Source organism: Okeanomitos corallinicola TIOX110, from assembly GCF_038050375.1.
Taxonomy (GTDB): domain Bacteria; phylum Cyanobacteriota; class Cyanobacteriia; order Cyanobacteriales; family Nostocaceae; genus Okeanomitos; species Okeanomitos corallinicola.
This window is the reverse complement of the sequence record NZ_CP150887.1, coordinates 115,343-173,013: the sequence shown is the minus strand read 5'-3', so window position 1 is coordinate 173,013 and position 57,671 is coordinate 115,343. Positions and strand designations below refer to the sequence as shown.

Here is a 57,671-nt window from a genome sequence, read left to right as displayed (position 1 = left end):
AATCTGCTCCAGCTGCAAACGCTGCTAAAACCATCTGCTCATCAGCAAAAGAAGTCAACATAATGATTTTTGTTTCTTTTGCTGATGGCACTGATTGTCGAAACTGCTGTACCAGTGCTATCCCATCCATGTCTGGTAAACCAATATCAACAATGGCAATATCTGGCTTTGTATCTTGAAGTAGTTGTAAACCAGCAGTAGCATTCTCAGCATCTCCCACAACTTGAATATTTTTTTGCTCGTTTAAACAACTACTGATACCGACCCTGGTCAAATTATGGTCTTCGATAATTGCTGCTCTAATGTTTTCCATGACCTACCTCGATAACTTGCTAAATGTACTCTTTCTAATGTCGGAAATAATTGACTAAAAACGGATCAGCCTATCGGTCAAAAATTGTTCGCCTCTTAGCCAAAATTTATCTATAGAGGTATAAAAATCAAATAGTTTTCTCAAAAAATCTATCTATAGAGGTATGAAAATAATAATTATTCATCCTTCAGCTATCAGCTATCCGCTTTATATGCTCAAATATAAACAATAAGAATAAATGTATAAATTTTAAATTTATCTAACTAGGTTTTGCTGTTTTGTTGTGTGTGTAACGTGCCGTCAGGCATAAAAGTTTTGTCGTGGAGGCAAGGAAAAATTTTGTAATATAACTCATCCTGCTTGGGAACAGCAAGTCAAAAGTAAAGGGTTCTTCCGTACCTGTTATGCCAAATATGAGTTTATTTACCCCATAACTCATATAAATAAAGGGTTTCATTGTTTTTGATGCCAAATTTATGTCAAATTTACCGATGAATTAACATAAAATCCTTACCATATCAGGATTTTAGGGTTTGACGAAAAGATTTAGCATAGTAAGTACCGAAGAGCCAAGTAAAGAAGGTTTCAGGCAACTTTTTTCAATACTATTTGAATACAATCTAGCAGCATAACAGCTTATAAATTGATTATTGATTATTAATAGCTAAATGCTTACTAAAAAACAAATAACTGTTTCAAAAATCTATCTATAGAGGTATGCCAAATTTAAAGTTTTGGTAAAATACTTGATTTAAGTATTAAGATTTGTTAAAGCTAAAGACATAGCAAACCAAATTTAGATAAATCTACTGATACCTGTATGACATCTTTATTTTGGAATCCAAGCTCAACAGAAAGTATCCTTTGGATAGATGACTCAGCCAAAAATGTTTGCTTGCTCAAATCTATACTCAAGCAACAAGGATACAGGCTAACACTAGCAAACAATGATACAGAAGCCTTGACTAAGATTGCAGAATCTCCACCTGACTTAGTAATTTTAAATACCTCTATTTCTAATATTAATAACGGTAAAATCACTCAACAAATTAAGCAGAATTGTGATTTACCTTTCATACCTGTGTTGCTGATTGTAAATTGTGATCAGCCTAGTTTGATTCGCGGTTTACAAGTTGGTGCTGATGAATTTTTGATGAAACCTGTAGAACAAAAAGAATTGTTAGCAAAAGTCCGTTTACTCCTTCGGCTTAAACATAGTATCAATCAAAGATATCAACTTGCTCGACAGCGATGTGAAGATTTTGTGATCAAGCTGACTCATGATTTACGCACTCCTTTGACCTCAACAATTCAACTTTTGCAAATGATTCAAAAAGGAAATTTTGGTCATAATTTCTCAGAGATAAGGAAACATCTGCAATTACTAACTGAAAGTAATCAAACGCTACTGTCAATGGTGGAAAATGTGCTGGAGGTTTATCAGTATGAAGCTGGATGTAAGGACTTAGAATTTTTTCTCGTTGACTTATGGGAATTAGCTCAAAAAGTAGTTCAGGAACTCAAACCTTTAGCTGTTGTCAAAAACGTAGCTCTGAATGCTAAATTAAACAACACACAACCATCTGCGGTGAGAGTGCGGGGTGATAGAATAGAACTTTATCGACTGCTAACTAACTTAGTGGGTAATGCTATTCGTTTTACAGATAATGGTTCAGTAGAAATACGACTTAATTCCCACTACCAACAGGTAATAATTGCTGTCGAAGATACTGGAATTGGTATTAGTAAATCAGAGCAAGTACACTTATTTGAACGTTTTCGACAGGGTAAACATCAACGTCAAGGTAATGGTCTAGGATTATGTTTGTGCCGTCAGATTGTAGAAGCCCATCAAGGAAATATCTATGTTTCATCAACTTTAGGTAAAGGTAGCATTTTTACTGTTTCTTTACCTGCGTTATAGCAGAGGGCAAGAGGTTGTCTTGCGATAGACAAGAGTAAAACCCTTGTTATTCTTAGATTTTAAGGACTAATCATTGTCCTAATTTGAATGCTTACCACAACATCTGTAAGTCAGTGTAAATTTTTGTTCAAGTTTTAGGTTTTTGCTAGGTTAGCGTAAGTCCATATTCTTGTTCGACAAGATTTAACAATTTTGACTGCAAAGGTGAAAGGTACGGTTTTGGTTGTTTCCCTAATCTTGAACAAAGCCAATCAACGGCACTATCTCGGTTTTTAATTTGATGCAGTCGTCGCAATCTCAGGCATAGTTGTTGCATGAACTGGCAGTCTTCATCCAACAGTTCTAAGGATTTGAGATGTTCTATTTTCACTGTGTACTCAGTATCCCAAGTCTCAATAGTGCAACTATAGTCTCCAACATGGGTAATAACACCCCAACAACCACTTTTGCCTTTTAGTTCTGGGTTATCTTTGGGTAGTAGAATACATACTTCCCCAACATGGTAGGGATTTGGTACTTTGGTTCTTTCTCGGATTTTGTCCACAATATCTTGAACTTGACGACCAGAAGGAATTTTACCACCTGCTTGTTCCACTGCCTGTTGCCAAGCTAAACGTTGTTTTTCTGGTTCTAAGGAAACCAAAGGTCTAACCTGGCGTTCCCTGGTTGGTAAGATTTGGGAACCATTGGTTCCCGTTTCGTCTGGGATTCTAATTTGGGAACCATTGGTTCCCATCAGATTGTCAACTACTAATGAACCAGCTATCAAGTAGTTCACATGACGGTGAGTAAAGCCAAATCGGGAACGACAATAATTTTCAAAAGTTGAATGAGTTGAACGGTACAAACGTCTGTCTCGTAGTTCTTTCAATGCTTTAGCAGCTGCGTAAAATGCTTTTTCCACTTGTCTCTCTAAAAATATGCGGTCGCGCCACTCGTCTGTACTGAGTTCAGTTAGTTCGGAGCTAACAGATGTTTCTGCATGGTTGGTTGCAGAATCGTTCTGGTTGGGTAGCAATTTTTCATCAGTAGAGATGTTTGATATCTCACTCATAATTTATACCCCCCTAGCTCCCAAAAAAATTTGCTATTAATTGATACACCATCAACTGTAAATTTATGATTTATATTCAATGATAAACTGATAGTTTATATTTGAGGGTAGTGGAATGGCTGAAAAATGGATGAAAGTTAGAAGAACGATAGATATAGAAATACCCGGTTTGGGCAAGAGAATTAGACAAGCTAGGGAAGCGGATAAACGCTCTTTAGCGGAAATATGTCGTCAAATCCCCATGACAACTATGAATTGGTACAAAATAGAATCTGAAGAAACCAAAGCTTTGCCAATTGAAACTTTACAGCGCATTGAAGAGGTGCTGAATGTTAATTTTGGTATTAAATTTTATGAATAACTCAGAATAAATGCTTATGCTTGACAATTAACAAATTTTTCAAAACTAATATTTCTACGATTAAATTTAAAATTTAAGCTTGATTTTTAACTGATCAGAGTATATATTACGGCAGTTTTCATGTATTTAAGCTACATCCCAAATAAATCTTGTTTCTTCCTTTTTACCAAAAAGTTGGGTCTAAAGCCCCGTCCTTGTAGGACGGCTTTTTATTGTACTTTTGTTAATCTTATACCAGATGTGTTAGTATAAGATAGGAGGTAAAGAAATGCTTGTTTTTGAGTTTAAAGTTTATGGGAAATCAGTTCAGTTAACAGCAATAGATGATGCAATTCGGACTGCACAATTCGTTCGTAATAGCTGTATTCGACTGTGGATGGACGTTAAAGGTACAGGTAAAAACGACTTGCAGAAATATTGTGCTGTTTTAGCTGCTAATTTTCCATTTGCTAATGAACTCAATTCAATGGCTAGACAAGCCAGTGCAGAAAGAGCATGGTCTTCTATCACCCGGTTTTATGATAATTGCAAAAAGGGTATTTCTGGTAAAAAGGGGTTTCCTCAGTTCCAAAAAGATTGTCGTTCTGTTGAATATAAAACATCAGGATGGAAGCTTGCAGATAATCGTAAATTCATTACTTTTACCGATAAAAAAGGTATTGGTAGATTAAAAATTAAAGGGACTCGTGACCTTCATTTCTACCAAATCAACCAAATAAAACGGGTGAGATTGGTAAAACGGGCTGACGGTTATTATTGTCAATTTTGTATTGATGTTATCCGTCAAGAAAACATAGAACCATCTGGTAACACTATTGGGTTAGATGTAGGTTTGAAAGAATACTGCACTGATTCTAATGGCGTAATGGTTGAGAATCCTAAGTTTCTTCGTGAAGGAGAAAAGGTTCTTAAACGTTCACAGCGTCGTGTTTCCAGAAAAGTCAAAGGGTCAAAAAATAGGGGTAAGGCTAGACAGATTTTAGGGAAACGCCATCTCAAAATAAGTAGGCAGCGTAAAGACCATGCTGTGAAGTTAGCACGGTGCGTAGTTCAGTCTAACGACTTGATAGCCTATGAAGATTTGAGAATTAAAAATCTGGTGAAAAATCATTGTTTAGCTAAGTCTATTAACGACGCATCCTGGTATCAGTTTCGTGTCTGGCTTGAATACTTTGGACTCGTATTTAAGAAAGTTACGGTAACGGTAAATCCACAATATACTAGCCAGGAATGCTCTAGCTGTGGTGAAGTTGTCAAGAAAACTCTATCTACTAGAACTCACGTTTGTCAGTGTGGGTGTGTAATGGATAGAGACAAAAATGCAGCTAGAAACATCCTTAGTCGGGGATTGAGTACCGTAGGGCATACGGGAACTTTTGCGCTAGACGCAAGTAACGCTTGGGGAGATGAAACCTCTACTCTATCTGGCGCCAGCCTGGTTGAGCAAGTTATGTCTTAGATTCAAGAATCCCCGTGCGTTCACGCCGGGGAGTGTCAAATATTGTTTGTCTCTACTCTATACTTATAGCACGCTACGCAAACGCCTAACGGCGATTGTGCGAAACTTTTATAATCGCTGTAACCCAGCAGAAGCAGTGATACTATGAAAGGAAATTAATACACAAAAAAAACGAAATTTTATAGTTGATTATCTGCTGAATTGAAATTGCAATAATGCTTGAGTTCGATGTCAGAAAATCCGCTAAAAATCAGTTTTCAAAGAGTTGTTACCAAGTTTTACCAGTAAATCAGCCACAAACTAGAACTTGATTAACGTTTACTTCGATAGGATAGGGCTGCAAAAAAGGACAGACATTTGATGATAATTTGTAAGAAACCTTTGAAAATCTGCGTTTATTCTTCTCTAAGAGTATTCCAACTAAAAAAATGCCCAATTGTCATTGTGTAGGGGTAGCCTTCCCGCAGGGTAATGGCAGGTTATGGATCATTTATTGTTTGGAACACTCTAAAGAACTCCACTTTTCCACTTAATAAGATTGTCAGGGGGCAAAAATTTGACACGTATAATTACACTTTTTAATCAGTCTGGTGGTGTAGGTAAATCGAGTTTAGCCATGAATCTTGCCTACCATTTGCAGGAACGTAAACATCGCGTACTGTTGATAGATATGGACCCTCAAGGGTCGCTTACAACTTTTATGGGGCTAGACCCGACAGCATTAGAGCAAACTGTTTATGACTCCATTTTGCATTCTGTCCCATTACCAATTCAAACTCAAGTTCATGGTATAGATTTAGCTCCTGCCAATATTAATTTGAGTGCTGCCGAATTAGAATTAGTGGTAGCAGATATGCGAGATATTCGACTCAAAGAAGCTTTAGAACCAATAGTTGATCAATATGATTTTATATTGATAGATTGTCCACCTAGTTTGGGATTGCTGAGTTACATCAGTTTAGTAGCAGCCACTCACGTTTTAGTTCCAATTCAAACTCAATACAAAGCATTTTGTGGAACTGAGTTATTGTTAAATACGGTTGCCAGAGTGCGATCGCGTCCCAATCGTAAACTAGCGATCGCTGGGTTTATTCCCACTATGTACGATGGTCGCAATATTCAGGATGCCCGAACTTTAGAAGCTATCCAACAACAATTAGCAGCAGTGGGTGTGGTCTACCCAGCTATTCCTCGTTCTACAGCTTTTGCTGACGCATCCGAAGATCATGTACCTTTGGCAGTCTATAATCGCAGACACCCTGCTGTGCCTATTCTCAAGAAAATTGCACAAGGTTTAGAAAAATTATGAGTAGTAGGCGCGATCGCCCATATCAACAAATGAAACCTTTGGATATCCTGTTTGGGGAATCTCAATCTGTAGCTGAAATAGTTGCTATTGAATCAATTTGTCTCCCACAGCAGCAACCAAGGCGTTACTTCGACCCACAAGCAATGCAGGAATTAGTAGAGTCCGTGCGGCAACATGGGATTCTACAACCACTGCTGGTGCGTTCTCGTCCAGATAATAAACATGAACTGGTAGCTGGAGAAAGACGCTATCGAGCAGCAAAAGAAGTTGGTCTAGCGGAAGTGCCAGTTGTAATTCGAGAACTCAACGATGAAGAAGCTATGCAGCTTTCTTTGATTGAGAACCTCTGCCGTGAGGATTTGAACCCAGTTGAGGAAACTGAGGGGATATTGCAACTTTTAGCCATTCGTTTAGGGAGTGAAGTTGCCGATATTACTCCTTTGTTGTATAGAATGAAAAATGCAGCAGACAAGGAAGAAGAGTCTAGGCATAACGTTATGCCTAACCCAGAAGCTCAAGTAGTGGAAGAAGTGTTTACGAGTTTGGGGTTAATGACTTGGGAATCCTTTGTAAAAAATCGTCTGCCATTATTAAACTTGTCGGAAGATGTGTTAACAGCACTGCGTGAAGGGAAAATTGCTTACACAAAAGCGAAAGTGATAGCTCGAATTAAAGACGAGACTGCACGCCAAGAATTACTAGCAGTGGCAATTGCGGAAAACTTGTCTCTATCTCAAATCCAGTCACGAATTAAAGCTATACAACCTCCTTCTGATCCTGATCAACGTAAAGAGCGGATAGAAGGAACAATGAAGCGAGTGAAACAGGCTAAGGTTTGGGAAGACCAACAGAAATGGAGTCGTTTAGAAACACTCCTAGCACAAATAGAAGAATTGCTTGTTCAGGAATAATGTTGTAACTGAAAAGCCGATAGCAATAAAAACATAACAGGCATCACCATAACTCTCTTTCATCAAACTGGGTTGAAACTTTGATTTTCTGTTGATCGAAATAATTTAAAATCCTAAATTGCACATTTTATTATCAAAGAGCGATAACTATCACTTTGTCAGTGTGAACTTAACTTCCATCCCACATTCCGCACCCTCAACTGTCACAAGGTAAAACAGCCATTAAAGTAGTACATAATAACTAAATTGAATTCAAGGATTAAGAGGGTTAATGAGAATAAGTAGCATTAAAAGGGAAATGGTGTGAGAAAGTGAAGCTTGGTAACAAAAACAAAAGAAAAAAGTGAATTGATAACCAAATAAGAAATAATTGATGACAACAGAATAGTAGAGGAAACTGTTGTGAAATTAAAACCTCAAGAAATAGAAATTCAGAACATAGACCATCTAGGGATAGTAGCAGGAATAATAGACGCGATAGGATTAGTAGAAATAATCAACGAAATAATAGGAGTCGAAAAAGACGAGAAAGTCAGTGCAGGTCAAGTAGTAAAAGTCATGATAATAAACGGGTTAGGATTTGTATCGAAACCGTTATATATGTTTCCCAAATATTTTGAAACAATCGCCTGTGAACATCTAATAGGAACAGGAGTAAAGCCAGAATATCTCAACGACGATAAACTGGGGAGAGTCATGGATAAACTATTTATCAAAGGATTGGATACAATCTTTTTTATCATCGCAGTAAAAGCAGCCCAAAAATTTGGAGTATCACTATCAACATCACACCTAGATTCATCATCAATGCACGTACATGGGGATTATAACACTAGCTTGCCAGAAGTAATATTTGAGAGTCAAAAAGTAGGAGATAATCAAGAATTAGAAGAATTAGCAGTAAAATCACCAAAAGAAATAACCATCACCTACGGTTATTCCCGTGACCACAGACCAGACTTAAAACAATTCATCATAGAAATGATATGTTCAGGAGATGGAGACATACCAATATTTTTGAAATTAGCATCAGGAAACCAAGCAGACTCATCATGTTTTGGTAAAATAGCAGTAGAATATCAAAAACAATTAGAAGTTAATAGTCTCATCGTTGCTGACTCGGCTTTATATACAGAATCAAACCTGAAAATGATGTCAGATTTACGTTGGTTATGTCGAGTACCATTAAGTATAAAAGCAGCGAAATCATTAATTTCAACAATCCCCGAATCAGAATTTATTGATAGTAAAATACCAGGATATAAATTAGCATCAAAAACCGAAAATTATGCCGGAATAGAACAGAGATGGTTAGTAGTGCAAAGTCAAGAAAGAAGAGAATCAGACCTGCGTAAGCTCACACAAAAAGTTACCAAAGCCGAATTAAAAGCTGTGCAAGATTTGAAAAAGTTATCACAAGAGGAATTTGCTTGTGAGGCTGATGCTATCAAGGCATTATTAAAATTATCAAAACAGTTCAAATATCACCAAATTAACGAAAGTAAGGTTACTCAAGTCAAATCCAAGACAAAAGATTCCTCAGAAGGTATATCTTATCAAATATCAGCTACAGTCTCCGAGGACGAAAGTAAAATTAATACGGAAGTGCTGAGTGCAGGGCGTTTTATTATTGCCACCAATGTTTTAGATTCACAGGAACTAAGTAATGATTCTATTTTGAGTGAATATAAAGCTCAACAATCATGTGAGAGGGGGTTTGGTTTTCTCAAAGACCCATTATTTTTTGCAGACAGTATTTTCCTCAAAAGTCCTGAAAGAATAGAGTCTTTGGGGATGATTATGGGTTTATGTCTACTGGTTTATACTTTGGCTCAACGTCAAATTAGAAATGCTCTGAAAGAGTCTAAATCAACAATTAAAAATCAATTAGGTAAAGCAACTAACCGCCCTACTTTACGCTGGATTTTTCAATGCTTTCAATGTATTCATTTGGTTATACTCAATCAGGAAGAACATATTTCTAATTGGAATAAAGACAGAGATTTTATCTTGCGCCTTTTACCAGATGATTGTTTACGTTACTATCAATTAGTCACTTAATTATTATCTCTATCAAGTTCATTTATATAAGTAAAAATGAGCTAATATCTTTGATGTATAGCTCCATTTTGTTATGTCTATAATTTCGTTTTTATCCTGGAAATATTAATCTATTTTATGATTTTTCTCTTGAATATCTTCTTTTCTTTATCTGTTAATTTCTCCAGGTGGTGTTCATTCTTATTGCTTCTTATTGAGAATAGGTTTTGATGCCATTTTTGGTGATTTACTGTTTCTCAAATGCCTTTTTTCACTGTATATGTCTGTTTTTATGCTAACTTTGATTTTTTATCTCCGTAATTTCCCACTGTGACAGTTTGGGGTGCGGAATGTGGGTTCCATAATTTATGTGATTGGGTGGTAGAGTCCATTTTTGCTGTGACTTGAAAAAGATTTTGGACAGGTTGTCCAACTTTTCCTTCTAAAAAAGTCCAAAAATAGGCTTCTGCTGTTTTAGCTAAAATTCAGTTAGGGTATATAAAGGGGTTTTATAGGGGCTATGTATACCCCAATGAAAAATTTGAGAATTATGGCTATTCCCTTTAGCCCTTAAATATCACCTACATAGGGCTTGCTGAATAAAGCCAAAAGCCAGATAAATAAAGAGTTTAAGGGTAAGAAAAAAGGAATAAGGTGCAAGGAAAAGGTGTAAAATAGGTAAAAATCCTTGCATCAAGGTGCATCAAAATGTATCGCAAACAAAAACAACAAGACACGCAAGCGGAAGAATTTGAGTTACCCTTTGGGGGAAAACTAGCAGCAGATAACCGTTGGGTAATCTTGGCGAAAATAATACCTTGGACAGAATTTTTGTTGCAGAATACGCAGCCATATTTACTGAAGTTTTAGGCGCACCAGCCAAAACATTTAGAATGGCATTGGGAGCATTAATAATTAAAGAGAAACTAGGAACAAGTGATAGGGAAACAGTAGAACAGATTAGAGAAAACCCTTATCTGCAATACTTTATAGGAATGTCAGCCTATAGTAATCATTCCCCATTTGACCCATCAATGCTAGTTCATTTTCGAGAAAGAATAGATATGAACCTAGTAAACAGATTGAATCAAAAGATAGTCAAACAAGTATTAGAAAGTCAAGAGGAGGAAGAAGTAAAAGCAAAAAAGTCAGAAGTCGAGGATTCAAAAAGTGAGGTGAAGAATCGAGGTAAATTAATATTAGATGCTAGTTGTGCGCCAGCAGACATCAGTTATCCCACAGATTTAGGATTATTAAATCAAGCCAGAAAGCACACAGAAACAATAATAGATATATTATATAACTCTGTAAAAGTAAAAAATAGCAACAAACCAAGAACCTACAGAAAAATAGCCAGAAAAGAATATTTATTAGTAGCCAGAAAAAAGAAAGTAAAATCCGCTGAAAGAAGAAAAGCTATCAAGAAGCAACTGCAATATATCAAAAGAAACCTAGCCTATATTCAACAACTAATGAATGCGGGTGCGTCACTCTTAGAATTGAGCAACAGACAATATAAAATGTTGCTAGTAGTGGCAGAAGTGTATCGTCAACAACTATGGTTATATGAACATGAGAAACGGAGTATAGAAGACAGGATAGTCAGTTTAAGTCAACCACATATTCGTCCGATAGTACGTGGTAAAGCCGCTAAAAACACGGAATTTGGGGCAAAGTTCTCAGCTAGTTATTTCAATGGTTATGTATTTTTAGACCATATTAGTTGGGATAATTTTAATGAATCAGGAGACTTAAAATCTCAAGTAGAAGCCTACAAAAATTACACCGGATATTATCCTGAATCTGTTCATGTAGATAAAATTTACCGTAATAGGGAGAATCGAGATTGGTGTAAAGAAAGAGGAATTAGAATTAGTGGACCACCACTGGGTAGACCACCTAAAAATGTCAGTAAAGAAACAAAGAAACAAGCACAAGAAGATGAACGGATTCGTAATTCTATTGAGGGGAAATTCGGACAAGGGAAAAGAAGATTTAGCCTGGGTAGAGTCATGGCTAAATTGCCTCATACTTCTTTAACTTCGATTGCTATTTCCTTCTTAGTTATGAATCTTTCTACCCTGTTATCAAGGCTTTTGTGGGGATTTTTTTGTCAATTTTTCAGAATTACGTCTTTTTTCCCTTGGTTCATTAGTGAAATTGATTATTTAGTGAAGTTTAGACAACAAAAACTTATCTTTATTTCTGCTTGACTACCCACTCAATTCTCCTCAAAGTTTTTTTCGACTTTTTCAGCAAACCCTACATAGGGTATATATAGGTGATACTTAGGGTATCTTTTGCTAAAATAAAATAATTTGGGGTATATGTAGGGGTTACTTATGGGATAAATATACCCTAACGCGAAAATTGGAAATAATTAAACTTTTAGCCCCTATCTAGGGTATATATAGGAGATACTTAGGGTATTTTTGTGCCACCCTTTTTTTGTATCCCACTTGACCCCCATGCCCAACATTCACGCCTTGCAAAAAATTTTTCCAGCAGGATTCGATAACGGTTACGGCAGTTTGAAACTTTTCGTAGATGGATTTGAAGTAGTTCGTATCCCCAGTTATATTTCTACAGCCGAGATGGAAGATGTACCAGGAAGAATCGTTTTAGATGGTGCAGCTTACACCGTGGGAGAATCTGCCTTTCGTACAGGTTATCATTTTGACCGCAACACAGACCACAACGAAAACAAAATTAAAAATGCACTGTTGATGTTATTTGGTGGATTAGCACATCTGCCGCATCGTAAAGCTTGGCATTTAAAATTAGTCGTCAGCTTACATGACATAGGACTAGCAGAAGATTTAAAACAAGAACTCAACGGAGAATATCAACCAATACTTGCGGGCAAAAAATCAGATGTAACCCTAGAAATAATCAAAGTTGTTCCAGAAGGAATGGGTGCATTGTTTGGGCATCAACTTCCACCCAAGCTCACCGTCCTAGATTTTGGTAATGGAACTACGCTTTATTCTCGTTACAACCAGGGAAAGCGAGAAGTTCACACTCCCTACCCCGCAGGTGTAGAAGTTCTCATCGAAGACATTGCCGAAAAAATGAAACGTCTCAACGGAGGGAAAATCGGCAACGCCTCCCAGATTCGATTTTGTTTGGAAAGGGGACATACCAGATACAGTCGTGACATTGATATTAAAGATATCTACACCAGTTGTTTGAAAGATTGGTATGAAAAATTCCTAAAGAAACCCGTAAGCCTGACACTAGATGCCAAGCACCAGGGGGATGAAATTTGGGCAATTGGTGGAGGTTGCTTGTTACCTGGATTTAAGAAGCTATTGGAGAAGAACGGGTTTAAAATTCTGGATAACCCCGTAGAAGCGAATGCCTGTGGATTGTTAGGGATTGCAAAAGCCATGATGAACAAGAATCCGTAGTCCTCCTGATTTACCGCCCCTGATTTGAGCTTGAGGGGTAATGGCGAATTTTGAATCAACTAATTTAAATAGGAAAGAAGCCAATGACACCGGAAAAAGTTCGGATTAAAGATAGCTACCGAGAACGTATATTTGCCGAATCACAGCAACTAGATAAAAGTTACTTAGAAACGCTTTACTTTATCATTGATTGCTATTTTGCTTTCAAAAAGGGTGCATTCCCCATGCAACAAATAGTTACACATACCCCAGCTTTCACCCCGATTGCTACAAACCCAAGCCAACAAGACCAGCCTCCTTCAACTCCATCATCACCAGAAAATCCCAAAGATGCTGATGGCGAAACATTTACCCTTGATTTTGATTTGTGACTGTTATAACAAGGGAACAGGGAACAGGGAACAGGTTTTGGGCAACTTTACTTTTTGTTACATACTTCGGTTTTTCTCTGTCCACCTACTTACTTTGGTGTGGCTTCATTCATTCCCAAACTGATAAGCTGTTACGCATTTGCTTTTTTGCCCAAAAGCCTTATTAGAAGGACTCTAGGCTGCAAAATATTAAATTTAGCGGCGTAATAGCTTACAAATACTAGCGATTTATCCTAATTCCTCAAAAACAATATCCTCATAAACCGACTCAATGGGAAAACTTAAATCAATACTTCGTAGCTCGATATTATCCCCCAACTGATAATTAAAAATTTCCCAATTACCGAGATCATTTTTGCAGTATAAATCAATCGCTATTTTCTCAGCATCAACCATGACATAATCTTGCAAACTAGGATTGCGACGATACAATCTAAATTTATCCCCTCGGTCATAACTGGCTGTACTGGGAGATAAAACCTCAACAATTAGACAGGGATATTGAATTGCTTGGATTGCAGTCCGGTCGCGCTCGTCGCAAGTAACGCTCACATCAGGATAAACATAATCTGTTGTTTCCAAAATATTTACACGACAATCGGAATTACCAACCTGACAACCACTACCCCGTAAATGACCCTTAACAATGAAAATAATATTACTAGCAATTCGGCCATGATTTTGAGTTCCCCCACTCATAGCGTAAACTTCACCATTAATATACTCATGGCGAAGCAGTTGTTTTTCTTCCCAGACAAAATATTCTTCGGGTGTTAACTTAGGAAACTTATCTTTTACAGCAATCATTTTTTGTTACCTCATCTGCGCTCAATACAAATTAAAATCGCTTTCATCAACAATACCTTAGTTAGCTTTTTTGTATCGGCTTCCTTTTCCACTCATTTTCGCTAGATTTACCCTTAGTCACCGCGCCAAGAGTAAAATATCCACTTGGATGATTTCACTGGGTGTAATTCCATGCCAGGATAAATATTAGAAGTGCGATTCGTTGTTAGATCAGCTATCTAATAGATTACTGGTAATGGATTTAACTACTAAAATCATAGAAGGTTCTGGACTGAGTATACCTATTTTTGATGGGTCGTACAACAATGGCAAAGGAAGATATTTATCAGAACCAGAAATCATCAAAAACTCCCTATTAGCACAAATATTTGAGCCAGAAGAATTACAATCATTACTCCTGGTAAAAATTGACAGTAAAAATCCAGATGCAAATCATCTTAAAACCAGAACATTTAAAGATGCTATAAAACGCAAATTAGCCTTTAGTTCAGGCGATAACTATTACTTCGCTGATGATACATTGCGTAAAAAAATCAGACAATTATTTGCTACAGAACCCGATACCGCTTGTCGTTATGGTTCATTATTAGTTAGTAATTGCTATAAAGGTTCAGAAACATTTACCAACTTACGAGTTAAAATCGTAGACTTTACAGACCCACAATATGCTGATTATAAAACCGGAGACTGTCACGGTAAGATTTCACCAAGACTAGCTAAACAACTGGGAGGAGAACGCAACTGTCCATTACAATTTCGATTTGCATGGATGAAATCTTGGGGTGAAACAACTGATAAATCGGAATCTCAGGACGTACACACAAGTAATGAAATATCTAACCACAGAGGACACAGAGGTAACAGAGGAATAAGAGTAGAAGAAAGTGATAGTGTAAGTCCGAAATCTTCAAATTTAACTAAAAGAAGTTTTTTAACAGATGAAGAAAAAGATTGTGTAAATCTGACATCTACAAATTTATATAAAACAACTTTTTCAAAAGATAAAGAAAGTGATTGTATAAATTCAAAATATCCCAAAACCAGCTTTTTAGCCAAAGGAACTTTCTTACCAGATGCCAAATTAACCGATGCCCAAGGTTATGATATTGTATTAGATATTTCCTCAATCAAAGGCATCAAGAAATCCCATCTGAAAAAATTGATTCCTTGCGGTGAATACAACTTTACCCAAGCAGTAATAGGTAATCGAGGTAATGCCAAAGCCACCAGCTATGATAACAGTTGGCAGTTTACCATTTGGTACTCAGAAGCAGCAATCAGACAAGATTTAACTCAACCAACCCAAGAAAAAGCCCAACAACTAGCCGAATTACAACGCCATCCATTAGCACTAGCAAAATACATCATTCAACAATACGACAAACAACAACAATCCCAACAAGAACAAACAGAAGAAACAATTAATGAAATAGACAATAATACCAACAATCAAATACAAGAATCGCGCTGGATTTCCCTACTCCGCAGCGATAAATACGGTCAACTAATTGAAACACCCAAATTTCGCAAATTTGCCACTGATTATATCGCCAATCAATGGCGTGACTTAGCTATTAAAAGTGGATACAGCCATAGTTCAGGAATGGCCATGCCATCTGATACTTTACCACGAGGTAAAATTTGTGTACCTCACCTACCAGAAGGAGAAGTCATTCTCACCCGTTACCCCATTGTCAACTCAGACAACATCCGCCTTTACCACAACATCCACGACCCAGAACTCAAGAAAACACGCAACGTAGTTTGGATTCACCCCAAAGACGCTGAAGAATACCACCAAGCAGACTTTGACGGCGACCAATTAATGGTGAGTCCAGCAAGTAAACTACCCAATATTGCCAAAGAAACACTCCGCGCAGGAGAACCAGGCAGATTTGAACCAGTTAAACAGCGTCCTAAACTAGCATATACAGAAATCACAGATGAACAAGGCAACTTAAAATACCGTGACTTAGCACAAATAGCCGCCGTTGCCAACCAAAACAAAGTAGGATTAGTAGCAACAAACATTGGAAGAGTGCAGTCATCAACGCCCCGTGAAGGTGAAAATATCGAACGATTTACCAGACGACAAAGAAAACTGCTAAATCGTCTTTTTCAGGCACTACAAGTAGAAGTAGATTCACCCAAAAGTGCCGAAAGATTAGAAGACATCAAAGAAATTGAAGGTGCGAACTTATTAGCAGATGCTAAAAAATGGTCAGAATCCCATCCGAGTTACTTTTTTGACTTTAAAAAAGACGAACGGCTGTATCGTTCCTTTGCCATGCCAGCAGATGCCCCAGGAGCGATAAATGTCATAGCCAGAGAAGTAGTAAATCCCTTATGGCAACCTACTCGAATTCGCAGCAGAGATAGACATGAATTTCGTTATTTATTTCCCAAAGAAACATTATCAGTAGATGCTTTGGAATGGGCAGAAGAATTAAAAACTAGATTTCAACAATCGAGAGAGGAAATTAAAGAAAGAGTAGGAGATAATAGAGAAGCATTTAATGAAGAACTAGGCAAACTTTACGATAGTTATCGAGCAGAAATAGATGAATTATTCACCACACCAGAGGAAAGGTTAGAAGGTGCAGCAGCACTGTGGCATACACAACACACCCGCCCAGAATTAGATAGACATCGTAAGCAATGTTTAGAATTAGCAGAACAGATAGAAACTACATTTTCCTTTGAGCATAATTATGAAATGCCCAGTGCAGCATTACCAAAAGATACTTATGTTTTGAGCGTTCCTTTTGGGGAGAATGCAATTAAATGGAAAGAAACTTTAGAACGAAAAGGAATTGAATTTGATGCTACAATTCATCCCCAGTTACCTGTAATTGAATTTGCATTCAAAGATTTATCACCGAAAGTAGCAGAAAAATTAACAGCTAAATTTGGGGATAACTTTAATGATTTAGATGAATTGCATATACCCAGAGATTTAAGAATTATTCCTCCTGCTGACCATTGTTGGGCAGAATCACGTCAAAATACAGGTGTAGGTGCTTTGGCATATAATTTATTTACAGAAGAAGTATGTCAGCAACTTCAGGAATTTCAGCTTGAAGAAATCAAAGTTTTGGGGATTAAATACAATGATTTTGCTGATGAGGATTTTGCCAGTCAGCAATGGAAAAAGCGGAGTGTAACTTTAGAAGTAGGCGTTTTTGAATTACCTGAATCACACCCAGAGTTTTATCGTTATAACGGTACACCGATATTACAAATTGATGGTCAGAATTTAGGCACTTTTGCCCCTGATAGTCCTAAGTTACCTGTTGGAACTAAGTTTGTAGCTACGTTGAAACCAGAAGGTTCTAGTATTATTCTCAAGGTTAATGCTAATTCGATAGAGTTGCCAGATGTGAACTTAATAGAATCGGAAGATATGTTAGATACTGTTGAAGTTGATGATGATTTGATGGAATTTTCAGATTTTACATTAATAGAGTCACAAGATATGTTAGATGCTGTAAAAGAAGATGATTTAAGGGAATTTTCAGATTTTACATTAATAGAATCAGAAGATAAGTTAGATACTGTTGAAGATGATGATTTGAGGGAATTTTCAGATGTAACTTTATTAGAATTTGATTCAAATTCAATCTTGTATGAATCTACAGCAGAAAATAAAAATTTGTCAGATGTGAACTTGATAGAATCAGAAGATACGTTAGATACTGTTGAAATTAATGATGATTCGATAGAATTGTCAGATGTGACATTATCAGAATCAAAACCGAAGTTAAATAATGTTGTGGAGTTGCGAGGTATTGATAGGGAATTTTGGCGGAAGGAAATGTTTGATAATTTGGTGGAAGCTATTTCTATTACTTACCAACAGCGAATAGCTAATCAATCTGAAAGTAAGGAAATTGAACAATTTAAGATTGGTGGACAGTGGACAGCTTATGTTCAGCGTAGTGGTGATTTTATTGTGCGGAATGAGAATAACCGGACGATTTGTAGAGGGAATATGTATACTGGTGAGGAGATATTTCCGCTTTCAGAAGCAGCAGCTAGTGAGTTAGAGGAGATGGTTTTACAAAGGGAGCGATTATCTGCAAATATATCCTCTGGGCAATCTCTATACTCAACCCAGACCTCGTTAAATAGTAAACAGGAAATATCAAATAATACCAACCACAATCAAAGTCATAATATAGAATTGAATTGATCAAGTAGGCGATGGTTTTATATAAACGGTGGTAAATATTACTTGCTGCACTCAAGAAATTTAGCTATCAATGATACTATTTTAGGTTATTACCACAGTCATTTTTATCAACAAGGAGTAACGAGTGCAACTGCAAGTTCAGCTAATTCGTGGTGAAGATAGCACCCTTGTAAATGCTTATTTGGTGGAACTGGCACAAAAGCACGTTGACTATTATCTATTGCTGTGGAAAAGCCAACTAAATTTATATACACAAGCTGATAAATTTTGGGATTGGGAGTTTAAACTGAGATTTATCGCCAGCAGTTCAAACCGTGAAGGTTATGCCATAGAATGTGAAGGTGAAACCCAAGGATTGATGCTGATGGAAACTCAGATGCACGGCTCACGCATCACAGAGGGTAGACGCTTAGTATATATTGATGGAATTGCTACAGCACCTTGGAATCGCAAGGATGTCCAGCGCCCACCACGATATAAAGGTGTTGGTAGTGCATTTCTGCTATTTGCCCGAACCCGTAGTTTAGAACTAGGTTATGAAGGTAGGGTAGGCTTGCATTCTTTACCAGGGACAGAAAAATTCTACGATAATCAAAGAATGCTAGATTTAGGGCAAGATGAAGATTACGATAATCTGGTTTATTTTGAGTACGGTGTATGGCGTTCTTATAACAAAAGCAGTGAGGATAAGTAATGAGTCAGCAAGAATCTAATTATATTCCGTTCACCTCTAACCAAGAATTAGCTAACCCGATGGATTTATTGCTGAATGAAGAATGGTTGAGAAAAAGTATTCAAGCTGAGGAAGAAGTAGGTGGTAATATTGGTGCTGGTTTAGATTGGGGTTCTAGTTTTGAACAACTGTTGTTGAATCCTGAATTGTTTTATCGTTTAAAAACTTTGCGGATTTCTTTGAATCGGGAAGTGCGCTTATTGCTCAAAGATTGGAATTTGGGGACTGCAACTTCCATAGCATCTGCTACTGCAAGGGAGAAGTTATTGGCAAGATTAAGATTACCTACATCTGATGTTAGAGAACATATCCAAGCAGTGTTGCAGAGAGATGAACTTTTTGGAGAGGAGTTTATTTCTAATCATCAGGTGTTACGCGAACTACTTGGGGTAATGTTGACAGAAAACGATTGGGAAATTATTGCTTCAGTTGCGGCGGATTCGTTAAAGCAACAAATTATAAATCAAGTTCTAACTTACAAAATTTCAGCATAGTGATAAATAAAAGTGAGGTTTTTTTGATTCAAGTTAATTTTTAACTAAGAATCTGAAGTTTAGCTTCATCAAATACTAAACCACGACGGGCAAAATATTTATGAATATTGATTTGCACAAATAAATCTTTGAGTTCTTCTGCAATTTCAGTTGGCGGATTTCCTGATAAAGCAACTGCAATTAAACGCTCTGCGCTGTGAATTTCTCCACAGTCAATTGCTAGAGTTGCAGCACTACGATACAATATTGAACGGGTTGGTTCTGCTGTTAAATCATTGGTTATTAATTCTGCTGCTAATCGTTCTTTTTCAAATGCTTGTCGGGATAATTGGGGTAAAGACAAGATACGCGCAAAATTTAGCACGACGTAAAGTTTTGTAAAGTAGTCATGTATTTATGTCTTTCAAACATTGCCTAGTTTGAGTCAATTTAGGCAATGTATAATGAAGAGAGCAACAGAGCATCAAGCTTTCAGCCATTCTTACCTAACCACCCCAACTTCCCTTTTCGGCAAAGATGGTTTCTCACCCTCCTCCCCCTGTAAAAGTAGCGTCAAAGCGAGAGCGGGAATATTTGCGTCCAAAAGAAGTAGAAGCGATAATCAAAGCAGCGCATTCATTCGGTAGACACGGAGTTCGAGATGCAGCCATTATTTTACTAATGTTTCGGCATGGACTTCGCACCGCAGAGTTAGTTTCTCTAAAATGGTCACAAATTGATTTGAACGACGGCTATATAGAGATAAGAAGAGTAAAACACGGGCATGATAGCACTCATCCCTTACGCGCTCCTGAATTGAGATCATTACGTCAGATTAAACGAGATTATCCCCAAACCCAGTATGTATTCGTCTCCGAGCGCAAAGCTCCCCTTTCCACCCGAACTATCCGTCACATTATAGCCAGAGCCGGAGAATTAGCCGGACTTGAGGAATCTGTTCATCCTCATCAACTACGTCATGCTTGTGGTTATTATCTTGCTTCACAAGGACATGATACCAGAGCGATTCAAGACTACTTAGGACATAAGAACATTCACCATACAGTCCGCTACACACAGATGTCCCCCCAAAGATTTGAATCTTTTTGGACAGATTGAGTTAAGGGGGTGATAACAATACTCCTGTAAACTGAAAATAACCATTTTTTCTCTCACTCGTGGCATCAATTGAACGGACAGCTTATCCTAGATTCAAACGATACTATACCGCCAATGAACTTGATAAAATTTACACTCCCACGAGGATAGAAATAGCATTCGCCTTAAAAGTTACGGCTGGGGAAGAAAACCATTTTAATTTGCTAGTTTTACTCAAAGTATTTCAGAGATTAGGCTATTTTCCCAAAATAACAGACATCCCTCTCGCTATTATCAACCACATTCGGACAGTATTGGATCTTCAAGAAGATAGAAGTTTTAGCTATCAATATCCATCAACTTTATCCCGTCACAAAAAAGCGATTCGCTCCTATCTCCAGGTGAGTGCTTTTAATCAAAAAGGCAAGGCTCTAATCACAGCAGTTATCACTGAATCAGCATTAAGGATGGATAATCCAGCCGATTTAATCAATGTAGCCATTGAAGAGGTTGTCAAAGAACGCTATGAACTCCCTGGTTTTAATACCTTAGACCGTTTAGTTAATCATCTCAGAAAAGAAGTAAACCAACAGATATTCTCCCAGGTAATTAGTCAACTTAATCCTGAATATATCCAGCGATTAAAGGATTTATTAGATAATTACGCAGCAGTTGAACGCAGTCCTTATAATGACCTGAAAAAACTTCCTCAAAAATCAAGTCGAAATCATCTTAATGATTTAATTGTCCATTTAACTTGGTTAGAAACATTGGGAGAAATCGCTCCCTATCTTCAAGGACTAACTAGGGCGAAAATCAAACATTTTACCTCGGAAGCTAAAGCTCTTACTGCTTCTGAGATGAAGGATATTACTCTGAATAAGCAATTAACCTTACTTCTTTGCCTCATTTATTCTGCTCAAGTGCAGACTCGTGATTACCTAGTAGAAATGTTCCTCAAGCAGATGAAAAAAATCCATAATCTGGCTATTGAGGAATTAGACTCTATCAGAAAAAGACAGCAGATAACCACAGAAAAATTAATATCTGTCCTCACCGATGTCCTAGTAGTTTTCAATGAAGATGTCCCCGATTCAAAACCGTTAGAGAAATTGGAAAGTATCTTCAAACAAACGGGAGGAGTTGAACAACTATTAACTGAGTGTGAAGAAATTAATGCGTATCAAGGAAATAATTATTTTCCTTTATTATGGCGGTTTTATAAAAGTCATCGGAGTGCATTCTTTCGATTATTTAAGTTCCTGAAAATAGAATCTACCAGTAGTGATGATAAATTAGTTAAAGCCGTGGAAGTTTTACTGTCTAATTCCCATCGCCGAGGGGAGTGGATAGGAACAGAAGTTGATTTATCTTTTGTTTCACAGCCATGGCAAAAGTTAGTGCTAGTTCAGTCTAAAGATGTCACTAAAGTGATGCGTCGCCATTTTGAGATTTGTATTTTCTCTTATGTCGCTGCTGAACTAAAGTCAGGGGATATTTGTGTCTTTAACAGCGAGGCTTATGCTGATTATCGAGAACAATTACTTTCTTGGAATGACTGTCAGCCATTGGTTGAAGCATACTGTCAACAATTAGGCTTTCCTACTCAGGCTGAAAATTTTGTCGAGAATCTAAAAAATTCATTAACCCAAACAGCATCCAAAATAGATCTAGGTTATCCCAACAATACATCTGTTGTTATTAGCGAGCAAGGAGAACCTGTTTTAAAACGTCCATTAGCTAATCGTGAGAGTGCTTCTCTCAAAAACTTAGAGGCTGTAATTTCTGAAAGAATGCCAGAGCGTAATTTAATTGATATTCTTAGAGATGTGGACTATTGGACAAATTTTACTCGACATTTTGGTCCAATGAGTGGTTCTGATTCAAAATTAGAACGGTCTACAGAACGCTATTTATTAACCACTTTTACTTATGGATGCAATTTAGGAGCGGCGCAAGCGGCACGTCACATGAGAGGCGTTGTTACGTCAAGAATGATTACTTTTGTTAATCAGAGACATATTAGTTTAAAAGGACTCAATGCTGCTCTAGTTGATATTATTAATCGCTACAATGTGATGCCTTTAACTAAGTTGTGGGGAGACGGGACGACGGCTGCTGCTGATGGAACTAAATATGATCTCTACGAGCAAAATTTACTTTCGGAATATCATATTCGCTATGGTGGTTATGGGGGGATTGCTTATCATCATGTTGCTGATAGTTATATAGCTCTGTTTAGTCATTTTATTCCTTGTGGAACTTGGGAAGCTGTATATATTATTGAAGGGCTTCTCAAGAACAAATCAGACATTCAACCGTCGATTATTCATGCTGATACTCAAGGACAGTCTACTCCTGTTTTTGCTTTATCATATTTGTTAGGTATTCAACTTATGCCTCGCATTAGAAATTGGCAAGATTTGGTTTTCTATCGTCCTGATAAGGAGACGGTTTATCAGCATATTGATTCTCTATTTAAAGGGGTAATTAATTGGGAACTTATCAAAACTCATTGGTCAGATTTATTGCGAGTGGTTCTTTCTATTAAATCAGGCAAAATTTCTTCAGATATGTTGTTACGAAAGTTGGGAAACTATAGTCGAAAAAATAAACTTTATCAAGCGTTTCGTGAGTTAGGGAGAGTTATTAGAACTGTTTTTTTATTACGGTTCATCTCTGACCAAAAGTTACGTCAACAAATTACAGCCATGACTAATAAAGTTGAAGCTTATAATGGCTTTTCTAAATGGTTTTGCTTTGGAGGGGAAGGAGTGATTGCTAGTAATGACCCTGAACAGCAAGAGAAGACGATTAAGTACGGTGATTTAGTAGCTAATGCTGTTATTTTCCATAATGTGGTTGATTTAACTGAGGTTTTGCTTCAGCTAAGAAAAGAAGGTTTTTTCTGGGAGCGAGAAGATTTAGCGGCTTTGAGTCCTTATTTAACCAGTCATATTAAGCGTTTTGGTGATTATCTGATTGATCTTGATGCGATTCCACCAGCACTTGAGGAGACGTTAAATTTAGGCTTTTGAGTAATTTTGTTACAAAACTTTACGTCGTGCTATATTTTGCGCGTATCTTGTCTTTACCCCTAATTGGACAGCTAAATCTGAGTTATTTCTAAGTTTAGCAACTTGTGCCATTTCGGCTAAATCCATAGCCTGTTTATGTAACTCTTGAATCTGACTCATTTTTTTACAATTTGCACTACTACAAGTTTATTTAAAATCATACTGCTATAGTAACACATAAGTTACTATAGCAGTATGTCTATTATAAAAGTTCAAGAATATATTAAAGAAGATGGTTCAAGTCCTTACCAAGAATGGTTTGATAGCTTGGATGCTCAAGCAGCTGCGAAGGTAACAGTTGCTAAGTCTCGTTTGGAATTAGGCAATACATCAAATGTTAAATGGTTTGATGGAATTGGTGAATATAAGATTGATTGGGGTCCTGGATATCGGATTTATCTAGCTCAAGATGGTAAACAGCTTATAGTTTTATTTGGTGGGGGAACAAAGAAAAATCAGCAATCTGATATTAGTCGTGCTAAAGAATTATACCAAGAGTACAAAAGACGAAAAAAAGAAGTTAGCAAAGAGCAAGCAACTGACAACGATAATAAAGAGAAGAGGTAATTATTATGGCACTAACTAGAGACTTTAAAGAAACCGTTAATGCACGAGTGCAAAGAGATTCTGAGTTTGCGATCGCTTTACTTGATGAGGCTATTTCTCTTTTCCTGAATGGTGAACCAGAAACAGCAAGACTGATTTTGAGAGATATTGTCAATGCAACGGTAGGTTTTGAACAATTAGCAATTGAAACTTCTAAACCGAGTAAGAGTTTACATCGTATGTTATCAGCAAAAGGTAATCCAACGATGGATAATTTGACTGCTATTTTTAATGTTTTGCGGAAGAAACTGAATGTTGATATTCAGGTGAAAACGACGGTTATTTACCATTAAAATGTTACTAGATGGTAAATCAGATTCTGCTCCTAGCTCATCTCTAAGATAAGCTAAAAAGGCAGAAGCATCTAACACAGATTTATTCACTTAAATACTCCTGTCGGCGGTCTTGGATGAGTTCATCAACCAAATTTCTATCAGGTGATTTATCTTTTAATAAACCTTTTAATTTTTTAACTTGTTGTTTAAGACTGACTAATTGGAGTTTGCCACTATCTTCCAGAGTTAAAATTAATCTATCTCCAGATTCTAAATTAAGAATTTGTTGGATTTCTTGGGGTAGAGTTAAACGTCCTTCCGGTTCAATATCAACTGTATAGTGTTGAGTAATTGATGAATTAGCAAGTGTCATAGCTTGATATTCCCTTTTTTTATAACCATTTACATTTTAGCATTAGCAAAACTCTAAAATTTAAAAAATAAATCTCAGCTTTTTCTCTATCTTCAAACCCTACTCATCAATCTCCAGTTCCAAATCTTCAAAATTAGTAATTGTCACTTCCACATCAGGGAATATTGCTGTTATTTTCAATTCTCCTCCCATAGCTTCAATAACTTCTCGCAGATGACTAACATACATATCAGTACGATTTTCTAATCTAGAAATAGCAGGTTGTTTAATTTGCAATTTCTCAGCTAATTGAGCTTGAGATATTTTTAAAGCTTGGCGTAATTCAGCTAATGTCATTTCCTCTTTTAATTTAGCTGTTTGAGTAGCAATTTTGGTTTTTCTTTCTGCGGAGAAATCTTTAGTAAGATTGCTAAACTTTTTATGTCCTGTCATATTAAACCCTCCCGACTAATTTCTTCAAGATATTCCTCATAAAGACGATCTGCTATAGGAACATATTTTTCATAAAACCGCTTATCTCCTGTTTTATCTCCACCAATAAGTAAGATTGCAACTCGTCGCGGGTCAAAAGCATAAAAGATTCTGATTGGTTTACCACCGCTTTGAATACGTAACTCTCTAAGGTGGGAATTTTTTGCACCTTTAACATCGGATGAATAAGGAAAGGGTAATTGAGTTCCTTTTTCTTCCAGTATTTGAACAACGCTGACAATATCATCTTGTTGTTCCTCTCTAAGAGTTTGCCACCAAAGTTCAAACTCATTCGTATATTCTATTTCCCAACTCACTTTCTATTATATTACGTTGATGTAATAAATCATAGCTCTAGTTTATCAATTTTCACAACTAATAAAAATTTTTACCGTTAGAAAGATTTATTTGACAGATGTAGCGATACTCTTTTCTGTCCGCACTTCCGCATTTACTCTTTGTGATGGTAGCGATTTCATACCAGAAACAATCAAAAATAGCCAAGTGGACAAAAAAGAAATAGCCAAAAGGTTAATGCCATCAAAGACAAAGCCCTGTTACCTTACCAACTAAGGCAACCAGCGTCATCGTCACTATGGCTACCAAAACACCAACCAAACCAAAGCGAAAACAAACACAAACTCGCTCATGGGAAAACCTGACAGACCGCCGCAAACTCCGCCATATAGAAAACACACTCGATAAAGCCATTACTCAATCACTAGAAAACGGTTCTATCCAATCTCACGAAGACTTTAAAGCCTGTGTAGAAAATTACAGCAAAGCATCAGGCAAAGCACCCATCACCGTAGAACTCTGCGTAGGAGGAGATGATGATGAAGAAATTAGAGGCTATCGCTTCTACCTTACCAGCGACCCCAGTCACAGAACCAGTGGTAAATATCTGCTCAAAAACCTAGAAGGAATCACCGACAAAGATGAAAACTACTTCACCCCTTCCAACATCGCTGAAATTTGCGGTTTTGCAGAAACAGAACTGGATGATTTAGATGATGAATTAGATGATGATTTACTAGATTTAGATGAGGAAAACGAAGAAATAGATGAAATAGACGACGAACTAGACGACCTATTAAACGACGATTTCAACAATGAACTAGATGACCTAGATAACTTAGATGAAGAAGACGAATTACCTCAGAGTCGTGTTAGTGAATCTCCAACTAAATCTCAAACAAAAACTGTAACTAAAACCCAAAGTAAGTCTCAACCCAAAACACAAACAAAAACCCAAATTAAAACACCAAATAATAAAACTACCACCAAAAAATCCCAATCTAGAGAACCACTAGATGAAGCTTCCCGTTTAAGTGCCACAGCAGCCACAAACGGAAGAGAAATAAATGGTGTAAACTTAGCAGGATTAACAGGTCAACTAGCAACTTTAGGAATAGCTGTAGGACAAGGAGTTTTAGAACAACTTGCAGCCGAAGCTGATGAAAAACGACTGGAACGAATTCTTAAACAACTACAAAAGCAGAATGACCGAGTAGATAACCTCACCAGTCGCTTACAGGAAATAAACCCCGAATCATCAGAAATTATAAATCCTTCAAATCCTGCAAAATATTCAACTACTCCCGACTTTTCAAATACTTCAAACTCTGTAAATATTTCAAATCCTGAAAATTTCCCAGATTCAACATTTGAAGCATCCACAGAAAATAATCCATTGGCAGTAGCCACCATGAAAATTGGTTCTAAAGTAGATAAATTAGGTTCTACTATAGACCCTAATTATCAAACTCAACCCTTTGAATTAGATAAAAATGCCAGCATCATTGAACAATTCCAACAAATTGAAGATTACTTGCAAAGTATCTCTAAACGACTTGACCGTTTAGAAAAGATAGTTGACCGACTAGAAAAACAAATAGCAGCACAACAAAATGGTTCTATAACAGAATCAAAAAATGCTGAAGAAAATATTCCAATTAACTCCCAAAACCAACCAGAAAACGACGTTTTAGACTATCTAACAAAACGCCAAACCAAACAACAACAAATAGCCTGTGCTGATGCTTTAGTAGGATTTGCTGATGTTGCCAGTGAATTATTTAACAAAACTCCTGAAGATGGTATTCCTATTTCTAGTAACAAAACTTTAACAGTGAAACAACAGGGGGTGAAACAACAAGGTAAACAAACAGCACAAACAGGGATATCTGCGGACGTAGCTATTACTTTAGAAAATACCCAAGGTGAAACACTATTTGCGGGTACTTGCACTCAGGGACAATGGGAAATTACACAAGATAATCTCACCTCTGATGAAAAAATTGGTATTTGTAAACTACCACAATCAAAATCAGAATACGCCCTCAAAGCTACCGCCCAAGCATTAGTGCAAAAGTTTCAAAAACAACTACCTCACAAATTTAATGGTGATGAAGAACCGACATTTACCTGGGCTGAAAAAGGTAAACCCAAGTACGATTTTGAAATAGTGAAACTATCTAATGGTACACAACTACTTCAAGGATTTAACCCCAACCGTGATAACGAACAAGTGCTTGATGCAGCTTTAGTACCAGGAGAACCACCAGAAATTAAACAATGTAATATCCCACTTAGAGAAATGGAAGCATTACTAGATAATCAACAATCAACTCGTTCTAGTCAACCTGATAAAAGTAGACAGCAGAAAAAACCAACTCAAAAACAAGAAAAACAAGCCAAAAAATCAGAAATGCAAGTTTAATTGTAAGGAGTCAGAAGTCAGGAGTCAGAATATTTGAGTGTAGCAGTAATCTACATCAGCAAGTTGTTTTCTCAACAACTAATAACAGAATTTTAGATTTTCAATTTTGGATTAAAGATGAAAAGGATTAAAGATGAAAAGAACAAAATTTTAAAAATGTGACAATTCACAAAATAGAATCAATCGGGTAATGAATCTAAAATCCAACACTAAAATTCATTGACAGTTCCCCTGAGTTTCGGCATAGGTTCAATCTAAAATCTAACTAAAATCCAAAATAGTTTGATTTTAAAACTCTCATTTATTCTGATTTGTGAATCCTGAATCGTTACGTTTAATTTTAAAGATGTGTTTTTTTGGTTCAATTCAATAACTGCTGACACTGTGCATTGTACCAAAAGCACAAATTTTTAAAACCAGTTTGATTTACAGCAGTTTCCGTATGAGGTACAAATTCAAATCACAAATCTTTACACCAAAATAATTTTCCATCTGATAGCTGAAAGCATCTGTAAAACATTTGATAAACATTGAAATTTAACAGAGGAAAGAAAAATGAATAACACACAATCTCGCAATTCTCAGTTTAACTTACTTTCATCTGCTAACTCATTCAGAAACATGAAAAACCAGAAAATAAACCGTACTGATTTATCATTCATCTTCATATCTCTAGCAACAGCAATTTATTTATTGGCAACAAAACCCATATTCGTAACCATTTTGGGATGTGCCAGCATTGTTTTCTTGAGCATTGGTTATGTAATTCGCACAGTACCAATTTTAGAAAAGTATTTAGGCAGAAAAATCCGTTTTTGGCATCTTGTGACTGCAATTATCACAATTACTGCTTTACTTGATACCCTAACAACTCCAGCCCATGCCATTTTTTTAAGCAGTTTAGAAAACTTCTTTGTGACACTTGCCCAACAGAGTTCACAAGCTGGAGGAGGAGGTGCAGCTACACTTGATGCTAACGTTGTTGGCTTAACATTTAACCTAATTCGGGGTCAATACTGCTCGGTTAAGGAAAAAGAGGGGGTAAGATCAAGGGAAATATGTTCGCGTTTTATTTACGAGAACTAAGAGCCGAGAGAAAACAGAAAAGCCACACCGTGAACACAGAACAGTGTCCCTATGAATAAAATAATATTCAATTGCTCAAATATAAAGGTAAGAAAGCGAAAATATAATCAGACTAACTAGCAATTTTTTTAATCATAAAAGAAGGTTGATTGATAGTGGTACTACCACGATGACATCGTTTTTTACTGAGGAATTTGGAGCGCGTCTTTTTCAAAACTCTAGGATTACTTCTAAATTGAGGAGGAGGGATTTCTAAATCTAAAATTTCTGCAACTAACCAACTATAAAATAGATGTAAATCTTCAGCAGCAGCTTGTTGGAATTGAGGAACAGCACGTCGAATTAATCGTAAACTACCAGTAAAACTCAAACGTAATGGAGAAATACCAGCTTCGGCAGCACTTTGGAACATCAAACAACGAATACAAAAATGTCCCAACAACCAACCATAAATTTCTTGAATGACTTCACGAGGATTCTTAGAACGAACCAGAGTTTTGCGCCCCAATAGATGCACCTTTAATTCATCCAAAGTATTTTCAGCTTCCCATCTAGTATGATATTCTTGAGCCAAAACCAGTGCTGGGTAAGCCGAAATATCCATTAAATCAGTAATCAAACGGTATACTTTCTCAGAACCATTATCTTCAATCACATATTCAATGACACGAATAGGAATTCTGGTTGCACCTTTCTTTTTAGATTTACCATCAGGTGCAATCCAAGACAAATAAGAACCATCAGCCAAAGTCTTAACTACCTCAAATTTCACATTCGCTGGTACACGACCAAGGATATGACACTTTTGTTTGATTGCGGCATGAACCATTTTAAAAGAATGCAATCCCCTATCCCACATTAACAACATTCCTTCCCCAACACTGCGAAGAATTTGAATCGCTCTTTTTCTTTCGCCAATTCGATAGGGACTCAATAGAGCATCAACAATTACATGAGTTCCTGCTTCTACTAAGAAAACCAATCTAGCTTTGGGAAAAGCTGGATATGTACCCGGTCTTGAACCAGGATAACCAAATACTTTAGCATTGGCTGGAGTATCAGGAACATCAAAAACTGTTCCGTCTATAGCCATCAATCTTAAGTTTCCCAAAAAAGCACCTGGTGTTTGTATTGTAGCTAGGGGTTTTGCTACCATTTCAAACAAACGAGTCATCACAGCAGGACCGATTCTTTGACGTGCTTCGCTGATAGATGAAGAAGTTGGTGCAGTAAAACGTAGACGATGGGGTATTTGTAAACTACTCAAACCTTGAATCAAATTTTTGAAGACATCAACTATGGAGTCAGTTGACCAAAAACTCATGGCAATGACTAAAGCTACAACTACGTGAGTGGGTAGTATTCGTTCTCTTCGCTCTTGAGACGAAGTATTAATGATTGCTCTGTGTATAGTTTGAGCGGGAATGACTTGTTCTAACGCCACCAGCAATTGTGCTTTGGCCACTGATGCTGTAATGACTTCAAAGTTGATTAGTGACATTTGCACCCCTGTTCAGTTTCATTTTAGTTGTAAAATAGTATAGAATAAATGGGTTAATGTTCTCGTACTTAATCCGCGAACAAGTAATTTTTTCTCATTCCCCCCGTAAGTCAATGCCTGCAAAAGACTCAGATATTATTTCTAGAGCCGAATTAATACAACAAGCTATTGCGACTTTACAACTATCTATTCAACAAATTCAGGCTTCTGGGGAGGTAGCACCTCCTGGATGTTGTGTTTTGCGTTACCAAGCACGGGGTAAACAGGGTACTTATTGGTATTACAAGTTGCAGGCTAATAAACCTATCTTCCCTACTCAACAACCTGATAAACTCAGCAAATATAAGCATTTAGGCAAGGCTGGCAGCCCCAATCATATTCATGCTGTCCTCTCAGTTGCCAGACGAACCCAAATTGACCACTTGCAGTCTTGTATTGATTCTCTTAGGCAAAATTGGGTGGAATTATACGATAGCCTCAAAGAGAAAAAGTAAATTTGTTAGTTCTCGTAAATAAAACGCGAACTCTTTTCTCCTGATCTTACCCCCTCGTTTTCCTTAACCGAGCAGTATTGAGAGTGTTTTGGGGTGGCGGTTTGCAGAAGAAGCCTTAGTGAACAATATTCCTGTAGTGGGAATGGATATTTCCGCCGGAGGTAACAGCACTTTTAAGACAGCGATTGAACTACTGGGAGAACAAGGTGCATATTATGACATTGCCAGTGGCAGTAGTAATTTACTAGAACCACCAGATTTGCGTCGGTTTGATAAAGCAGAACGGGAACGACGGATGGAGTCTTGGAAAGATTTTATACGTAAAGCTTTAGTGGCGATCGCCCGTCCGAGTACATTTTCTCCTGAACCTGCAATTAAATTCTTTGCTTTGAGTGGATTAACTAATGAACAGGATGCGTATTTGATGGCGATTAATGCCCATACTGCCTGTATCCGCAATGCTTTATCCCATCCCAAAAGTTTGTTTATTGGTGATGAGCTTTCAGTGTTATTGCGTAAAGATGGGTTTGCTCAAGTGATTGGTGAAACTTGTGCTACAGGACGTAAGGAAGGAATTGCTGTATTGTTGCTATCCCAAGATCCAGATACGATCTGCGAATGTGCAACTGGCGCTCAAATCATGCAAAACATGACTTACCGAATTACTGGACGTATTACCAGCACTGGGGTTGCTTCTTTTGAGCGTTATCTGGGTTATCCTGCGAATATCATCAGCCAAAATGCCACAGAAGCATTTTTACCCCGCATTAGCGACCTTTATTCCTGTTGGTTAGTAGAAACAGGTGGTAGATTTTGGCGTACTCGTTTTTACCCAGGGGAAATGATGTTGGCTAGTGTTGCTAATAACCAAGATGAACGAGAGGCCAGGTCACGGGTGATGGCACAGTATCCAAATACTCCTAAAGGTAGGCTGTTAGGACTCAGAGCTTTTACGGATGCTTACATCTGTGCTTTGAAGGAGAACAAAGGTTTTCAACATATTGGACAGGAGGTATCTATGGTGAATACATTGCATTCTCGATTTAATTCTGGTGAACAGGTTGAAAATCGTTCTTTAATTGTTAGTTAAAAAGGTATTGAGCCGAGATACGAGTAAAAACCTGCAAGATGGTCTGGAAACGCTTGCTGTGCATGAATTTCAAGAATTCCTACCCCCATCCTTATAAGGTCTCCCACACAGAGGACAAAACTTATACCTCAACGACACCACCAACTCACCACAATTGGCACAACTAGCCCGCAAAGGTGTACCGCATAGATAACAAAACCTAGCCCTAAGTTCACTCCACATCGAATCCACAGAACCACCAGGATTCCAACATTGAGGACAAAACTTAACCCCTTGAACCGCAGAAACTTCCTCCCCCTTAATCACAGCATCCAAATACTCTTGGGGTACACCCAGAGCCACCGCTAACCCACCAAGAGTGCGGCGATTAATCGAAAGCGTCAAACCCCGCTCAATCTTACCCACAGAACGAGAATGGATACCAGCAGCATTCGCCAAATCAAACTGAGTCAACCCAAGAGCCTTCCGCAGACGTAAAACATAAGCAGCAAGAGATTCACCAGGTCGAGGAGTCTTAAAAGTATCCATAAAAAACTGTCAACTAACTCATCAAAAGATATATAATTTATAGATAAAAAACCTGATATTAAAGACATAAATTCCAGTGAAAACGGCCATAACATTAGCCACCGTAGCCAAAGAATTTTTAGAAAGGACTGGACTAGCACCCAGCACCAAAGAAACCTACGAATTAACCCTATTAAAATTCCTGGCAGAGTATGGAAATTGGCCAATAGAAATTATCAGTAAACAAACATTAGTAGAGTATCTAAACAGCCTCAACCATTTAAAATACACAACCCACCACAAGCATCAAGCAATACTGCAAAGCCTATTTAACTTCGCAGTAGAACAAGAGTATATAAAAATCAACCCCATCCGGGGACTAAAACAACGTCAACCAGAGCGAGAAAAAGGAGAACACAAAACCGACAACACCATCAGATACCTAACACCAGAACAACTCTCAATACTCTATCAAGCAGTAAAAGACGACCTGCGAATGAACGCCATAATTCACCTATTGCATCGCACAGGATGTAGAATAGGAGAGCTTTTAGCCCTAAACTTATCAGACATAGACATCAAAAACCAGAAATTCCAAGTATTAGGTAAAGGCAACAAACAACGATGGTGTTTTTATAGTGACGATGCCGCACAATCCCTAGATAAATATTTAAAATACTCACGACATCAAAACGTAAAATCTTCTAGAGATAACTCACATTCCCAAAATTCTACCAACGCATTGTTCACAGCACAACATCCAGTCACACTCAAAATCAGTAGAATCAGCTATCACACATTACATGATTATTGGCGACAAATAACCAACACATATCCGCAACTTCAAGGAATTCGTATTCACGACTTACGGCATACTTATGCTACAGAAAGAGTAGGATTAATCAGCATAGAAGAATTACGTTCATTAATGGGACATGAAAGCATTCAAACCACATTACGTTACCAAAAAGTGACCTCACAAAAAGCCGAATCAGCCGCCCGTCATGCCTTGAATATCCTCATCCAATCAGAAACTAAAAACTAATAAAATCTCCTCAAATTGGTAATTATCCACCAGAAAATTCTACAAAAAACAGCCTTTTAAACTCATGGCAAATTGTCTACCCCAAAGAAGCTATAATACTCTTTGGTTGGAAACTGAGGGATAAAAACATTTACGGAGAATTAGGGTATCATATATAACTTTTATCCGATAACTGAAAGGGTTTTCAGGAGGCAGGAGATAGAAAGCAGAACGCAGGAGTAACCCATGTTGTTAAACGTAGAATTGAAGCAGGGATGCTTTGTATTGAACTTCGTGCCGCTTCGCTAACGTGGCACTCTCACTCGATACAATTCTTTTTTAAAACTGGGCTTTAAACCCAGAACTAAAGTTGTTATTTATACTTCTTTACTCCAGCCAGACAGCCCTCTGCTTGCCCTGCCTCCTTTGCAAGTCTCAGTATATTTTCAAAATTTCCACCCAATCATATATGCTTCAAATATCACTTAAATGACATCAATTGACCGTACTGCTTACCCCAAATTTAAACAATTTCCTGACCCCAAAGAACTAGCAGAACTGTATACCCCAACAGCCGCAGAAATCAAATTTGTCAAATCTAAAACCAAGAGTCATGAAGGATTACTGCGGTTAATGGTGATGTTAAAATCCTTTCAACGTCTGGGATATTTCCCTCATCCTGAACAGATCCCAATTGCGGTAATTAAACATTTACGGTCGTGTTTAAAATTACAAGACTCAGTAAAAGCAATACCCTCCGAACGCCAGCGGCACACCTATAAAAATATTATTCGGGAATATTTAGGGGTCAAACAATATGATAAAACCGGACAAAGATTAATAGCCACAATAGTTGCACAAGCTGCCCAAATTAAAGACCATCCTGCGGATTTAATCAATGTAGCAATTGAAGAATTAGTTAAAGAACGATACGAATTACCAGCATTTAGTACCCTTGACCGATTAATTCGCCACATTCGTTCAATGGTCAATAATCGGTTATTTGCACTTTGTTCTCAAGGACTTTCAACTACTGAACAAACTTATTTAGACAAATTGCTCGTGGTGATAGACAATGCGGAGGAAGATGAAAATGCCACCCTGAATTTACTAAAATCGCCACCTAAAAGTGCCAAACTAAATGGGATGAAACTCCTGCAAAATAAGTTTGATATGCTCATGACTTTTGGAGATGCCAAGCGATTACTACAAAATATTACTCCTACCAAAGTTAGACATTTTGCTGCTTATGCTAGAACTTTAGATATTGCAGAATTTCAAGATATTAATTTACCCAAACGACGAACATTGCTATTATGTCTATTGTACGAAGCACAGATAAAAACTCGTGATTATCTGGTGGAGATGTTTATCAAACGTATCCTGAAGATTCAAAATAATGCTAAACAAAGATTGCAGGAACTACGAGATAAACATCTGGTAGAAACATCAGAGTTGTTAGCGACATTGGGACAAGTATTACAAGCATCCAAACAAGCCAAGGAAACCCAGGATAATGCGGTATTTGGAGAACAGGTGCAGTCAATTTTGGATGAACATGGTGGTGCAGAATTGCTGATGCAAAAATTAGATGAAATTGCGGCATACAATACTAACAATTATTTACCATTAATGTGGCGGTTTTATGCTGCCAACCGCAAAGCACTATTTAGTTTAGTGCGGTCTTTGGATATTCTCTCTACTTCTGCGGATGAATCGGTGATTGAAGCTTTGAAATTTGTGTTGGATAATGAACACAAACGGGCTAAATATTTACCTTGTGATATTGATTTGGATTTTATTAGTAATAACTGGCGGGCGTTAGTTGTAGCAGAAATTGATGGTGCTGATGTTTTGGTACGTCAGCAGTTAGAGATTTGTATCTTTTTCCATTTAGCGGCTGAATTTAAAACGGGAGATGCTTGTGTTGTGGGGTCGGAAAGCTATGGAGATTTCCGCGAACAATTATTAAGTCCTGTTGAGTGCGAACCTTTAATAGAGGAATACTGTTGTTTAATTGGTTTTCCTGCTAATCCAGCAGATTTTGTAGAACATTTACGTTTTTGTTTTACACAAGTGGCTGAGGAAGTAGATAAAATTTGTGCTGTTGATAAACAATTTACTATTAATAAAGAAGGTGAGCCGGTATTAAAGAAAGTGCCATCTTTAACCCAACTCCCAGAGGTGGATTTATTGGAGTCTAAAATCCGGGTGCTGATGCCGGACCGGAGTATTTTAGATATCTTATGCAATGTTGAACATTGGTTAAATTGGACTAGACATTTTGGTTTGTTGTCGGGAAGCGAAGCCAAAATATCTGAGCCGGGGGAACGTTATATTTTTACTACGTTTGGTTATGGTTGTAATCTTGGACCTAATCAAATGGCTCGTCATTCGGGGGGTATGGTGACTGCCCATGAGATTTCTTATACTAACCGTCGCCATGTTAGTGCTGCCAAGATTGAGGCGGCAATTCGGGATATTATTAATGCTTATAATCGGTTTACTTTACCGAATTGTTGGGGGACGGGGAAAAAGGCGGCGGCGGATGGCAGTAAGTTTGAGATATACGAAAATAATTTACACAGTGAGTATCATATTCGTTACGGTGGTTATGGTGGTATTGCCTATCATCATGTTTCTGATAAATACATTGCTTTGTTTACTCACTTTATTGCTTGTGGTGTTTGGGAAGCGGTTCATATTTTGGATGGGTTGTTGAAGAATACTTCGGATATTCAGCCTGATACGTTGCACGCAGATACTCAAGGTCAGTCTGGACCTGTTTTTGCTATTTCCTATCTTCTGGGTATTAAGTTGATGCCACGTATCCGTAATTGGCAGGATTTAACTTTTGTGCGTCCTAGTACAGATGTGAGCTATCAGCATATTGAGCCGTTGTTTAAGGGTGTGGTGAATTGGAGTTTAATTCAGACTCATTGGTCTGACATGATGCGGGTGGTGCTGTCAATTAAGGCTGGTAAGGTGATGCCTTCGACGCTATTACGTAAGTTGAATAGTTATAGTCGCAAAAATCGTCTTTATCAAGCTTTTCAAGAGTTGGGTAAGGTGGTGCGGACTATGTTTCTGCTGGATTATATTTCTAATGTTGCTTTGAGACGGGAAATTACTGCGGTAACAAATGTTGTGGAGATGTACAATGGTTTTCTGGATTGGGTGTTTTTTGGTAAGCAGGGGGTGATTACTGAGAATGACCCGATTGAGCAGGAAAAGCGGTTGAAGTATTTGGATTTGGTGGCTAGTGCGGTGATTTTACAGAATACGGTAGATATGTCGTTGGCGATTCAAAAGTTGATGTCACAGGGTGAGGTGATTCATAAGCGACATCTTGCTGCTTTGAGTCCTTATCTGACCAGGCATATCAAAAGATACGGTGATTATGTGGTGAATTTACGTAATGTTCCTGAACCTTTGGAGGTGGCGATTAATCTTCCACCTGAAATCTTTGAAATGTAGATACAGTAAGCGTTTCCAGACCATCTTGCAGGTTTTTACTCGTATCTCGGCTCAATACCAAAAAGGAAGTATAGCAGCAACTATTGAATACTTATGTCAACAAAATTGTTTTCTTTCCTTATACCAATTCTGTATAAAGATTCGCCTAATTTTCAGATAAATAAACCACTCTAGACACAGAGAATACAGAGATAGAAAGGATTGCAAAATTAGGTGCAGCCTTACAAAGAAATGGTATTACATCAAAATTTTTGAACCATAACGTGAGCCTAATTTTTCAATGCACAACATCAATTTTTTGAATCATAACTTGAGCTTAATGTTTCAATTCACAACATCAATTTTTTTGAGTCATAACGTGAGTCTAATGTTTCAATGCACAACAACAGATTTTTTGAATCATAACGTGAGCCTAAGTTTTCAATAAATAAAATCTTGAACAATTAGGTTTAGGTGTTTAAAATCTAAAACCTAAAAATCAAAAAAGTGTTATCTGAAGTAATTTTGATTATGAAACTAAAAATGGAGTCCTGAACGATTAGGTATTTTCAATCTAAAATCCAAAATCTAAAATTCAAAATTGTGTTAGCTAAAGGAACTTTGATTATGAAACTGAAATGGATTTCCATTCAATTCATCACCATGATTTTAGTGTTGGGTATGAGTTCACTTAATAAACCAACCTTAGCTGCTACTCAACCTAACAACACATCAAACAATAATGCAGTTAATGGCAATAGTATTTTGGTTGAAAATACTGAAAACCAGATTAATAACTTCATTGGAGATGTAACAAACTTTGTTCAACAAGACTTGTTTAGTCCCATAACTGATTTGATTAACTCAACAATTGGCGCATTTCAAATTCCTGATATTTATCAATTGTGGAATCAAATTTTAGGTGGTTCAGTTAATCAAAGTCCAGGTGCTATATTGTCGGAAATTTTGGAGAATAAAACCAATGGTCAAAGTTCTTATGGTATTCGAGAAGATATAGGCAAGAATACTACTAGGAATGTTGTGAATGAAATTGCTAATCAAACAACTTTAGGAGAAACAGCCCAAACTCAAATGGCTCAAATTAAAGAAGCTACTCGACAAGACACTAAAACAATTATTAACTTAGGAGAAGAGTCACAAACTTTGGATGTCACCCAACAGATTTTACAAAACTTGTCTCAACAAACAGCACTCAATGGTCAAATTAATGAACGAATATTTCAAGAGGCACAACAAGCAAGAATTGACAGAGCATTAAACAATACTTTGATTACTCAAACAGCTAAAGAACTTGCAGCTATCAATACTGCTGATAGAAGAAAAAGTATTGCTGCTGGTAATGCTATGTCTCAACAAGCGGGTTTATTAATGATGCCTGGTGGTTTTACTTTGGGGAACGATAATTAAGTTAAAAACTGTCAGTCTGAGTGAGGTACATCTATTGCGGGTAAAATACCCATGCTACAAGATTTTTATTATTCATATTTGTACCTCATTTACCTGAGATTGACTATATCTGAAAGCCCTATTAAATTTTTAGTAAATTTTTAGGTTACTCACAATAATACTCGATTTAGCTCTTTTGTATGGCACAATATGATATTTCAAATGTTCAATCATTCTTGATTTTGTTAACCGAGTAGTATTGGTTTTAATCATCCTTTTGATTTCCTGTTGTGAGATATTCTGTGACTTTTTCGTAAGTTATCAATAATTTGCATAAAACAACTTTTTTCAACTAAAACTTTTGTAAACTTTAAAAAGTATGATGTACCTAATTGCTCAATCATTTCCTGTTACTGGTGGAGAAACTCAAGCCTTAGATATCGTATCCAGTGCTTTAGAATTATCTCGTGCCACAGTTGAATCATGGAATTTAGTTTGGCAAGTTACCCTAGATACTTCATCTAATTTATGGTACGGTCTAATTCGATTAGGTATTACCTTGGGAGCAGCTAGTATCTTGTTTGTGGCACTAACAACGGGAAAAGAAATTATTGAGAAACAATCTTGGTCAGAATTAGCAGCTATTTTTGTTTGGCCACTTGTAATTATGATATTTCTTGGTGGTAATGGTAACTTACTAGCTAAGACCATTATTTTTATCCGAGGATTTGCTTATAATCAAGTACAAAATATTCTGGAAATACAAGTTAGTGAGTTGACATTCAAATCGGCGATCGCTAATGTGACAATTAGCAGTATTGCTAGACAACAACTAGAAAATCTTTACAGTGAATGTCAGGGACAAGTTGGAGAGGAGTTAATTGAATGTTGGGATTCAAAGCGAGAACAAGCAGAAGCAATTGTTACGGAAGCTGAAGAGAAAGCCGAATCTCCACTTCAACCATTAGAAGATTTTGCACAGTTCCTTTGGTCTAGAACTTTACCTGGTCAAATTGGTACTGCGGTACAATTCGTTAATGATCCAGGTAGTGTATTTCGGGATACTGCTATTCCCATTATTCGCTTTATTCTTTATGCCTTACAATGGGGATTTGTTAACATTTTAGAAGCAGCATTATTACTAACTGCTTTATTTGCACCAATCGCAGTTGGTTTATCACTTTTACCATTACAAGGTCGTCCTATTTGGGCTTGGTTAACTGGGTTTATTTCCTTGTTTGGAGTTCAACTTGGGTACAATATTTTAGTAGGTTTAACAGCTGTTGTTTTAGTTAAATCAGGTGCAGCATTAGCATCGGATGTGGCTTTCATGTTTTTCTTGAGTATCTTTTCTCCAATTTTGGCAGTGCTAATAGCAGGAGGTGGAGGAATGGCAATTTATAACGGTATTTCTGCCAACATTAAAGGTTTAATTGATATTTTCAGCAGTGCTATTGGTACTGCAACTAGCGTTGCTTTAATTCGTAGGAGTTAATACTAATTACTTGGAAGGCATAATTTTTAGTTGTATTTAGCTGTAATTAGCAGGAGAATATAATGAGAAAGAATCATCAATTAATAATTGATAATTGACAATTGTTTACAGCACTTTGCTCAACTGTTTGCTACAAAACGAAATCGTATAACCCCTGCTGCATAAACCTTTTGGACATTTAAGTATGGCACTTTAACAAGATAATTGCTGTAATTCCCAAAGTGTTGAATCTTGCAACAAAAGTTGACAATCTTTCTATTTTAGTATCTTACCCAGCAATTAAACTGAGATATCTATGCAAATCAAACGACTGCAATCACCACTACTACCGGAATCTAAAAATTTATTAGCTATTTGTTTCCTGTGTTTAACAGCATTCAATGGGTTAATTTTATTATTAACACTGTTCACTGCTTTTAGAGTCAATAAAATTGCTGAACGCAAAACTACCTTTGCTCAGTTAGTAAATGGTCAAACTATCTATATTTCAGAACAAGAACGTAATTGGCGTTATCCAGCAGTGATTCAAAAAGTGGTCAGTGATTGGACGACACTAACATTTAATTGGGATAATAAATTGGTAGGGAGTGAAGAAACAGATCCAGGTATTCAAGTTGGTAAAAAGCGCATTCCTACTAATACTTGGTTTGCTTCTCTATTATTAGAACCAAAATTCGCTCAAGCTTCTTTACCAAAGATTGCTGAATTAGTTCCAACGAGTGTTTTTACAGATCAACTTCGCAGTACAACTATTATTTCTTATTTATCAGAACCAAGAGCAATTAGATTAGGAGAATGGGAAATAGATATGATTGCTACTCGTGTTTTAGTTGACCGTTCTACTGGTAGAGATGAACGTATTCCTTTTAATCGGACATTTACCGTTGAAGCAGTGGAAATTCCCCGTTCTCCACTCGGAAAAGATGCTTCTTTAATAGAACAGAAAATTTATGAAATGCGTTCTTCTGGGTTACAAATTACCAAAATGGTTGACTTTAATCCTCAGCAACGTCGTTAATTAATTACGCACAAAGGTTTACATTATTACTTCGTGATTGAGTAACTAAATGAGGTGCATTAAAAAAATGTTGTCAGTGATTAATCAGTAATTTTAGAAAATTACAAGTTTAAACTTTGTATTGTCTGAGGTAAACAATGAAATTATCCTGCTTTAATTTATAGCTTATGGCACACCATTAAAACTCTTCCTTACTCTTGCACTTACACTAATAGATTCACTATATAGATAGCATCTTTGCGTGAAGCTAATTTAGATTTCAATTATGCAAAACTTAAAGTTTTATTATTTAATGAAAATGGCATCTTTGTATGAAGCTAATTCGGATTTCAATTATGCAACGCTAAAAGGTTTATTATTTGATGATTTTTCGTGAATTTACTCAAAACTACTTAAACTATTGACCAATCAAAAAGTAAAATCATGGACAATACAAATCAGAATCAAGAATTTAATTCCCACAACGGTAATTCTGCTAATTATTCCTTAGAATCTAATACTAATAACGGTCATCATCGTTTGAATAAAAACATTTTGGAAGAGGAAGAAAATATTAGTCCTGAAGAGGAACAAATGTTGGCAGGGTATAACCCTAACGCAACTGGGCTTATTTCTCAAGAATACCGTTTGCAACAAGATGAAGAAAAAGCAATAGAGCGACCTTTAACAGAAAAACCAGGTGTCCGTCTCGTTTTTGTAGTCGGTCTGGTAGGAATGGTTATTGGTTCTGGTTCATTGCTTTGGTTTGGATTTTTACAACCTAAACCTCCCGTTAAACAAGCTGTGAAAACTAATAATTCCTTGCCAACTAACGAACCTAATTTAGATGAAACTGCTGAACTAAAAAGTAGATTAGCTTTTCAAGACCAACAGCAACAACTTCAAGTAGAACCAGTTCCCACTACTTCACCAAAACCAGAACTAAAATCAGAACTAAAATCAGAACCAAAACCAACTCCATCAGTTAGGCCAGTACGTCAAACTGTTCCACCGCGCACGACTGCTGTTAGATTTGCTGAACCTGCACCTGTAATTAGAAGAAATCCTGTTCCCACTCCTTTTAATTCACCTATAATAAATACTTCTCCACAAACAAAACAATCAGTAGAAACATCAGTAGAAAATACTGAAAATATTGCTGATGTTTTACGCAAATGGAAGCAATTATCTAGTTTGGGAGAGTCACAAATTAGCAACTCAATTCAAGAAAAAACTACACCAGTTAATCAAGGTTCTAAAACCTTAAAACCAAGTACATCAATGCTGGAAGAAACTGAACTAAATACAGTTTTGATTGGTTCTAAAAATGTTGACAATCAAACTGATTTAACACCTGGTATGATGGGTATTCTCAACCGTACTCCTGTTGATTTAATCAATGTCAATTCAGAAAACAATAAAGATGTAGCACTGGGTACATCTGCTTCTGCTAAAGTGATCATGCCGATGATTTGGGATGAAGGTGGTAAAAATGCTCATGACCGCTTTGCTGTGGAGTTAACTAAACCTCTCAAAGCTACAGATGGCACGGTTGCGTTTCCTGCTGGCACTGTTGTGGTTGCTAAAACTACATCTGTAAGTAAGAGTAATTTGGTTTCGGCTACTGCGATCGCATTGGTTTATCCTAATTTCCAAGGTACAGTTAAACAGGAAACGATACCAGCGAATACGTTATTAATTCGGGGTGGAAACAAGCGTCCATTAATTGCTCAAAAGCTGCATGATGCAGGGTCAGATATTGCTAAACAAGATTTATTAGTGGGATTACTTAGTAGTTTGGGAAGAGTGGGTAATATAGTTAATCAACCCCGCACGCAATCTAGCACTGTTGTTTCTGGTGGTAGTTTTAATCAAAGTACGGTTACTACTAATGCTGACCCGCAGATATGGGCTGCTGCATTGGAGGGATTTTTTGATCCATTGAGCGATCGCCTATCGAGACGTTCTGATCAAGCGGTTCAGGAATTGTTGCAACGTCCTAATATTCAGTATTTACCTGAAGGTATGGAGGTTTCAGTTGTTGTTAATAATTTCTTGAAAGTTCAACAATGAAACTAATTTTAGATAAATCAAAATTGACAATTCCAAATCTCAAATAGATATGAAACTATTCGCTTTTAAAATCATTGCCATTAGTGTATTATTGTGTGGTGGAATAGTGCCTGTTGTCCAAGCACAAACTCCTGCTTATCGCTTGATAGAAAGGGATATAGCTGTTAAGAATAAAATTCAAGTTAAAGTCACTCCTGGACGTGCTACACCTATCAGTTTTAGTCAAACGGATGAAACTATTGCTTACATTTTATTAGCAGATCCTTCACGACTGGTCTACACTACAGATGCAGATTTAAACAGTGGAAAAGCTACAACCATTTTTTTAAGAGTAATCAAAACTTTGAAGTTTCCCCAATCTACCTCTACTAATATTACTAATTTACTGGTGCAAACTGTAGATTCTCAAGGACAAAAGCGACTTTACAATTTTGATATTATTCCCCAACGAAGAAAACCTGATTATGTTGGTATTCAAATTACAAATGCAATTCCTGGAAAACAGAAATTATTAATAGATAAAAATCGCACTGCTACAGTAGATGATATTGAAAATGGGCTAAAAATTGCTATTAATCGTGGTTATACTCAGAAAAATGATCCTGTTGTTCCTAAAGTGCGGCAGGTTTTAACGTTGTTACGCACTAATAAAGTTACTATTTCTGAGGCTCTTAAATCTGTTGATGTGCCACTGGCTGTAATTTTGGAGTTAGGGAAAATTGCAATTAATCAGCGTGATTGTAAATTGCTTTTGAATGGTTGTTAAATTCAAGTCTTGTGTGTAATAAGTAGGTAGGCGTTAAAATTTATCGTTGAGGTAAGGCAAGAGGCAAGAGACTTTTAGCGATTGATAAGGGTTTAGCAGTGCTAAACCCCTACTAATTATGATTGTGATGTTATTCACCAATAGTCCATATTATCAAAATCGCCTTCTTTATCAATGTCTTCAGTCTCGGTTTCCAGACCTTCAGATTGAGAGCAGAAATAACAATTTGGTGTTTCGAGATACATTGTATCCGTTTGATGCCAAACGGAATGGGGAAACTCATAAATCCAATCAATGCCAGCATCGAGATTGAGAAAGCCACTAATCATGCCGTGAATAACACCAACTCCGGTATTAGCACAGATGCTATTTAACCAAAATACGGCGGGGTCGTTGATTCCTTCTATATAACCTGCGCGATTCACCATTTGATTGATTTGTGCGGGTGCGGATTCAACGGCTGCTTTTTGCAAGCTAATAATATTACCGCACATTAAGCACCAACCACCCCCTAAAGGCGGAACGGTGACACGACAGAACATACGTGGGGTGTTGTCAGAGGGATTGATATCAATGTGAGTACCTAAGCAAAGCAGAGGACGCATATATTTCAATGCTAATTCCTGGGCTTGTTTGCGAGAGAGATGATTATCGGTTGCGACTACGATTAAATCAGATAAGGCAATTTCTGTTTCAGTAATGGGGCTTTCGCATGATGTAGGGATGGCTTTGATATGAGAACCTGTAGGGTAAATTTTTTTGATTAAATACTTGACATATAGCGTTTCCCAGTCTAATGAAGTACACACCAATCTATTCACTGTTCCCTGTTAAGAGTTCCCTAAAACGAAAAAACTTTGTACCTCACTAGCATGGTAAGGGCTATATAGCAATCCTAAATGATACGTGAGAGTTCAACAAGCCTCAAATGCTTATAAAATAAGGATTTTTATCTACGTATTTTCTCATGATTGGGGTAAGCTGTTCAGCAGCTAAATTTGATCATGCTAATATTGTTAAGTCTTGTGGTGCGGGCATCTTGCCCGTTAGATTTATACAAATTAAATGCACAACAGCTTAGGATTGCTATAGTATTTTCACATTCAAATTCTGTAACCTTAGTAAACTCATACAGTTTGTTCAAGAAGTTTGTCAGTGATAGCTTCTATTGCTTTCCATTGAACCATAATTTCTTGATTGAGGGTATTTAAACGAGACACTTCTGCTATTTTGTCAATTTCTTGAGATTCTTTTTGATCCAAAAGCTCTTGTAACTCTACTTTGCGATATGAAATGTCACTGTCAATTCTTTGAGTTACTTCCTGCTCAAAGTTATTAAAAATTTCTTTCACAAAATTATAAATTTTGATCTTTTCTGCCTTAGCGACATTTGGCAAACTCTCTTTCATTTTTTCTTTGGTTAACTTGACTAATTTATTTCTGGCTAATCGTAATTGAACCGCACCTGCCAAGAAACCAGCTAAGGCTATACCTATTGGCCCTAAAAACGCTCCCCCACTATACAGTAAAAAGATATTAGCTCCTACAGCAGTCAGAAATTGACCAATTAAACTTTTCCAATCTAAAGCTCCAAAACCTACTAAAGCAGCCCCCGCCGGATTACCTAAAAATATTCCAGCCGCAGCACCCGCCCATCTCGTCCAGCCAGGAGTTCGTTCTTCTGAAGAAACTGTTCCTGTTTCTATTTTTTGTTCATTCAGTTTTGCATAAATTTTATCTGTGACTTGGGTATAAGCATCACCATAATTTTCGGCACTTTCAGAAATTTGAGAAAAAGCTTCCTTCAGTTTTTGTTCTGCTGTTTTAGTCCAGTTTGCTATCTTATCATTAGAATACTGATTAAATGACTTTTCTAAATTCTCTTGAAACTCTTTTCGTTTACCACCTTTAAGTAAATCAAATACTTTCAAGTCAGGTTGGTATGGGGCAAAATCAGTTTCAAATGTACTATCTAAGTTAGAGAGATAGTTACAAAAATCATCTGCTAATTCATTAGCGTAATATTCTGATTTAGTCCGAATTTCATGTTTAAATCCATCTCTAATCTCCACCAATTGATTAAATTCTGGCTGCACTTCTTGAATTTTTTGTTTTAGTTCTTCTGCTCCTGTATCTAGTAAAGTGATGCGTATTTCTACAGCTTCGTGAACTTGATGATAAATTTGACGAATTAAACCTTTGACATTTAGTAGCTCGGCAATAATTCGTTTTTGAGTGAGAAAAGGCCGTAAGACACTGAAAAACTTATCAAACCCAGTTCCCTCCAGTGAACCAGAGGGTTTTTTTGTGCGGGCTTTAAAAGCTGCTAAAGAATTTAACTCAAATACTCTTTGCTCATAGAGATTTCTGCCGTTGTTTTCACAATAGGGAGACAGATTACTTTGAAATACCTGACGAATTTTATTTTCAGCTTCAGGCAATTCATCTTCATCTTCTATTTTTTGACCAATTAAATCCCAATTATTAATCAGGAAAAATGTGGCTAATTCTTTATCATGAATGTAATTTTCTAAGTAGCGTCTTTCTGCTTGAGTACATGGTTGGGTAGCGGAAAGAACGAAAAGAATTGCATGACAGTTATTGATATAACCCAGAGTTAAATTATTTCGGGATTCGGTATCGTTTAAGCCAGGACTGTCTATTAATTCTACTCCTTTTTCTAAAATATCTAAGGGATATTCAATCACAGCGTATTCTACATCTGGAAATGCTGCTATTCCTTCATCTTCTAATTTTTTAGCTTCATCTGGAGGGATAGTATAGCGTTCTTTAAAGCTATCAAAATCCATTGCTTCTGGTTGTTTACCATCATTAAAATGAATAATTACTTGTTTGTTTTCTCCATAGCGAACAACGGTCAGAACTGCTGTGCAAGGATTAACACCTGTGGGCAATATTTTTTCCCCAATGATGGCATTTAATAAGGTGCTTTTACCTCGTTTCATATCTCCTAGTACGAGTAATCGGAATACACCTTGAAGTAAATTTTCACGAACACTATTTAGATATACGATATCCTGCTCAAATCCCAATTTACCAGAGCTATTTTCACCTGCAATTTCTGATTGCATCAGTATGTCTGCTATTTTCTTTAAAATTTCAGCAGTTTCTCGACGAACTTTGGTGGCTTTTTCTAAATCATTACCAAATCTTTCTCCTTCGTTGATAGAAGTGTCTTCTATTGTCGTGTTCATAGTATCGTTTTCACTTACATTGATGACTTCAATAACATTGGAGACGGATTCATTGTTATTCATGATTTTTGTCTTAGGATGCAAATGTATATTTCATGTTTTGATATTTATGAGTTTACAGGTTCTGATAATCAAACGATTGTCTTTTGATGCGAATGACAAAATTAATGAAATATAGCTATAGTCACCAAGATTAGGACATAAGAATTATAGATTTGTAGGGGTAAAGCGCAGTGCTAAACCCTTACCCATCGCTACAATTTAAGGTTTTTTAATTGCCTAATTATCTTGGCTACACCTATTAAATAACAAAATAATAAGCCCTCATAAATATGGGGGCTTTTCGTTTCCAATTATTCCGAATTAACCCAATCGGTGGGGGCGGAGTGGAACAGGTCAGAACGAAACCATCTTTCGTTTCCAATTATTCCGAATTAACCCAATCGGTGGGGTGCTTTGCTTGAGGCACGGAAACGTGTTCAACAAAACACAAGGTTTCCAATTATTCCGAATTAACCCAATCGGTGGGGTGTAAGAATTTTACAATTACAACAAAAGGAAGAAGTTTCCAATTATTCCGAATTAACCCAATCGGTGGGGTTAGCTGCTCCTAGCAGTGCAAGTGCATATGAAGTGTTTCCAATTATTCCGAATTAACCCAATCGGTGGGGAGTCTAGCCATGTCGGCTTTAGTTAAGCCTTTTTCTTTGTTTCCAATTATTCCGAATTAACCCAATCGGTGGGGTTTGGTTGTTGGTTTGGTTGGTTCATCTGCTGCAAAAGCGTTTCCAATTATTCCGAATTAACCCAATCGGTGGGGAGCACCCTGTGCTGTTTCCAGAACGATAACGAAGTGTTTCCAATTATTCCGAATTAACCCAATCGGTGGGGTTTTAGGTGCATGTCCCCTAAAAGTTTTCTAAAGTTTCCAATTATTCCGAATTAACCCAATCGGTGGGGAAACAAACCTACACCAATTGTTTCTTTGCAAAAATGTTTCCAATTATTCCGAATTAACCCAATCGGTGGGGTGGTTCGATTTCTATTTAAGAAACGGGGATAAAAACGTTTCCAATTATTCCGAATTAACCCAATCGGTGGGGATCCAAATCCCACTAGGTGGTGTGGATAGAAACGTTTCCAATTATTCCGAATTAACCCAATCGGTGGGGAAAGACATTGTATTTTTGCAATAACGATGGGGGGATTTATTGTTTCCAATTATTCCGAATTAACCCAATCGGTGGGGGCTCGAGCTATTCGACTGTTACTAACCAAACTTTCAGTTTCCAATTATTCCGAATTAACCCAATCGGTGGGGAATCTATTGATGAGTTGGAAAAAGCACTAAAATTAAAAAAGTTTCCAATTATTCCGAATTAACCCAATCGGTGGGGAGGATTAATTCCGTGACCGAATTAAACAATTTTAAGTTTCCAATTATTCCGAATTAACCCAATCGGTGGGGGCTTCTGCTTTCTTAATTCCTAACCCAGCAACAGCGGGGTTTCCAATTATTCCGAATTAACCCAATCGGTGGGGAGTTCGTCTAGCAGCCCTTACCCAGTAAGGGTTTCAGACCGCAAATCGACACCACTCGTAAAATAGTAACATATTGAGCGAAAAATCGAAACATACACATACCTCAAACCCTTACACAGTAAGCAATCGACACCACTCAACGAAAGAATAGGGGTTTCAGCGATTCTCTGACTGGTGTCGAAAGTCATGATACAAAAATCTCCTTAAATAGCCTCAAACCTAGATAACATAATAGTTTGGCGGTGGTTCGGGTGGTTCACCACCAATGGTTAACACCCTATCAACAGCATCTTGGGATATCCAATAAAACCGCACACTATCCTGTTCTGCTTTCACTAACTTTCTTACCTTTATATATAGTTGTCGCATTTCCTCCAAACTCAAAAAACATTCAAACACAGAAAACTGAACTCTTCGTCCGTAACCTTCGAGAAAATTGGATAACTTTGTGCGTCTTTTGTCATTAGGAATATCATATACAACAACAACTAGCATTTAGATAAATAAAACGATAAGTTAATGAAACTATAACTTAGTTTACAGGTAATATACTAAGTACGGTAGAGTCACTATCTGACAGACAATATTGCAATTTTTGTTTTCAAGTTCAAATATAGGGTTTAGCATCGCTAAACCCCTACAGGATTTTGCTGAAAATTCAACGATTTTTAAGTGATTGCAACACAAATCATGCAGGTCTTAAAAATGCTGCATAGGGAATATTTGATAATAAATGACGTTTATATCTTCTGACTTGTAACTGAATTGCATGACGGTATGTAATTTTAGATTGTAAATCAGGGTGGGATGTTTCTTCATTCATTCTCGCTTCAAACTTTTGCAGAAAAACCCGCCGTGAAGATTGATTGAGATATACTCCTTCTGTACTTTCTACAAAATCAAAGTCATGGGGTTTAAACACAGAATGATTAATTATATTCATGACCAAACTATCCACAATAATTGACCGAAACTCCTCCATTAAATCAAAGGCTAAATAAGACTTTTGTCTTTCTCCATAGTGAAAATTACCGATATAGGGTGAAAGTCCTTCAGCAACAATAAAACTCATGACATTGTTCAACAACAGTGTATAACCAAAACTTAATAGAGAATTTATAGGGTCTTTAGGTGGTTGACGATTGCGGAGAGAAAATTCAAAATTACGGTTAGTAATTAATTCTCCAAAAGCAGGAAAATATCTAGCAGCACTGATACCTTCATAACCCCGTAGAGAATCTAAATTCTCAGCTAATTCTAAAGCATCAATATCTTTACTGATGCCATATATTGCCTCTTCCACTGCTGCATTAACTGTTTGTGGGGAAAGATAAATATTATTTTGTAAATCTCCCAGCCAGTCATCAACATTAATATGATAAAACCGCAACCAATCTACAGTTGTTTTATAACAGGGACAGAGGAGATGATGGGGTTTGAATATTTCGTCATTTTTCTCTAATAAACGACTGAGAGGATGTCCAGATTGAAATTCTGGTTGTAGATGTAATAGGTCTTGATTAAAAAAGTATTCGCTCCATTGATTGAAAGTTATACCATTATAGCGATCGCACTGGCAATTTTGGTTTATGTCTCTATAAAACCAATTAATTAAAATCCACCTTCGCATCGCTGTAATTAAATTTTGGCTTTGGTTAAGAGAACCATCTACTAATCTCTGAAGAACTAAAAAATGGGGGAATAATTCGGGTAAATACATGAGAAATTCCCTCTGCTGTGTAATCGAATTTATTCTGTCTCGATTATTATTATTGGCAAGTTTGGAAAATAGTTCATTTGTGGTGCGATTGACGAATTTTCCTGTTTCCAATTATGCGTCCCCACATGGTTAGTGGAGACTGGGGGCAAAAGCTGGTAGAGAGTTTGGTTTAGTTAGTTTCCAATTATGCGTCCCCACATGGTTAGTGGAGACTAGAGGTACAGGAATCTGCCCCTCAAGGAAAAACTGGTGGTTTCCAATTATGCGTCCCCACATGGTTAGTGGAGACATTATATATAAGAATAATAAAAATATTCATTTTACCTGTTTCCAATTATGCGTCCCCACATGGTTAGTGGAGACTGGGGCGATCGCAAACATCCACCAGCAACTAAAACGTTTCCAATTATGCGTCCCCACATGGTTAGTGGAGACCTAAATAGTAAATGTCGCTCTTGATTTGGTTCGTTTCCAATTATGCGTCCCCACATGGTTAGTGGAGACCCAACCTTTAAACCCCAAAATTCCCGCGCTAATGTTTCCAATTATGCGTCCCCACATGGTTAGTGGAGACATTGCTTCTGGTTTTGTGGCAAGTAGTGGTACTTTTGTTTGTTTCCAATTATGCGTCCCCACATGGTTAGTGGAGACAAGCCTCTAAGCTAAACCAGTCAGTTTCTTGATGTTTCCAATTATGCGTCCCCACATGGTTAGTGGAGACAATATAATGATTTATTGGATATTTCTAATTTAAGTGGTTTCCAATTATGCGTCCCCACATGGTTAGTGGAGACCAATCTGATGCTGACATCAAACAGCAAATTGAATCGTTTCCAATTATGCGTCCCCACATGGTTAGTGGAGACTTCAGGAATGAATCTAACTATGTCCAAAGCACAAGCAGCAAGTTTCCAATTATGCGTCCCCACATGGTTAGTGGAGACAACTGTATCATTCTCTTGCCCTCCGATAAATGGAAGTTTCCAATTATGCGTCCCCACATGGTTAGTGGAGACTGGGGTCTAGAGAGCTTGACAGACAAGACTTTCAACACCAGTTTGCGCCAACGAAATTAAAAAGTACCGTTTCGGCGATCGCTTGTCAAGTCCTCCCTTCATAAAAATCACCTCAAAACCTTTTCTGGTATGGATTACAGAGTTTGCGCGAACCTCATTTTTTTCTAAAGACCTCCAAAGCCATAGCTGATAAGCCTTTACAGGTAATATAACAAGCGTTCGATAAATACACCCCCTGGTTCGCGCAGTTTTAGGTAGTGTTGTTAGGTGATATCCTTGAAAGTATGCCATAATCAACTAAAAAATTATAGCTGTGCAGCTTGTTTAACCTCATCTACAGATAAACTTAAAGCCTGTGCTATTTGTTCTACACTCAAACCAGCAGCTAACATTGCTGGTACTGCTAGTAGTTTTCCTCTAAGTTCTCCTTTCTGTTCTCCTCTAAGCTCTCCTTTCTGCTCACCTTTAAGTTCTCCTTCTGCAAAGGCTTGTTGGTATACTCGTGTTTGCTTTAAGTCGCTTAATCCAAACATTGCTTCTATCTCCTCGATGTCCATGCTGGGAAATTTATAGACCAAAATTGTTTCAATGTTGGAGATTAGGTGATATCATTAGCGATGAAATATCCATAAATCAGAGGATAGCAAATTCAAATTACTTAAACATTCAAATCGCTAAAAGCTTGTAACTCATAATCAGTTAAAGCTTGGTTTAAATCTTGATGTAATTGATACATAAGACTAGCTTTTTGTAAAGAAGTAAATTCTTGTTCAGCAACAAAATTTAAACAACTTAATACCTTTTTTTTCCAAGCATCTTTATTTTTAGTATCCCAAGCTTCAAAAACCTCTTGCTCCTGCAAACCTAATAATCTATGAAATAGAGGATTCCTGTTATCTCTCGCTTTACCCCACACTATACTCATAACATGAGTAGGATTTTGACATTCTGGTTTTGCTGTTTGTAATAACTGATAAAGTGATTCACTAAAAAGACCAAGCTTACCTTCTTTGTTTAACTTATCTTGCATATTGCGATAAAGACGATTGATATAATCTGGTAAATCTCTTAATATACTAACTTTAATTGCTGGTGAACCATCTGATTTATATTGAATATGATTTTTGTACTTGTATTCAGCCCACTTACAAATTAAACCTTCCACTGCTCTAAAACTATGAAATAATGCTTCCACCGTGTTACCTTGTTCCAATCTTACCACAGCTAAATAAGCTGCTTCATAGCCAGTCCACCACCAAGTTTTTAGACGTTCTTGTGCTACTTCTCCTAAACCTTTTGCAAACTCATCAAAATTTGCAAAATTCCATTGAATAGCTATTTTCAGTAAATCTCTCAGTTTTTGTTCTTGGGGAGTTGCAGAATCCAACCAATAAGGTTTTAATAAACTTTCCACACCACAATAGTCAAAACGTTTTAATAAAACTTTTGCTTCTTGAAGTTGAATACCCCGTAAATACTTAGAACTAGTAATAAATCGGGTATTCTCTGGTTCATATTCATTCGACACCAGAAATTTAACCCGTTTTCCAAATTGTGAAAGACTAACAAATTGAATTGCAGAAGAAATTGCAGGTGTTCCAGCTTGATGACTCACGTATATTTTATCAAGAGGTTTAAATTCTAAAGTTGATAATTCTTGTTGAACTAACTTGAGAGCTTGATCCCAATTATCTAAACCTTCATCTTTTGATTGGGGTGCAAGTTCTAAATACTTAACTTCCTTGATTTTAGAAAATCTATCTTTAAAATACTTGTTTAATATCGGTTTTAAGGTACAAGTATCTTTCCAATAGGGGGATTTTTTTTCTGGTTTTTGATAAGCAGATTCTTGATTTGTGAGAATAACAATAATTCTGTCTGGTTGATCTTTACCTTGTAGTTTTTGAGAAAAAGCATCGAGAAGGGGAAAACATAAATCTTGGTAAATATCTTTATTGAGCTTATTATTCTCTAGTTGATTACCACAAATTACACCCATTACTCTAGCTGGAACTGTAAAGTTAGCATTTTCTTCTTTTTTAGTAAGTTGAAACCCATGATCTTTTTCTAATCCTTTTCTACCTTCTGGATAGAATAATGTGTTCCATTTAGTTTTAAGCGTAGTCTTATCTTTGATTTGAACGTCACTATTTCCTGTAGTTACAATCCAGATATTCATGTTTTTCACCTTGTATAGATTTATTGATATTTAATTTTCAGATGTTCGACTCCTGGAAATAATTTAATTCCCTCCCCATAATTTAATAAAATCATTATCGCGCCTATTTAAGAAATCTAGAAACTCCCTAGCTTTGGGTAAATTATCAGGAGTAAATATAGTTAATAATTCAACATATTGATAATTACCTCTCTCATTTTTTCTATGGATTAATTTACCATCTATTTTCACGTAAAGAGGATACATTCTATGCCAAATTCTACTAACTTTACTATATTTTCCTATAATCCCAGTTAATTCTGTTTTCTTGATAAAGTTATCTCGATGAAACCATTCCACCGCTTGACTATCATTTTTATCTTCAGCAATTCTTCCCCAAACTTGGACTTTTTGCGGATGCCAAATTTCCCGCCAATTATTTACATGATTATCTTGATTTGGTAAATTAAAGCAATTTCTGACTGTATTGGGAATACTTGCTAAAAAAGCCTGAATATTATCTAATTCTCCTCTAGGTGCTGTAATACAATAGTCTACTGATTTTGATGGTTTGCCAAATAACCAATGACAACCAATCATCGGTTTATCATCATTCCGAAAATATGATTGATAAAATAAATCGTGATGAATTCGTCGCCATGATTTCCCAAAACCACCTAGTAATAGAGAAAATTTAATTAAAAGATTTAAAAATTCCCTGTCTTGTTCCGAATAAGATTTGACAGCGAAAATATCTAGACTTCCCGATTTTAAATTGTAGACAGACATAGGTCTAGTTCTTCTACCATTATGAGAATATTTATGTTCTCCAAAAACTATACTTTCAGCTTGAAAATCCACCCCAAATTTACCCACAATTGATCCACTTTCTCCATTACCTTCTGGAAATCCACCCCACAATTCTTTGGTTAATCTTTGGGTTGTGGTTGCATCTGTCACCCCTGCTAGTAACCGCAAAGTATGTCCACGTAATGCAGCTTTAAACATATTCGGACGAAATTCAGGGATTTTATTACCTCTGTCATCTGATGTCAGTAATGTAGAAGTCAGTCCCTGACCCCGAAGATTAACTGATAAAACCACCTGATTATGATCAGCAATATTTTTAAATCTTCCGTAACCTGCGCTAGTTCTTGAACCTATTCCTTGAGATAATGCACGTTCCCAAATTTGTTGTACTAGCTGCCAATCAATATCATTTTTAGTGCTAGAAATACCAAATTTAAACTTAGTTTTATACAGCGATATTTGCACATTAGCACTACTATTTACATTTTCCATAACTTGGCGTTTTTCTTGAGAATGAACAACATCTACTAGACGTTTTCTCTCTTTCCCCCAGGACATATCTACAGGATAACCACCATGAAAACGTAAACTTCCTGGTTTAGTTCTTTTGACTTTTTTACCAGCTTTGATTTCTTCTACTTCTCCACCACAAAAATCCAGAACTTTATCGGGTGCAATTTGCAAACAAGCACGCAGGAATGCACCTTTCATACTCGAACCTGGATAGTAGGGTATACCTTTTGCACCAATTACAGGACGGATTACATCTTCATCTTGTCCCGAATTGGTAACTAAACGCCAGTTAATTGTGTAAGTCTCTTCCCAAGTGTTATCTCCTGTAACCAGTTGTGGCATTTTGTATGTAAAATTCCCTCTTTTTTGAGGTTTTCTTTGCAGTGCAGCTTGACGAATATTGACATTATTTTCTTGATGATTGGAGTTAGGAGGACATCCATCTAACCATTCATCAACCCATTCTGTTGCAGGTTTTGGGTCTCCAGCATACTGAATTTTGCCCCTATCCTTAATCTGGGCCTGATACATCAAAGGTACTAAGTCACTATCACTCATGTTCTGATTCTCCTAATTATTGTCTTCAGTTTCGTTATTGCGAGTGGGTTTGTATCTCTGCGTCCACCACACCATACAGTCACATAGTTGGGTTAAAATCGCTAATGTCACCTTGCGATATTTAGGGGGAAATACTTCTGAGTTCCATAAATCTTGGGGATTATTAGGAACTGTAATCTCAGCTTCTCCCATAATTTCCACAAGTTTATTCCAAGTGTCTTCCCAATATGTAGATTTTCTCCCGTTTAACCGCAGATGTTCTCCCCAAAATCTTTCCAATCCATAAGCTACAGTAGTCCGCATTTTATGAACTTGATTGACAGTTTCTTTGTCGTCATTGCGGTATTCATAAACTAAATCGTGAGCAATTTTATCAAGACTAAAATTTTCAAAAGCCATATATCAATTCCCTATTTTGTGGTAACTTTATTATTGACACGAATATTGAATAATGACATTTCACAATGCCCAAATCCAACGGATTCTAGTCCTCCTAAATAAATATCATCTTTGTTTTTTTGCTCAGGAAAAGGTTGCCACTGTTCGCCATCTTTATCTTTTTTCAAACCAATCGGAAAGGCTAAAATAGTTTCTTCTGGTAATGCTTCCACTCCAAAAAAAGCTTTTTCAGCATTACGTTTTTGGTCTTTCTCTAAAGCAACACGACTTTGACGATATAATGCCATATCATGAATCATAGAGATTTCATCATCCCCAACTACAACTGCGGGTAATTCTTCATTATCTGGAAACCAATGAGATAAGTCAGTATTACCCTCAATGGTTAAAAAACCAAAATTGAAGAACAGTTTGTTATTTGGTAGGGGTGTGAGAGATTGCGATCGCGTATATTTTTCCGGTATGATCAGATTTTCTTGTTTAGTTATCCTTCTATAACGTTTAAGTAAACGAGGACAACTTACCCAAACTATTGGTTGTCCAGGACAAAACACCGGTAACCAAACAATGGAAGCATATTCAAACTTTACTAATGACTCTGTTGTGCGGTCAGAAAAAGTGCGGTCTACTGTATCAACTTCGTTACGATCTGGTATATCATTCCCGTACCATTTCTTCACTTGTTGTTCATTTCCTTCATGATTTTGCCGCATTTCCGCACGCAATCTTCCCCGAATTGAACTACCAGGAATAATCCCAGTTTGGGTAAATTGATCGCGGAAAATTAAGTTTAAATTTCCCCTTTCTTCTCCTGCTGTTGCTCCTACATGAAGTGGTGCTAAGGTTTTAATTATGCCGTAAGCTTGATGATACATGAAATTATTTCCTTCTGGTTTTTGATAATTAATGGGGTTAAATGAATAAATCTGAAATTCCAATCAAATTTATTGGGAAAATGTTGGAATTTTAATCAACTCCTGTAATATCTAACGGTAAACATAAACCACATCCCAATTGTTTGAGATAAAATCCTTCATTGGGAAACCATTCATTGGGAAATCCTGATTCATTGATAAATTCTAATTCATCAGGAAATCCTGGTTCTTTTCTATCTCCCCACCAAGATTTATTTAAAGGTTCGTCAAATACGTAAACTGTACCTGCTGGAACTGCATAACGACCTCTTCCTAAACGTCCTTTTCCTTTGTTGTCTCCGACACGGTAACGGTAGGGAGAAGGTCTATCAGTGAGAATATGACTGGGTTCGGGAAATGTTGTATGTTCGGGATCTGGATAACGACGGGAAAACCGCGTTGAACCCCATACTCCTGGTGTAATTAATGCACAGCTACGTTGAATTTTTTGTTTTAATAACTGTAATATCCAACTGTCATCAGGAAGTTTCATTGAGTTAATTTCTACGAGATGATTTTCTCCTCCAAAACAATACCAACCGTCAGGTATTTCATGGGTTGATAAATAAACTAAACAGGTTTCTTGATCTGCATTATCTCCTGTAGAATAGCCCATTTGGACAGAGTTTTCTAGAAATAATCCACCCTCTTCTTGAACACAACGTTCAGTTTTAGTTAATTTTGGATGTAATATGGATGTATATTTCCAAGGGTCTTTAGAAGTACCACCATTGCTGAGAATTTCTGCGGCTGAATCTTCCCAATAATTAATAGTCTGCCAGCGAGAATCTGGTTTTATATCTTTTGTTTCTTCAGAACGATACCATTGACCATCACGAATTTCCCATTCATCTGTTTGGTTTTCTTCTTGATTAATAATTTTCGTCCAAGGAATGGGAAGATAAAAATATTCAGGATTATTTAATTCTGCCCAAAAAGGCCCAGCAATGT

44 protein-coding genes, 4 pseudogenes and 2 CRISPR repeat arrays (2 of these 50 running past the window's edge) are annotated in these 57,671 nt (G+C 36.9%); of the genes and pseudogenes, 28 read left to right on the top strand and 20 right to left on the bottom strand.

Annotation, left to right across the window (positions count from 1 at the left end; all coding sequences use genetic code 11):
* A protein-coding gene (locus WJM97_RS23585; RefSeq protein WP_353933310.1) for a response regulator transcription factor crosses the window boundary here: on the bottom strand, positions 1 to 313 show its start. 395 nt of this gene lie to the left of the window's left edge; the window shows 313 of its 708 coding nt (coding positions 1-313); the start codon lies at positions 311 to 313; its stop codon lies beyond the left edge, outside the window.
* A gap of 820 nt (positions 314 to 1,133) precedes the next feature.
* On the opposite strand from WJM97_RS23585, the gene WJM97_RS23580 reads away from it, so the two are divergent.
* Positions 1,134 to 2,237, top strand: coding sequence for a hybrid sensor histidine kinase/response regulator (locus WJM97_RS23580; protein ID WP_353933309.1), 1,104 nt, complete (start codon positions 1,134 to 1,136; stop codon positions 2,235 to 2,237).
* Positions 2,238 to 2,382: 145 nt separating this feature from the next.
* On the opposite strand, the gene WJM97_RS23575 is transcribed toward WJM97_RS23580, so the two are convergent.
* Positions 2,383 to 3,291, bottom strand: coding sequence for a hypothetical protein (locus WJM97_RS23575; protein WP_353933308.1), 909 nt, complete (start codon positions 3,289 to 3,291; stop codon positions 2,383 to 2,385).
* Positions 3,292 to 3,421: 130 nt separating this feature from the next.
* Between WJM97_RS23575 and WJM97_RS23570 the strand changes: the two genes are divergently transcribed.
* The 9 genes and pseudogenes from WJM97_RS23570 (at position 3,422) to WJM97_RS23530 (ending at position 13,152) form a co-directional block, all read left to right on the top strand.
* The gene (locus tag WJM97_RS23570; protein WP_353933391.1) at positions 3,422 to 3,652 is read left to right on the top strand and encodes a helix-turn-helix transcriptional regulator; all 231 of its coding nucleotides are present in this window, start codon (positions 3,422 to 3,424) and stop codon (positions 3,650 to 3,652) included.
* Positions 3,653 to 3,920: 268 nt separating this feature from the next.
* The gene (locus tag WJM97_RS23565) at positions 3,921 to 5,111 is read left to right on the top strand and encodes a transposase (RefSeq protein ID WP_353933307.1); all 1,191 of its coding nucleotides are present in this window, start codon (positions 3,921 to 3,923) and stop codon (positions 5,109 to 5,111) included.
* Between the two features lie 556 nt (positions 5,112 to 5,667).
* Positions 5,668 to 6,420, top strand: coding sequence for a ParA family protein (locus WJM97_RS23560; protein ID WP_200327086.1), 753 nt, complete (start codon positions 5,668 to 5,670; stop codon positions 6,418 to 6,420).
* On the top strand, positions 6,417 to 7,331 hold the full coding sequence (locus tag WJM97_RS23555; RefSeq protein ID WP_353933306.1) for a ParB/RepB/Spo0J family partition protein: 915 nt from the start codon (positions 6,417 to 6,419) through the stop codon (positions 7,329 to 7,331). Before WJM97_RS23560 ends, WJM97_RS23555 begins: the two co-directional genes overlap by 4 nt.
* A 402-nt stretch (positions 7,332 to 7,733) precedes the next feature.
* Entirely contained in the window at positions 7,734 to 9,392 is a 1,659-nt protein-coding gene (locus WJM97_RS23550; RefSeq protein ID WP_353933305.1) for an IS1634 family transposase, read from the top strand.
* Between the two features lie 117 nt (positions 9,393 to 9,509).
* Positions 9,510 to 9,705, top strand: a pseudogene (locus WJM97_RS23545) (C4-dicarboxylate ABC transporter).
* A 374-nt stretch (positions 9,706 to 10,079) separates the two neighbouring features.
* A protein-coding gene (locus WJM97_RS23540) for an IS5 family transposase (RefSeq protein WP_353933304.1) occupies positions 10,080 to 11,584 on the top strand; the annotation gives its coding sequence in 2 pieces (ribosomal slippage) (positions 10,080 to 10,199 and positions 10,202 to 11,584; 1,503 coding nt in all).
* 255 nt (positions 11,585 to 11,839) lie between these two features.
* Complete coding sequence (locus WJM97_RS23535) at positions 11,840 to 12,781, top strand: ParM/StbA family protein (RefSeq protein ID WP_353933303.1); 942 nt, start codon at positions 11,840 to 11,842, stop codon at positions 12,779 to 12,781.
* Positions 12,782 to 12,864: 83 nt separating this feature from the next.
* Positions 12,865 to 13,152, top strand: a complete 288-nt coding sequence (locus WJM97_RS23530) for a hypothetical protein (protein WP_193962134.1) — start codon at positions 12,865 to 12,867, stop codon at positions 13,150 to 13,152.
* A 228-nt stretch (positions 13,153 to 13,380) separates the two neighbouring features.
* Here WJM97_RS23530 and WJM97_RS23525 read toward each other — a convergent pair whose 3' ends face one another.
* Positions 13,381 to 13,959 carry a Uma2 family endonuclease gene (locus tag WJM97_RS23525; RefSeq protein WP_353933302.1) on the bottom strand — a complete coding sequence of 193 codons (579 nt, stop codon included), beginning with the start codon at positions 13,957 to 13,959 and terminating at the stop codon, positions 13,381 to 13,383.
* 235 nt (positions 13,960 to 14,194) lie between these two features.
* Here WJM97_RS23525 and WJM97_RS23520 point away from each other — a divergent pair, with 235 nt between their 5' ends.
* From WJM97_RS23520 to WJM97_RS23510, 3 genes are all read left to right on the top strand, one after another.
* The gene (locus tag WJM97_RS23520; RefSeq protein WP_353933301.1) at positions 14,195 to 18,151 is read left to right on the top strand and encodes a hypothetical protein; all 3,957 of its coding nucleotides are present in this window, start codon (positions 14,195 to 14,197) and stop codon (positions 18,149 to 18,151) included.
* Between the two features lie 124 nt (positions 18,152 to 18,275).
* The gene (locus WJM97_RS23515; RefSeq protein WP_353933300.1) at positions 18,276 to 18,845 is read left to right on the top strand and encodes a GNAT family N-acetyltransferase; all 570 of its coding nucleotides are present in this window, start codon (positions 18,276 to 18,278) and stop codon (positions 18,843 to 18,845) included.
* Positions 18,845 to 19,378, top strand: coding sequence for a hypothetical protein (locus tag WJM97_RS23510; RefSeq protein ID WP_353933299.1), 534 nt, complete (start codon positions 18,845 to 18,847; stop codon positions 19,376 to 19,378). Before WJM97_RS23515 ends, WJM97_RS23510 begins: the two co-directional genes overlap by 1 nt.
* 40 nt (positions 19,379 to 19,418) lie before the next feature.
* On the opposite strand, the gene WJM97_RS23505 is transcribed toward WJM97_RS23510, so the two are convergent.
* The gene (locus WJM97_RS23505) at positions 19,419 to 19,742 is read right to left on the bottom strand and encodes a hypothetical protein (RefSeq protein ID WP_353933298.1); all 324 of its coding nucleotides are present in this window, start codon (positions 19,740 to 19,742) and stop codon (positions 19,419 to 19,421) included.
* A 152-nt stretch (positions 19,743 to 19,894) separates the two neighbouring features.
* On the opposite strand from WJM97_RS23505, the gene WJM97_RS23500 reads away from it, so the two are divergent.
* Both WJM97_RS23500 and WJM97_RS23495 read left to right on the top strand, forming a co-directional pair.
* Positions 19,895 to 20,476: a tyrosine-type recombinase/integrase gene (locus WJM97_RS23500; RefSeq protein WP_353933297.1), complete on the top strand. Its 582-nt coding sequence runs from the start codon at positions 19,895 to 19,897 to the stop codon at positions 20,474 to 20,476.
* Between the two features lie 59 nt (positions 20,477 to 20,535).
* The gene (locus tag WJM97_RS23495) at positions 20,536 to 23,493 is read left to right on the top strand and encodes a Tn3 family transposase (RefSeq protein WP_353933296.1); all 2,958 of its coding nucleotides are present in this window, start codon (positions 20,536 to 20,538) and stop codon (positions 23,491 to 23,493) included.
* 9 nt (positions 23,494 to 23,502) lie between these two features.
* On the opposite strand, the gene WJM97_RS23490 is transcribed toward WJM97_RS23495, so the two are convergent.
* Positions 23,503 to 23,652: a hypothetical protein gene (locus tag WJM97_RS23490; protein ID WP_353933295.1), complete on the bottom strand. Its 150-nt coding sequence runs from the start codon at positions 23,650 to 23,652 to the stop codon at positions 23,503 to 23,505.
* A 75-nt stretch (positions 23,653 to 23,727) separates the two neighbouring features.
* On the opposite strand from WJM97_RS23490, the gene WJM97_RS23485 reads away from it, so the two are divergent.
* Both WJM97_RS23485 and WJM97_RS23480 read left to right on the top strand, forming a co-directional pair.
* Positions 23,728 to 24,099, top strand: coding sequence for a type II toxin-antitoxin system RelE/ParE family toxin (locus WJM97_RS23485; protein WP_353933294.1), 372 nt, complete (start codon positions 23,728 to 23,730; stop codon positions 24,097 to 24,099).
* A 5-nt stretch (positions 24,100 to 24,104) separates the two neighbouring features.
* Complete coding sequence (locus WJM97_RS23480) at positions 24,105 to 24,431, top strand: transcriptional regulator (protein WP_353933293.1); 327 nt, start codon at positions 24,105 to 24,107, stop codon at positions 24,429 to 24,431.
* Between the two features lie 82 nt (positions 24,432 to 24,513).
* Here the strand turns inward: WJM97_RS23480 and WJM97_RS23475 are convergent, their stop codons facing one another.
* The 3 genes from WJM97_RS23475 to WJM97_RS23465 form a co-directional block, all read right to left on the bottom strand.
* The gene (locus WJM97_RS23475) at positions 24,514 to 24,786 is read right to left on the bottom strand and encodes an AbrB/MazE/SpoVT family DNA-binding domain-containing protein (RefSeq protein WP_353933292.1); all 273 of its coding nucleotides are present in this window, start codon (positions 24,784 to 24,786) and stop codon (positions 24,514 to 24,516) included.
* Positions 24,787 to 24,885: 99 nt separating this feature from the next.
* Entirely contained in the window at positions 24,886 to 25,218 is a 333-nt protein-coding gene (locus WJM97_RS23470) for an XRE family transcriptional regulator (protein WP_353933291.1), read from the bottom strand.
* Complete coding sequence (locus WJM97_RS23465; RefSeq protein ID WP_353933290.1) at positions 25,215 to 25,574, bottom strand: type II toxin-antitoxin system RelE/ParE family toxin; 360 nt, start codon at positions 25,572 to 25,574, stop codon at positions 25,215 to 25,217. Before WJM97_RS23465 ends, WJM97_RS23470 begins: the two co-directional genes overlap by 4 nt.
* Positions 25,575 to 25,852: 278 nt before the next feature.
* Between WJM97_RS23465 and WJM97_RS23460 the strand changes: the two genes are divergently transcribed.
* Together WJM97_RS23460 and WJM97_RS23455 are read left to right on the top strand one after the other, a co-directional pair.
* Positions 25,853 to 27,979, top strand: coding sequence for a hypothetical protein (locus WJM97_RS23460; RefSeq protein WP_353933289.1), 2,127 nt, complete (start codon positions 25,853 to 25,855; stop codon positions 27,977 to 27,979).
* 555 nt (positions 27,980 to 28,534) lie between these two features.
* Positions 28,535 to 29,065, top strand: coding sequence for a hypothetical protein (locus WJM97_RS23455; protein ID WP_353933288.1), 531 nt, complete (start codon positions 28,535 to 28,537; stop codon positions 29,063 to 29,065).
* A gap of 112 nt (positions 29,066 to 29,177) precedes the next feature.
* On the opposite strand, the gene WJM97_RS23450 is transcribed toward WJM97_RS23455, so the two are convergent.
* Positions 29,178 to 30,566 (bottom strand): IS4 family transposase, encoded by a 1,389-nt coding sequence (locus WJM97_RS23450; RefSeq protein WP_353931353.1) that lies wholly within the window; start codon positions 30,564 to 30,566, stop codon positions 29,178 to 29,180.
* 113 nt (positions 30,567 to 30,679) lie between these two features.
* Here WJM97_RS23450 and WJM97_RS23445 point away from each other — a divergent pair, with 113 nt between their 5' ends.
* Together WJM97_RS23445 and WJM97_RS23440 are read left to right on the top strand one after the other, a co-directional pair.
* The gene (locus WJM97_RS23445) at positions 30,680 to 31,060 is read left to right on the top strand and encodes a hypothetical protein (protein ID WP_353931352.1); all 381 of its coding nucleotides are present in this window, start codon (positions 30,680 to 30,682) and stop codon (positions 31,058 to 31,060) included.
* 79 nt (positions 31,061 to 31,139) lie between these two features.
* Positions 31,140 to 32,150 (top strand): annotated as a pseudogene (locus WJM97_RS23440) (hypothetical protein); the annotation flags it as partial.
* A 69-nt stretch (positions 32,151 to 32,219) separates the two neighbouring features.
* On the opposite strand, the gene WJM97_RS23435 reads toward WJM97_RS23440, so the two are convergent.
* On the bottom strand, positions 32,220 to 32,678 hold the full coding sequence (locus WJM97_RS23435) for a zinc ribbon domain-containing protein (RefSeq protein ID WP_353933287.1): 459 nt from the start codon (positions 32,676 to 32,678) through the stop codon (positions 32,220 to 32,222).
* Positions 32,679 to 32,754: 76 nt separating this feature from the next.
* On the opposite strand from WJM97_RS23435, the gene WJM97_RS23430 reads away from it, so the two are divergent.
* The 7 genes from WJM97_RS23430 to WJM97_RS23400 all read left to right on the top strand — a co-directional run bounded on the left by WJM97_RS23430 (position 32,755) and on the right by WJM97_RS23400 (position 43,875).
* Entirely contained in the window at positions 32,755 to 33,702 is a 948-nt protein-coding gene (locus WJM97_RS23430; protein ID WP_353933286.1) for a tyrosine-type recombinase/integrase, read from the top strand.
* A 468-nt stretch (positions 33,703 to 34,170) separates the two neighbouring features.
* Entirely contained in the window at positions 34,171 to 37,158 is a 2,988-nt protein-coding gene (locus WJM97_RS23425; protein WP_353933285.1) for a Tn3 family transposase, read from the top strand.
* Positions 37,159 to 37,764: 606 nt separating this feature from the next.
* Positions 37,765 to 38,565, top strand: coding sequence for a hypothetical protein (locus tag WJM97_RS23420; protein ID WP_353933284.1), 801 nt, complete (start codon positions 37,765 to 37,767; stop codon positions 38,563 to 38,565).
* A 358-nt stretch (positions 38,566 to 38,923) separates the two neighbouring features.
* Positions 38,924 to 40,039, top strand: a complete 1,116-nt coding sequence (locus tag WJM97_RS23415; protein WP_353933283.1) for a hypothetical protein — start codon at positions 38,924 to 38,926, stop codon at positions 40,037 to 40,039.
* Positions 40,040 to 40,334: 295 nt separating this feature from the next.
* A complete protein-coding gene (locus WJM97_RS23410) occupies positions 40,335 to 41,057 on the top strand; it encodes a hypothetical protein (protein WP_353933282.1) in 723 nt (240 codons plus the stop codon).
* Positions 41,058 to 41,480: 423 nt separating this feature from the next.
* Positions 41,481 to 43,109, top strand: coding sequence for a hypothetical protein (locus WJM97_RS23405; protein ID WP_353933281.1), 1,629 nt, complete (start codon positions 41,481 to 41,483; stop codon positions 43,107 to 43,109).
* Positions 43,110 to 43,158: 49 nt separating this feature from the next.
* Complete coding sequence (locus WJM97_RS23400) at positions 43,159 to 43,875, top strand: hypothetical protein (protein WP_353933280.1); 717 nt, start codon at positions 43,159 to 43,161, stop codon at positions 43,873 to 43,875.
* Between the two features lie 134 nt (positions 43,876 to 44,009).
* On the opposite strand, the pseudogene WJM97_RS23395 reads toward WJM97_RS23400, so the two are convergent.
* The 10 genes and pseudogenes from WJM97_RS23395 to WJM97_RS23350 form a co-directional block, all read right to left on the bottom strand.
* Positions 44,010 to 44,657, bottom strand: a pseudogene (locus WJM97_RS23395) (ThiF family adenylyltransferase); the annotation flags it as partial.
* 345 nt (positions 44,658 to 45,002) lie between these two features.
* Positions 45,003 to 47,153 (bottom strand): dynamin family protein, encoded by a 2,151-nt coding sequence (locus tag WJM97_RS23390; RefSeq protein WP_353933279.1) that lies wholly within the window; start codon positions 47,151 to 47,153, stop codon positions 45,003 to 45,005.
* Positions 47,154 to 47,435: 282 nt separating this feature from the next.
* Positions 47,436 to 48,632: direct repeats of the CRISPR family, unit length 36 nt; unit sequence GTTTCCAATTATTCCGAATTAACCCAATCGGTGGGG.
* Between the two features lie 219 nt (positions 48,633 to 48,851).
* A complete protein-coding gene (gene cas2 / locus WJM97_RS23385) occupies positions 48,852 to 49,127 on the bottom strand; it encodes a CRISPR-associated endonuclease Cas2 (protein ID WP_353933278.1) in 276 nt (91 codons plus the stop codon).
* A gap of 193 nt (positions 49,128 to 49,320) precedes the next feature.
* Positions 49,321 to 50,352 (bottom strand): CRISPR-associated endonuclease Cas1, encoded by a 1,032-nt coding sequence (cas1, locus tag WJM97_RS23380; protein ID WP_353933277.1) that lies wholly within the window; start codon positions 50,350 to 50,352, stop codon positions 49,321 to 49,323.
* A 103-nt stretch (positions 50,353 to 50,455) separates the two neighbouring features.
* Positions 50,456 to 51,368: direct repeats of the CRISPR family, unit length 37 nt; unit sequence GTTTCCAATTATGCGTCCCCACATGGTTAGTGGAGAC.
* 305 nt (positions 51,369 to 51,673) lie between these two features.
* Positions 51,674 to 51,970: pseudogene (locus WJM97_RS23375) on the bottom strand (Rpn family recombination-promoting nuclease/putative transposase); the annotation flags it as partial.
* 56 nt (positions 51,971 to 52,026) lie between these two features.
* Complete coding sequence (locus tag WJM97_RS23370; RefSeq protein WP_353933276.1) at positions 52,027 to 53,547, bottom strand: hypothetical protein; 1,521 nt, start codon at positions 53,545 to 53,547, stop codon at positions 52,027 to 52,029.
* Positions 53,548 to 53,610: 63 nt separating this feature from the next.
* The gene (locus WJM97_RS23365) at positions 53,611 to 55,407 is read right to left on the bottom strand and encodes an RAMP superfamily CRISPR-associated protein (RefSeq protein ID WP_353933275.1); all 1,797 of its coding nucleotides are present in this window, start codon (positions 55,405 to 55,407) and stop codon (positions 53,611 to 53,613) included.
* A 12-nt stretch (positions 55,408 to 55,419) separates the two neighbouring features.
* The gene (locus WJM97_RS23360; protein ID WP_353933274.1) at positions 55,420 to 55,806 is read right to left on the bottom strand and encodes a hypothetical protein; all 387 of its coding nucleotides are present in this window, start codon (positions 55,804 to 55,806) and stop codon (positions 55,420 to 55,422) included.
* A gap of 11 nt (positions 55,807 to 55,817) precedes the next feature.
* A complete protein-coding gene (locus WJM97_RS23355) occupies positions 55,818 to 56,681 on the bottom strand; it encodes an RAMP superfamily CRISPR-associated protein (protein WP_353933273.1) in 864 nt (287 codons plus the stop codon).
* 91 nt (positions 56,682 to 56,772) lie between these two features.
* Positions 56,773 to 57,671 carry the 3' portion of a CRISPR-associated protein gene (locus WJM97_RS23350; RefSeq protein WP_353933272.1) on the bottom strand. Its footprint extends 193 nt past the window's final position, so only the last 899 of its 1,092 coding nucleotides appear in the window; the start codon falls outside the window, past its right edge — the gene reads right to left on this strand; it ends in the stop codon at positions 56,773 to 56,775.

What these genes read in the sequence shown, in the direction of transcription:
- WJM97_RS23490 (WP_353933295.1), bottom strand. Translation starts at nt 23,652, where the DNA reads ATGAGTCAGATTCAAGAGTTACATAAACAGGCTATGGATTTAGCCGAA.
- WJM97_RS23410 (WP_353933282.1), top strand. Translation starts at nt 40,335, where the DNA reads ATGCAAATCAAACGACTGCAATCACCACTACTACCGGAATCTAAAAAT.
- WJM97_RS23460 (WP_353933289.1), top strand. Translation starts at nt 25,853, where the DNA reads ATGGCTACCAAAACACCAACCAAACCAAAGCGAAAACAAACACAAACT.
- cas2 (WP_353933278.1), bottom strand. Translation starts at nt 49,127, where the DNA reads ATGCTAGTTGTTGTTGTATATGATATTCCTAATGACAAAAGACGCACA.
- WJM97_RS23500 (WP_353933297.1), top strand. Translation starts at nt 19,895, where the DNA reads ATGGTTTCTCACCCTCCTCCCCCTGTAAAAGTAGCGTCAAAGCGAGAG.
- WJM97_RS23445 (WP_353931352.1), top strand. Translation starts at nt 30,680, where the DNA reads ATGCCTGCAAAAGACTCAGATATTATTTCTAGAGCCGAATTAATACAA.
- WJM97_RS23405 (WP_353933281.1), top strand. Translation starts at nt 41,481, where the DNA reads ATGGACAATACAAATCAGAATCAAGAATTTAATTCCCACAACGGTAAT.
- WJM97_RS23400 (WP_353933280.1), top strand. Translation starts at nt 43,159, where the DNA reads ATGAAACTATTCGCTTTTAAAATCATTGCCATTAGTGTATTATTGTGT.
- WJM97_RS23580 (WP_353933309.1), top strand. Translation starts at nt 1,134, where the DNA reads ATGACATCTTTATTTTGGAATCCAAGCTCAACAGAAAGTATCCTTTGG.
- WJM97_RS23525 (WP_353933302.1), bottom strand. Translation starts at nt 13,959, where the DNA reads ATGATTGCTGTAAAAGATAAGTTTCCTAAGTTAACACCCGAAGAATAT.
- WJM97_RS23575 (WP_353933308.1), bottom strand. Translation starts at nt 3,291, where the DNA reads ATGAGTGAGATATCAAACATCTCTACTGATGAAAAATTGCTACCCAAC.
- WJM97_RS23530 (WP_193962134.1), top strand. Translation starts at nt 12,865, where the DNA reads ATGACACCGGAAAAAGTTCGGATTAAAGATAGCTACCGAGAACGTATA.
- WJM97_RS23420 (WP_353933284.1), top strand. Translation starts at nt 37,765, where the DNA reads ATGAAACTGAAATGGATTTCCATTCAATTCATCACCATGATTTTAGTG.
- WJM97_RS23555 (WP_353933306.1), top strand. Translation starts at nt 6,417, where the DNA reads ATGAGTAGTAGGCGCGATCGCCCATATCAACAAATGAAACCTTTGGAT.
- WJM97_RS23480 (WP_353933293.1), top strand. Translation starts at nt 24,105, where the DNA reads ATGGCACTAACTAGAGACTTTAAAGAAACCGTTAATGCACGAGTGCAA.
- WJM97_RS23425 (WP_353933285.1), top strand. Translation starts at nt 34,171, where the DNA reads ATGACATCAATTGACCGTACTGCTTACCCCAAATTTAAACAATTTCCT.
- WJM97_RS23535 (WP_353933303.1), top strand. Translation starts at nt 11,840, where the DNA reads ATGCCCAACATTCACGCCTTGCAAAAAATTTTTCCAGCAGGATTCGAT.
- WJM97_RS23520 (WP_353933301.1), top strand. Translation starts at nt 14,195, where the DNA reads ATGGATTTAACTACTAAAATCATAGAAGGTTCTGGACTGAGTATACCT.
- WJM97_RS23390 (WP_353933279.1), bottom strand. Translation starts at nt 47,153, where the DNA reads ATGAATAACAATGAATCCGTCTCCAATGTTATTGAAGTCATCAATGTA.
- WJM97_RS23475 (WP_353933292.1), bottom strand. Translation starts at nt 24,786, where the DNA reads ATGACACTTGCTAATTCATCAATTACTCAACACTATACAGTTGATATT.
- WJM97_RS23360 (WP_353933274.1), bottom strand. Translation starts at nt 55,806, where the DNA reads ATGGCTTTTGAAAATTTTAGTCTTGATAAAATTGCTCACGATTTAGTT.
- WJM97_RS23485 (WP_353933294.1), top strand. Translation starts at nt 23,728, where the DNA reads ATGTCTATTATAAAAGTTCAAGAATATATTAAAGAAGATGGTTCAAGT.
- WJM97_RS23450 (WP_353931353.1), bottom strand. Translation starts at nt 30,566, where the DNA reads ATGTCACTAATCAACTTTGAAGTCATTACAGCATCAGTGGCCAAAGCA.
- WJM97_RS23565 (WP_353933307.1), top strand. Translation starts at nt 3,921, where the DNA reads ATGCTTGTTTTTGAGTTTAAAGTTTATGGGAAATCAGTTCAGTTAACA.
- WJM97_RS23365 (WP_353933275.1), bottom strand. Translation starts at nt 55,407, where the DNA reads ATGAGTGATAGTGACTTAGTACCTTTGATGTATCAGGCCCAGATTAAG.
- WJM97_RS23355 (WP_353933273.1), bottom strand. Translation starts at nt 56,681, where the DNA reads ATGTATCATCAAGCTTACGGCATAATTAAAACCTTAGCACCACTTCAT.
- WJM97_RS23510 (WP_353933299.1), top strand. Translation starts at nt 18,845, where the DNA reads ATGAGTCAGCAAGAATCTAATTATATTCCGTTCACCTCTAACCAAGAA.
- WJM97_RS23455 (WP_353933288.1), top strand. Translation starts at nt 28,535, where the DNA reads ATGAATAACACACAATCTCGCAATTCTCAGTTTAACTTACTTTCATCT.
- WJM97_RS23415 (WP_353933283.1), top strand. Translation starts at nt 38,924, where the DNA reads ATGATGTACCTAATTGCTCAATCATTTCCTGTTACTGGTGGAGAAACT.
- WJM97_RS23435 (WP_353933287.1), bottom strand. Translation starts at nt 32,678, where the DNA reads ATGGATACTTTTAAGACTCCTCGACCTGGTGAATCTCTTGCTGCTTAT.
- WJM97_RS23570 (WP_353933391.1), top strand. Translation starts at nt 3,422, where the DNA reads ATGAAAGTTAGAAGAACGATAGATATAGAAATACCCGGTTTGGGCAAG.
- WJM97_RS23370 (WP_353933276.1), bottom strand. Translation starts at nt 53,547, where the DNA reads ATGAATATCTGGATTGTAACTACAGGAAATAGTGACGTTCAAATCAAA.
- WJM97_RS23470 (WP_353933291.1), bottom strand. Translation starts at nt 25,218, where the DNA reads ATGACAGGACATAAAAAGTTTAGCAATCTTACTAAAGATTTCTCCGCA.
- cas1 (WP_353933277.1), bottom strand. Translation starts at nt 50,352, where the DNA reads ATGTATTTACCCGAATTATTCCCCCATTTTTTAGTTCTTCAGAGATTA.